The sequence below is a fragment of the Sphingosinicella terrae genome (assembly GCF_003347635.1).
Lineage (GTDB): Bacteria > Pseudomonadota > Alphaproteobacteria > Sphingomonadales > Sphingomonadaceae > Allosphingosinicella > Allosphingosinicella terrae.
The window spans coordinates 112,012-166,765 of record NZ_QDFY01000008.1 but is presented as its reverse complement, the minus strand read 5'-3'; the positions used below and the strand labels follow the sequence as shown (position 1 = coordinate 166,765).

Sequence of the window (54,754 nt, the reverse complement as noted above, 5' to 3'; positions counted from 1 at the left end):
ATCGAATGCTGACCTCCTCCCAGCCAGCATCTTGAATCACGAACCGAACCGCTTGGGAATCCCAACCGGATTCACATAAGCATGATCATGCTCTAATGGACGCCATCACCGCCGCGCATGAGGGCGACATCCAGATGATCGACAGCACATCCGTTCGCGCCCACCAGCAGGCTGCGACGGCAAAAAGGGGGGTGCCGATCACTGTCTCGGTCGATCACGCGGCGGGCTCACGACCAAGATCCACGTCGTTGTCGACGCGCAGGGCCTCCCGATCCGGCTGGGCCTGACCGCCGGACAGGCGCACGACGGACAGATCGCCGACGCGCTGCTCGACCACCTCGGCCCGCACACCATCGTGCTGGCTGACAAGGCTTACGACGCTGACCGCATCCGTGAACTGATCCAGGACCAGGGCGCCACGCCCAACATCCCGCCCAAGAGCAACCGGCGCTGGAAGCCGTGCTTCAGCAAGCGGCTCTACCGCGAGCGCAACCTCATCGAACGGTTCTTCTCCAAGCTGAAGCACTTCCGCCGCGTCGCCACCCCGATACGACAAGCTGGCCGCTAACTTCCTCGCCATGGTCCAGCTCGCCTCAATGCGGCTGTGGCTCCGGGCTTATGAGTCTACGACCTAGCTCGAGTGCCGGCTGCGCACAGCTGCCCTTCCAAGTGCGCTCAATCTTCAAAATGCCACGCGTAGCGCATGCGCTTTCAGCCGGCGATGTCACGGACGACTTAGCAGAGGGTACCCCGTGACGATTGGCTGGAGATCTTGGCGGGTATCTGCCCTCCTAGCTCCGAGTGGGACCTGCAATTGTCGTAGTGCACGGCCCACTGATTTGCTTCCGCACCCACTTGGCAAGGTGTTCCAGACGCGGTTTACAGAGGCAAACGGGGGCTTACATGGACACAATCGAAGGGCTTGAGCGATTGAACCGCCTGCGGGAGGCGGGCGCACTTAGCGAGGAAGAATTCCAGGCGCAAAAGGCCAAGCTGATCGAGAGCGTACCGACAGTCTCGACATCTAAGCGGCTCGACTGGAGAATATGGGCAGCGTCCGTGGGCGTCATCGTCGTCGTATTGACGCTCTTGGCTTGGTGCATGCGGCCCATCGCTGACGGCGTGGCGGAATCCAACGAAATGCTGTCATCATCGGATAACGCCATTGCTGCAGCTCCGGTCGCCGGTGCGCCGGCCAACCGGCCAACCACCCGCGAAGGCTCGTTCGCATGGGCGACGTCAACCGAGATCGTCGGCATGAATCCGGCGTATTTGGAAGACGCCTAGGGCCACCACGCGAGCGCAGCCCGGATTCGATGACCTATCGGATCGGCGGCTGCTCGGTCTTCTATACGGTCCAAAGCACAGAGGTTACCGGCTATTCGGCACCGGTCGCGGCCGATTGCCATCCTGCGCCTCACGGGGAGCCGATCACCCCAACGACGACCTTTGGTGACCTCGCAGACGAGACCAACAACTACGAAGCCGACTGCCTGGCCAGCTGCGGCAATGCCTACGATCCGCCAATCACTTTAATAACAGCTGGAGGGCGCGCGCAGATGCTGGTCGAAGTTGCCTACTCGACCGTCAGCGGCGAAACCGGCCGAGAGCGCCCTTATGAGCAAAACCCATTCTACCTTTGGGGAATGGCCATTCGGCGAGCCAACGGCATCGATCCGGACGAGTGGAGCCCTGACCGTCTGGATCTGTTTAACTGCGTAGGAAACCCACCGCCGGAAGTCGTGGCCGCCCTTCGCGACGTGCGAATTGAGATGGTAGCAGTCGGTCGGGCTGGTATGGGGTGTCGGCGGTAGCCAGCTGGCGGCGACGCCATTTGCCAGCGGCGACCTGACGATGGTCCACGGCCTCCGATAGTTCTCTGCAACCTGGCAGCCGAGCGCGGCCTCTACCGGTGACGATCGTGGTCAGAGGGGTTAGCCCATCGGCTACAGCCTCCCTTGGGACGGCTTGTGACAGCTCAAGCCTCGGGCGTTCTCCCGCAGGGACGCATACATTGTTGAGAAAGGGTCGAGGCTCAGTCAGAGCAGTGTGCCTGATTTCATCGAGGCCTTAGTCGAAGCAGTGGCAGGCGGGCGCACTCGAACTTTTCAGGATGAGGGAGTCTGCGCCAGAATCTTTTCCGTACGTTCTACGTACGCTAAATCCGGCTGCCAGCTAAGTCTTTGAAAAGATGGCGCACCCGACAGGATTCGAACCTGTGGCCTCTGCCTTCGGAGGGCAGCGCTCTATCCAGCTGAGCTACGGGTGCCTGGGCCAGCGAGATGGGCGCTTAGCAAAGGGTCGGCAAGGGGGCCAGCCTTTATCTGCGGGGGAGTTCGACTGGCTGGAACTGCCCGAGACCGCAGCTCGCGCCGCGGCGGCCGTCGCTCTGCAGGACGGTGATCGTGTCGACCGAGCACAGCCTTGGGAGCGAGGTCCGGTAGCTGAACCGCTCCTCGAAGCGAAGTCCCGGACAGGCGAACGGCAGCCGGTTGCGCAGGATGCTGCCGTCGATCATCTCGAAATCGATGGTCTGGGCGTCCCGCACGCGGGTGGTGCGGATGCGGTTGATCTGGACGCAGTCCTGCGCCTCCCCGACCGGCCGCGCCTCGACGAGAGCCCGCTGGTTGGCAGCCTGGCGCGGCGTCTGGCCCTCCTCGGTCATGCAGGCCGGCGTCAGCAATGCGAGGATGACGGCCAGGTGCTTCATGGCAGCATTCCGACTCTCAGGGAGGATTCCTCATAGCAGATTTTAGCGGCCAACGCCGTCGGAAACCCCCTAGGCCGGACCCTGTTTCGCGCTTCGCGGCGCGACCTTGCGCTTCGCCGGCGCCCGCGCTGCCGTCCGCCGCGCCGCCAGCGCCTGCGCTTCCTCGTCGCTGCCGGGCGCGGGCGTCTTCGGCCGGAAGCGGCACAAGTCCCGGACGACGCAGCGCCAGCATTCCGGCCGGCGCGCCTTGCAGACATAGCGACCGTGCAGGATCAGCCAGTGATGGGCGTGACGGCGATAAGGTTGCGGCGTCGACGCGTCGAGCTTCGCCTCGACCTGATCGACGTTCTTGCCGGGCGCGAGGCCGGTACGGTTGGCAACCCTGAAGACATGAGTGTCGACCGCGAAGGTCTCGGCCCCGAAGGCGCAGTTCATCACGACATTGGCGGTCTTGCGCCCGACGCCCGGAAGGGCCTGCAGCGCGTCGCGGTCGCGCGGCACTTCGCCGCCATGCTGCTCGATCAGCGCGCGCGACAAGGCGATGACGTTCTTCGCCTTGGTGTTGAACAGTCCGATCGTCTTGATGTGCTGCTTGAGCCCCTCCTCGCCCAGCGCCAGCATCTGCTCCGGAGTCGTCACCTGGGCGAACAGATCGCGGGTGGCGAGGTTGACGCCGGCATCGGTCGCCTGCGCCGACAGCACCACCGCGACCAGCAGCGTGTAATCGTTGACGAAATCGAGCTCGGTCTCGGGATCGGGAATGCGATCGGCGAGGCGGCGGTAGAATTCGGCGATGTCGGCTTTCTTCATGTTGTTTCGTCCAGGGCCAGGCCGAGCCGTTCGAGGCCGGCTTGCAGCAGGGGAGTGGGCGCGCCGAGGCCCAGGCGGAAATGGTCGGGACGCTCGAACCATCGGCCGGGCACGATCGAAGTGTCGTGATGGGCGAGGAGGCGGGCGTGAAGGGAATCGACATCCCCTTTCGCCAGCCGGGGGAAGATCGTGATGCCGTGGCGCGTGGGCGTCCAGTCGATCTCGGGCCGGCCGGCGATGAACTCCGCCACGGTCGCCCGGTTGCGCTCGAGCAAGGCCGGCGTGCCGGCGGCCAGGCTGTAGAGATGGGACAGCGCGATGCAGGCGAGGCGCTCGTCGGCGTGCGGCTGGGCGACTCCGAACAGCTCGTTCAGCCGCCACATACGCTCGGCAACTTCCGGCTCGGCCAGGATCCAGCCGCAGCGCAGCCCGCTGAGGCCGTAGACCTTGGTGAGGCTGTTGGTGACGACGAAGCGGGGGCCGAGATGAAGCGCCGACCGGGATCCCGGCACCGCGTCGCGATAGACCTCGTCGACGAGAATATGCGGCCCGAGCGCGCCGATCTCCGCCAGGGTCGCCTCGTCGGCATAGGCACCCGAGGGGTTGTGGAGGTTGGTGATCAGGATGAGGCGGGTGCGCGGCGTCGTCGCCGCCGCCACCGCCGCGGGATCGAGACGGAAGCCGTCCTCGTGCCGCCGCTCGAACCGCCTGATCTCCGCTCCGAGGAAGCGGGCGGTGGCGACCATCGGCTCGTAGACGGGAGTCTCGACGAGCAGCTCGTCGCCGGGATCGACCAGGGCGGCGAGCGCCAGCATGTTCGCCATCGACGTGCCGTTCGCCATGACCACGCATTCCGGCGGCACCCCTTCCTTGTCGGCGATCGCCTGGCGCAGAGGCGGGTAACGGTGGCGGCTGGCCCCATCGAGCTCGAGGTCGGCGATCCGGATCGGCAGGCCGTCGAGGCTCGGATGCGCCACCTCGCTCGAAGCGAGATTGTAGCGCACCGGGGGCTGGTTCTTCGCCCAGTGCATGTAGTCGGATCGGCGCAGCCGAGTCATGCCTGGCCGTCCCGCTGCCGCCGGCGCAGCCACATGAGGCAGACTGGAACGCCGGCGAGCAGGATGAGGAAGCCGACGGCGCTGTTCGCCGGCGCGTGCCAGACCGTCGCGACGACGATCAGGAAGCAGGCGGCGACGAACAGGCCGGTGCTCAGCGGATGAAGCGGAACCCGGAAGCCGCCGCTCGAAGGGCGGCGATGCCTGAACACGAACAAGGCGGCGCCGGTCAGCCCGAACCACAGGAAATCGACCGACACGACGTAGGCGAGGATCTGCCCGTAAGTGCCCGACAAGGCGATGGCGATCGCCGCCGCGCCCTGGAGAAGGATGGCGAAGATGGGCGCGTGGGTGCGGGGCGAAACCTGGCCGACTCGGCGGAAGAACAGCCGGTCCTCGGCCATGGCGAAATAGACTCGCGGCGTCGTCAGCATGCCCTGGCTGAGGAAGCCGAGCGCCGAGATCGCGATGCCCAGCGCGATCAGGGTCGCCCCGTGTTCGCCCAGAGCGGCGCGCATCACCGCGGAGGCCGGAGTCTCGCTCGATGCCAGCCCGGCGACGCCCAGTACACGCACGCAGACGAAGGCGACGGCGGCATAGAGAAGGACGACGCCGGCGACGCCGAGCAGCAGGCCGCGCGACAGGTCACGCTCGGGGTCGCGCATCTCGCCGGCGATGAAGCTCGACGTCTGCCACCCGCCATAAGCGAACATCACCGGGGTCAGAGCGGCGAAGAGACCGATCGCGCCGCCTCCGCCGGCCGCCGGCGCCGCGGCTGGCGAGGCGGGCGCCGCGAAGGCGGGCGCGATCAGCCAGCCTGCCAGCACGAGCAAAGCGATCGCACCGATCTTGAGCAGCATCAGCAGGCTCTGGACGTTGCTTCCGGTCCGCACGCCGAGGCAGTTGATCGCGGTCAGCAGCGCCAGCGCGGCGGAGGCGACGAGGCCGTCCGGCAGGGTCAGCCCGGTGAGGATGTTGGCGTAGCGCGCGAAGGTGATGGCGACCGCGGCCATGCCGCCCGACTGGATGACGAGCAGCAGCGACCAGCCGTAGAGGAAGGCGGGCAGGGGCCCCCAGGCGTCGCGCAGATACGCATATTGCCCCCCGGTCTCGGGCCGGCGCGCGGCGAGCTCGGCATAGACCAAGGCGCCGACCATCGCGATGGCGCCGCCGATCAGCCAGGCGCCGACGACCAAGGCCGGCGCTTCGACGTGCCGCGCCACCTCGGCCGGATTGACGAAGATGCCGGCGCCGATGATCCCGCCCATGACGATCATCGTGGCGTCGAACAGGTTCAGCCGTCGGACCAGCTTGCGCGGCGGCGACGCCGCTTCGTCCGTCGTCATTCGGCCGCGGCTCCGCGGCGTTCGCCGAGGCCGAGCATGTCGGCCATGTCGTAGCGGCCGTGCGGCCGGTCGCACAGCCACAAGGCGGCGCGGATCGCGCCGCGCGCGAAGATCTCCCGGCTCTCGGCGCGATGGCCGAGCTCGAGCCGCTCGCCGTCCGTCGCGAAGATCACCTGATGGTCGCCGGCGACCGATCCGCCGCGCAACGACGCGAAGCCGATATAGCCGCTCCGGCGCGGGCCCGTCATCCCGTCGCGGCCGCGTTCGCCGACCTCCGCCAGGGCCACGCCTCGCCCCTGCGCGGCCGCCTCGCCGAGCAGGAGGGCCGTGCCCGAAGGCGCATCGACCTTGGCGCGATGATGCATCTCGAGGATCTCGACGTCCCAATCGTCGCCGAGCCGCGCCGCCGTCTCCTTCACCAGGAAGGCGAGCAGGTTCACCCCCAGTGACATGTTCGCCGACTGCAGCACCGCGATCTTGCGCGCCGCGCGGTCGATCGCCGCATGATGCTCCGCGGTGAGGCCGGTCGTCCCGATCACGATCGGCGTGCCGGCCGCGACGGCAGCGTCGAGATGCCGCGCGAGCGCGTCAGGGGCGGTGAAGTCGGCGAGGACGTCGCAGGCGGCGGCGAAGGGCGCGGGATCCTCGCCGCGGCCGAGGCAGCCGCCGATCCGTGCGTCGGCGCTGGTCTGGAGCAGCGCCGAGATCGCCCGGGCCATCCGTCCCGAGCAGCCCAAAATGCCGATCCGTGCCATGGCGGACGCTCCTTTCCCGGTCTCCATGATCGACCCGGCGCGCCGCCGCAAGCGCCGCCGGGAGGAACAGGCGCACCCACCCGGCGTTGAGGACCCGGAACGAAGCCACGGAGTCTTGCATCATGGCCGAGCGCGAAAGAGAAACCATCATCACCACCGACAGCGGCGGCAGGGGCGGGGGCACGCTGCTCGCCGTCGTCCTGCTGATCGCCATCCTCGTCGTCCTCTTCCTCCTGTTCGGCCGCGGGCTGATCGGCGGCGGCGGCACCGAGAAGATCGACGCCGACGTCTCCATCGACACGCCTGCCCCGGGCGGCGGCGGCAGCTGATTTCGGTCGGGGCGGGTTGTTCTGCGTATCGCGAGCCGATGCGAGGACATCCCGCCCTTTCCTACGAAAGGCCTGCCTCAAAAGCGTCCCCGTCGTGAACTTCGCGATCGTCGGGCAGGTCAGCGGCTCGCGGCCTCACGGTGGCGCAGCCAGCGCTCCCGCGCCCAGGCGTCAATGAGCGCGTCCGCTTCATCCTTCTCGGCACCGTCCAGCGCCCGATAGGGAGTCCAGCGGCCCGAGCGGCTGGTCCATACCGCCTCCTCGAACAGGTCGAAGCGGATCCAGTCGCCGCCTCGCGTCACCCGACCGATCATGCCCGGACGGTCGAGCTCGCCGAGATACTGGAACACGCCCGCTGATGCCGGAGCCGGCACGCCGGTCGCACCGGCGGCGCGCAGGATCAGCGCGCGCATGTCGGCCAGCCCCACGGTCGCCGGTAGTGCCATTCCCGGTTCGCTGAGAATGAACGGGATGCGGGTCTGCTGGCCGTTCAGCGCATGGCCATGGCCGAGGAAGCCGTCGTCGAACAGCGACTCGCCATGATCGGCGGTAACGACGATCAGCGTGTCGTCGAGCACGCCCAATCGCTCGAGGCGGTCGAGCAGGGCAGCGATCAGCCGGTCATTATAGGCGATCGCGTTCCAGTAGGTCCGCGCCACCCAGTCGCGATTGGCTTCGTTGATCTCGGATCGCGGGATCGGCTCTCCCGCTATGGTCTGGTCCATGCCGGGGAAGGCATAAGGGAAATGGGCCGACTGGAAGTTGAAATAGAGGAAATGCGGGCGCGTCCAGGCCTGCGGCCGCCCCAGCCGACGGTCGAACTCGCGAAGCAGGATCCTGCCGTCGACGTGGAGGGAGCCTTCGGCCGCGAAGCTGAAGGCGCGTTCCTCGCGCAACGTATTGGCGTCGACGAAGATCGCGCCGCGGCGCATCCCGGTCACCTCCGCGATCCCGCCGAAATCCTCCGACTGGCCCGAGAAGATGCCGACCTCGTAGCCGTTGGCGAGGAAGTCGCGGACCAGCGACTGGCGGTCGTCGGCCGGCGAAAGCCGGCCGGTGAACAGGCTCTGGAGCGACTGGGTGGTGAATCCGACGTGACTATAGGCCTCGCTCGCGGCGGTGCCGCGCCGGGCGAGGCTCTCCAGCGTCGGCGCGACGGCCCGGCCGTCGATCCGGCGGCCGATCGCATCGGCTCGGGTGCTTTCGAGGACGATGAGCACGACGTGGCGCTTGCGCCCGTCGATGATCGCCGGCGACGGCGCCGGCGCCTCCACCGGCCCGGCCCCGCCGATTACCAGGTCTCCAGCGAATCCGTCCTCGTCGATGCCGTTGCCCGGGACGTCGAGGGCATAAGGATGGCGGCTGCCGTCGAAGGGCTGCCGGTCGATCGGGAAGCTGTAATAGCTCCATCCGTCCCGGTCCCAGTCGGTCAGATAATGGCCGACCGTGCCGATGGCGACGACGCTGTTGAACCGGGCCAGCGCCGAGCGCGCATCGCCGGCGCGATTGGCGGCGAACAGCAGGAGCGGCACCGCGATCAGGGCCGCAGCCAGTGCGCGGCCGTTCAGCCGGGGGTGGTCCGGCAGGGGCGCCAGGTCCTGCCAGCGCCGGCGCAGGAGCAGCAGAAGGCCGATATAGACCAGGACGAAGCCGCCGGCGCCGATCAGGATGAGCCCGGCCTCGCTGAGGCTGAACAGCAACGCGTCCGCGAGGCTTCCGCCGCCGAGATTGCGGACGATCTGGAAACTCATCGCATCGCTGAAATAGGACAAGGCCTGATATTTCGCGACGACGGCCCCGATCGCACCGAGCCCGGCGAAGCAGGCGAAATTGAAGGGAACGAGCGGGCTGTCGGCGCGTCGGCCGTGGAGCCGCCGGATCAGCCGGTAGAGCAGGAAGAACAGCAGGCTGTGGCAGGCGAGCAGGGCGGCGAGGAAGGCCCCGATCTCGAGCGGCGTATCGAGCGCCCGCGACTGACCGAAGCCGCCGCCGAACAGACCATATTTGCGCTCGGCCATGGCTAGCTCGAACAGCAGGGTGGCGAGCACGACCGCCGGCAGAGACATGCGCGTCGCGCCCGCCCAGGTAGGGCGCATCCACATCTTGGGGCGCTCGGAGGCGAGCTCGGCCTGCATGCGCCCCCTCTAGCGGCCACTGCTTAAGACTCGGTGTCGCCGCCTCGTTCATGCTATGCCGGATCGGGGAGGGAGGGATGCGATCTGCCGTCATGCTGGCTGCCCTGGCGCTGCTCGGCGCTCGCGCGGAGGCGCAGAATCCGGCCGAACCGTCCGGTCCGCGCGGCTTCGCCGGCCGCTATGTTGCCGATTTCAGCGATGCCCCGCCGTCGCTTGGATGGACGTCAGCAATCGAGCTGAAGCCGGACGGGACCTTCTTGTGGAACTTCGCCACGCGCGAGCTCGACCTGTCCGCGCGGGGGCGCTGGTGCCGCGACGGACCTGACCGCCTCGATCTCACCAACGAAGAAGCGGTCGGCAGCCCCGAAGTCCAGCTGGCCCAATCGAGCCGCGACGGCGGCGAAGGCGTGCTGGTATCGCTGGAGCCGGACTCGCGCGAAGCCACGTCCCATCTCGGCGTCGAGGCCGAATATCCGGACGGCTATCACGAACGCTTCCGGTTTCGCGATTTCCAGGTCCGCCTGCCCTCGTCGCCGCAGCGCCCGCTCGTCGCGGTGCGCCTCGTCAGCGACGCCTTCACCTACCGCTCCTGGCCGATCGAGGTGACCCGGGACGGCGACAATGTCCTCGGCCTCCGTGTCGTCCCGGCCAATTTCGCCCAAGCCGCATTCGGCTCTCAAGCGGGCGACGTGCGCGATGGCCGGCTGACGATCCACTGGTGGGGCTATGCCATACCCTATGATCGCGCTCCGCCCGCCGCCGACGACAATGGTGCCGACGTGGCCTGCCTGGATGCCTTCGCGCCGGCGGACGTGCCTGGTGAGGCACTGTCGGAGCCATGGGTGCTTTCCGGCGACGAGCCCGCGGTCGGCGCGCTCCTTGTCCGGCTCGACGAGCCGCTCGACGCGACGCGCCGAGGATCCACGCTCGTGCTCGGCGAAGAGGAGGGCGGCGCGTCCGCAGCGGGCGTCGCCGAGCTGCGCCTGATCACCGCCGGGCAGGCGTACGATTTCGGTCGCGTATCCGCTCTTTCCTGGCATCTCGCCGGCGCGGGCGATGGCCTGCAGGTCGCGTCTCTGGCCTTCAGTCCGCAGGATCGGATGCTGTCGCTCGGCGAGACCCTCTTGCGGGCACGGATGTTGCAGCAATGGCTTGCCCGCGCGAGCTTCGCCCCCGCCGGTAGCCGCGAAGAGGGCACGGCTTCATTCCAGCCGATCGATCCCGCCCGCTTCGACGAGGAGGCGTCCGACTGGACGGAGGCGGAAAGCTGGCTGTCCGCGGACGAACCGGGGCTCGCCGCCATGCATCTCTTCACGATGAGCGACGGCGCCTGGACAGTCGAAGTCAGGGTCGAAGATGCGGGCCGGACGAGCGCCATGGCGACGACTCCCGGACGGGAATGGGTCGTGCGGGTGCTGATGTTCAGGGCCGGGATGGCCGATGGCGCCGGCGGGGCCGTCATCGGCTCCGCGCTCGGCCACCGCTGGCGGCCATGGCGCCAGGAGGGAGCGGCATGATCGGAGTCTTCGGATTGATGGCCCTGGCCCTGGCCGCGGCCCAGCCGGCGCCCGCGCCGGCGCCGCCCGATCGAACCTCCGGCTATTATCTCAGCGAGAGGATGGAGACGTCGTCGCGCCTCCGGCTCGCGCCCGACGGACGGTTCGAATGGGGCTTCGACGTCGGCGCGCTGAGCCTGAGCTCGGACGGCCGGTGGACCCGTGTCGATGGGGACACCGTCCTGCTGACTACCGAGCCCGAGCGCGTCCCGCCGCTCGTCGAGCTGACGGACACCAGCCGTGACGAGCGGGATGGCGTCGCCGTCGCCCTCGAAGGGGATTCGCTCGAGGCCGCCCGCATGCTCGAGATCGAGGCGCACTATGCCGACGGATCGGTCGAGCGGCAGCCGATGGAGCGCATCCGCCGGCGCGTGACTTCGACGCCGGATCGGCCGCTGGTCGCGCTCAGAGTCGGAAGCGAGACCTACGATTTCTGGTCCTCGCGCATTCCGGTCGAGATGGGCGCAGCCAATGTTCTGAGCTTCCGGATCGCCTGGAACGATCTTTCGCGGGTCGATTTCCGCTCGGTTCCGGCGCATCTCGACGGCGACGCGATCGCTTTCGAATGGCGCGGGATGACGCTCAGCCATCGCCGGGTCGATGTGGCGGAGGCCGACCGGGCGACGGACGATGCCCAAGTCGCCATGACCGAAATGAGCATTCCCGATGCCGGCGGAACCGAGCTGGCCGTCCCGATCGGCCCGGTGCCACTCCATTCCCTCACGGGCGGAGAGCCTTCGATCGGCCGCATGGCCTTCGCGCCCGGCGAACCGATCGCGGCGACGCGCGCGGCATCGACGCTTGCGTTCAGCGACTATGACGGCAACGGCCATGCCGACGGCGTGGTTGAGCTCCGCCTGCGCCTCGGCGATCTCGACCGCGACCTGGGGCGAGTTTCGGACCTGAGCTGGTATGTGCGCAGCGATGACGCGCCGCAGCGCATCTCCGCCCTCAGCTTCAGCCCGCAGGACCGACTGCTCGATCTGGACGAAGCGCTGGCCCGCGCGCGACGCCTCGCGGAAGAACTGGTGCAGGCGGGATTCGTCCGGGGAGCTCCGGCCTTTGCCGACTGGGCCGATTTTCGCCTGATCGATCCTTACCGCTACGACGAGACCGTGGCCGGCTGGGAGGCGGCGTCGGCGCTGCTCGGCGATGCCGACGCCTCCGTGACCGGAATGGAGCTCTTCTCGGTCCGCAAGGGTCGTTGGTACGTCAAGGCAAGCGTCATCAACCTTCTCCGCAACGGCGTCCTTCTCGAGAACGCCCGTCCGGGACAAGAATGGATGATCGACGTGGAAGTCACCGAGGACCAGGAGGCCGGAATCGCCGATGCGGCGGCGGACGGGGCGTGAACGGCGCGTCGCGCGCCGCCGAGCATCCGCCGACGTCGAGTGCGCCGTCGAAAGACAGGCGCGGCCGTTGACCTGGCGACTGCTTTCAGCCGTCGCCGTCCTGACCGGCCTGCTCGGCGCCGCGGCGGCGCAGCTGCCCCCGGCAGACGAGCGCGCCGCCCGCGCCGCCGCGACGGAGGCGGACTTTCGCCGGACGCTGGCGAGCCTCGACCTCGGGGCGTTGCGGCCCGGCGCCGACGGGTTCGATCGCGAAGCGCTCAACGCCGCCAATTACGAAGAGTCCCGCGCCGGCGATCCGGAGCCTTTGCCGCCGCTGCTGCGGACGATGGACGGTACCGAAGTCGCCGATGACGCCATGTGGCGAAGCCGGCGCCGGCCCGAGCTCGCGGCGCTGCTCGAGCGCGAGATGTACGGCCGCGTGCCCGAGACGGCGCCGGCGCTGCGCTGGGAGGAGACGGGACGCGAAATCCGCCGCAAGGGAACGATCGAGGTGATCACCCGCCATTATGTCGGCCGCGCCGATGATGGCCCGGGTGGCGTGCCGGCCGTGGCGGCCGCCCTGGCGGTTAGCCTGCCGGCCGCGGCGCGCGGGCCGGTGCCGCTGGTGATCGAGCTCGGCTTTCCCGAGGGTTTCCGCTTTCCCGGCGCGCCGCCGCCTCCGCCGGGGCCGCACTGGACCGAGCAGGCGATCGCCCGTGGCTGGGGCTATGCGATCCTGGTCCCCGCCACGGTCCAGCCCGACGACGGCGCCGGCCTCGCCGAGGGCGTGATCGGCTTGGCCTCAGGGGGGCGGCCGCGGGCACCGGACGCGTGGGGCGCGCTCCGCGCCTGGGCCTGGGGCGCCGGGCGGGCGCTCGATCTGCTCGCCGCCGACGCCGGCGTCGATCGCAGCCGGATCGCGATCGCCGGCCTGTCGCGCTACGGCAAGGCGGCACTGGTCGCGATGGCGTTCGACGAGCGCTTCGCCGCCGGCCTCGTCGGTTCTTCGGGCGCGGGCGGCGCCAAGCTGCTCCGCCGCGACTATGGCGAGCGGCTCGAGAACCTCACGGCCTCCGGCGAGTATCACTGGTTCGCACCGAACTTCCTTCGCTTCGGCGGACCGCTGACCGTGCGGGACCTTCCCGTCGACGCCCACAGCCTCATCGCCCTGGCGGCGCCGCGGCCCCTCTTCATCGGTGCCGGCAATTTCGAGGCAGACGGCTGGGTCGATCCGCGCGGCAGCTTCGCGGCGGCCCGTGCGGCCTCGGCGGTCTGGCGTCTGCACGGCGTGGAGGGCCTCGTCGGCGCCGCCTATCCGGCGATCAACGAGCTGCGTGCCGCGGGCCGCATCGCCTTCCGCCAGCATGAGGTCGGCCACACCAACGGCCCGAACTGGGCGCATTTCTTCGACTTCGCGGAAAGGGAATGGGAGAGGAGGCGGTAGCAGACGGCGCCTGAAGGCCGCCCCGGCAACTCGCCAGGCCATCCTCTATTCGTCGCCCCTGCGAAGGAGAAGGGGCCATCAGCGCCGCGCGATTTCCTTCACCACCGCGCGCGCGCCCTTGTCGCAGAGCCGCTCGAGCTGACGCGTCACCGTCGCCACGAACCTCTCGTCCTCCGCCATCGCGCGCGGGAACAGGTCCAGGCGGAGCAGCGCCTTCGCCTGTTCCGCCGGCCCGTGGGCGGATCGAAGCAAAGCCCCGGTCTGCGATGCCAACGGGTCGTCGACGGTGAATGGCTCGCCGGCATCGGTGCATCCGCTTTGCCAGCGCATCCACGCCGCCACGGCCAGGATCAGCACATCCGCCGCCTGGCCCCGACGCAGCCGGTCGGCGATCGGCGCGAGCAGGCGCTGCGGCAGCTTCTGCGATCCATCCATGGCGATCTGGCGGGTCCGGTGCTGCAGCGAGGCGTTGGAGAAGCGGCGCATCAGCGCCTCGCGATAGCCGGGGAGGTCGAGGCCCGGCGGCGGATCGAGCGTCGCTTGCGCCTCGTCCCAGAGCGACTCGACCAGGCTGCGGCCGGCCGGATCGGCGACGAACTGGTGGACGAAATCGGTTCCGGCGAGGCCGCCCAGATAGGCGATCGCCGAATGGGCGCCGTTGAGCAGGCGCAGCTTGGCATCCTCCCAGGGCGCGACGTCGCTGGTCATCTGCACGCCGATCGACTCGAAGTCGGGCCGGTCTCCGGGAAAATCCTCGATGACCCACTGCCAGAAGGGCTCGGTCTTCACCATGGCGCGGTCGACGAGGCCGAGGTGCCTCGCCAGCGAGGCGATGTCCGCCTCGTCGGTCGCCGGCACGATCCGGTCGACCATCGTCTTCGGGAAGGCGACATGGGCTCCGATCCAGTCGCCGAGCTCTGGATCGGACACGGCCAATACCGCCTCGCGCAGCCTGGCGCCATTGTCGGGAAGGTTGTCGCAGGAGAGCGCGGCGAAGGGCGCCAGGCCGCGCGAACGCCGAAGATTGAGGCCGGCGGCGATGAAGCCCGCCGCCGTTCGCGGCGCCTCGGGATCGTCCGGCGCCTGGCGATAGCCTTTCTCGGTGACGGTCAGCGTGACCAGCCGGACCTCGGGCGCGGCGAGCGCCTCGACCAAAGTGCGCGGATCCTCGGGCGCGACCAGCACCTCGCGGACCGCCCCGATCACGCGCACCCGATCGTCGCCGCCCTCGCGGACGACCATCGCATAGAGCCCGTCCTGCGGCGCCATTTCGTCGCGAACGCCGGGCGAGCGCAGCGACGCGGCGCGGATTGCCCAGCGCGGGTCACTCTCGTTGAGCCGGTCGAACAAGGCGGCCTGGTGGGCGCGGTGGAAGGCGCCGATGCCGAGATGGACCACTCCGGCCGCAGCGCGGCGACGGTCGTACCCGAAACGCTCGACGTTGGCCGGCAGCCGGCCCAGGGTCGCTTGCGAAAGTCGCTCGCTCACAATTTGTAGGCGGCCTTGACGAGATCGTAGCTCAGCGCCCGCGCCACCTCATGCGCCTCGTCCTCGTCGAGGCGGTGCTCGGCGACCAGCCGCGCCAGGAAGCCGCAGTCCATACGCCGGGCGACGTCGTGCCGGGCGGGGATGGAGAGGAAGGCGCGGGTGTCGTCGTTGAATCCGACCGTGTTGTAGAAGCCCGCCGTCTCGGTCGCCTGCTCGCGGAAGCGGCGCATGCCCTCCGGGCTGTCGTGAAACCACCAGGGCGGGCCGAGCCGCAGCGCAGGATAATGGCCGGCGAGCGGCGCCAGCTCGCGCGAATAGCTGGTCTCGTCGACGGTGAAGAGGATGATCGTCAGCCCGGGTTCCGATCCGAAGCGATCGAGCAGCGGCTTCAAGGCGCGCACATATTCGGTGGCGACGGGGATGTCGGCGCCCTTGTCGCGGCCGAAGCGTGCGAGCAAGGGCGCATTGTGGTTGCGCAGCACGCCGGGATGGATCTGCATGACCATGCCGTCGTCCAGGCTCATCCGCGCCATCTCGGTCAGCATCTGCCCGCGGAACAGCTCGGCCTCGGCGGGAGTACCGGTCCCGGAGAAGATCTTGCGGTAGAGCGCTTCCGCCTCCGCCGGCGCCAGGTCTGCGGTGAAGACGCTGGGATGGCCGTGGTCGGTCGAGGTCGCTCCCGCATCGCGGAAATAGGCGCGGCGCTTCTCGTGCGCGCGCAGGTAACCCTGGAAGCCGGCGACGTCCTCGCCGGTCAACTCTCCGAAGCGGCGAAGATTGTCGATGAAGCCGGGAAATTCGGGGTCGACGACCGGGTCGGGACGATAAGCGGTGACGACCCGCCCCTTCCAGCCGGAGTCGCGGATGGCGCGGTGATGCGCCAGCGGATCGAGCGGGCTTTCCGTGGTGGCGATCAGCTCGATGTTGAATCGCTCGAACAAGGCGCGGGGGCGAAAGTCCGGCTGCTTCAGCGCGGCGTCGATCCGGTCGTAATAGTGATCCGCGGTCTCGGCCGAGAGGCGCACGTCGATGCCGAAGACCTCCGCATAGACCCAGTCGTGCCACAGCCGCGAGGGCGTCCCGCGAAACAGGTGATAATGCTCGGCGAATCGGCGCCAGATCGCCCGTGGATCGGCCTCGACCGGGCCGCGGTCCACGCGGGGCACGCCGAGATCCTCGAGCGCCATCCCCTGGCTGTAGAGCATCCGAAAGACATAATGATCCGGAACGATGAGCAGCTCGGCCGGATTGGCGAAGGGCGCATCGGCTGCGAACCAGGCCGGATCGGTGTGGCCGTGCGGACTGACGATCGGCAGGTCCCTCACCTCGGCATGCAGCCGCCGGGCGATGTCGCGGATCGTCGGCTCCGGCGGGAAGAGGCGGTCGGGATGGAGTTTCAACGGTTTCATCGAGCCAGTGCGCCTATTGCGGAATCTCCGCCGGCTCCAGCCGCGGCGTGAGAAGGTGGATGATCGCCAGCGCGATCAGATAGGTAATCCCGGCGAACAGCAGCAGCGGGATGTAGCTCCCGGTCGCCTCGAGCGTCCAGCCGGCGAACTTGGCGATGAACATTCCGCCGATCGCGCCGGCGAAGCCGCCCAGGCCGACGACGGTGCCGACCGCGCGCCGGGGGAACAGGTCGGATGTCAGGGTGAACAGGTTCGCCGACCAGCCCTGGTGCGCGGCGGCGGCGAGGCCGATGATCGCGATGGCGAGGGGCAGGCTGTCGACGAAGGCGGCGATCGAGACCGGCGTGACGCACAGCGCGCACACCACCATCGCCGTCTTGCGGCCGCGATTCACCGACCAGCCGCGCTTGATCAGCCGGGAGGACAGCCAGCCGCCGCCGATGCTGCCGAAGTCGGCGAGCAGATAGACGGCGACCAGAGCCGGTCCGAAGGTGACGAAGATGCCGCCCCCCTGCGGCAGCAAGGTGAGGCCGTGGGTCTTGGCGAAGAAATCGGGCAGCCAGAACAGGAACAGCCACCAGACCGGGTCGGTCAGGAACTTGCCGAGGATGAACGCCCAGGCCTCGCGGCGCCGCAGAGCGACCCCCCAGCTCACGCGCCCCGGCGGATCGGCAGGATCGCTTTCGATATGAGCGAGCTCGGCCGATCCTATGCGCCTGTGCTCGCGCGGATGGCGGTAGAGCAGGATCCACAAAGCGAGCAGGACGAGTCCGCTGAGTCCGGTGATCAGGAAGGCGGCGCGCCAGCCCCAGGCAAGCACCAGCACCGGCACCAGGATCGGCGTGACGAGGGCGCCGACATTGGCGCCGGCGTTGAACAGGCCGGTGGCGAGCGCCCGCTCGCGCTTGGGAAACCATTCCGAAACCGCCTTGATCGCACCGGGAAAGCCGCCGGACTCGCCGATGCCGAGGGCGAAGCGGGCGAAGACGAAATGCACGACCGAGCTCGCCCCGGCATGGGCCATGGCAGCCAGGCTCCACAGGCCGATGGCGAGCGAAAGGCCCCAGCGCGTGCCGATCGTGTCCATCAGTCGGCCGACGACCAGCAGGCCGATCGCATAGGCGCCGGAGAAAGCGAGGACGATATTGGCGTAATCGTTCTCGCTCCAGCCGAACTCCTGCTCGAGCAGCGGCTTGAGGACGCCGACGATCTGGCGGTCGACATAGTTGATCGTGATCGCGAAGAAGAGCAGGGCGCAAATCGCCCATCGATAGCGGCCGACCCGCTCCGGCGGCGCCCCGGCGGCGGCCGCTTCGCCTGCGCGAGGGTTCATGCGCTCACCAATTGTGCATGCTCCCGTCCTGGAGGCGGTTCACCGGCAGATAGGCGCGCCTGTATGGATGGCGGGCCGCCCGCTCCTCGTCGATGTCGACGCCGAGCCCGGGGGCGTCGCCCGGATGCATGACGCCGTTGTCGAACGAATAAGCGTGGGGGAAGACGGCGTCGGTCTCCTCGGTATGCCGCATATATTCCTGGATCCCGAAATTGGGCACCGACAGGTCGAGATGGAGCGCCGCCGCCATCGTCACCGGCGACAGATCGGTGGCGCCGTGGCAGCCGGTGCGGACATTGTACATGTCGGCGAAGGCGGCGATGCGGCGCAGATGGGTGATGCCGCCGGCATGGACGACGGTGGCGCGGATATAGTCGATCAACTGCTCCTGGATGAGCTGCTTGGCATCCCAGATGCTGTTGAAGATCTCGCCGACCGCGAGCGGCGTCGTCGTGTGCTGCCGGATCAGGCGGAAGCTCTCCTGATTGTCGGCCGGGACGGCATCCTCCAGCCAGAAGGGCCGATAGGGCTCGAGATCCTTGCCCAACCGGCCCGCTTCGATCGGCGTCAGCCGGTGATGGATGTCGTGGAGCAGGTGGACGTCCCAGCCGAGCGCCTCGCGCGCCGCGGCGAACAGCTCCGGCACGACCCGCAAATAGGCCTCGGTAGACCAGAGATTCTCGGTCGGCAGGTCGGCATCGGCCGGTTCGTAGAAGAGCTTGTCCTTGGAGACCCCGTAGGTGGAGGCGAGCCCGGGGACGCCGGACTGGAGCCGGATCGCCTTGTAGCCCAGCGCCTTGTAGCGGCGCGCGGCCGCGACCGTATCCTCGATGCTCTCGCCATTGGCATGGCCGTAGACCATGACCCCGTCGCGGCTGGCGCCGCCGAGCAGCTGGTAGAGTGGAAGTCCGGCGACCTTCGCCTTGATGTCCCAGAGCGCCATGTCGACCGCGGCGATGGCGGTCATCGTCACCGGGCCCCGCCGCCAATAGGCGCCGCGATAGAGAAACTGCCAGATGTCCTCGATACGATGGGCGTCGCGCCCGATCAGGCAAGGAATGATGTGATCGTTCACATAGCTCGCCACCGCCAGCTCGCGGCCGTTGAGCGTCGCATCACCGAGTCCGTGAACTCCTTCTGATGTTTCGATTTTCAGGGTGACGAAGTTGCGGCCAGGGCAGGTGACGATCACCTTTGCCGAACGGATTTCCAGCATCCTCGCCCCTTCCTTTTGGTAGCGCTAACGTAACGGACCCGCAGGGCCTGTTGTCAACCCCGCGGGGGCGGAAAAAGCATGGCCGGCGCGGACGGCATCCGTTTCGCCGGCCGAGCGCCCGGTCAGTCGTGGGGGCCCGCTTCGCCCGCCGTCCTGACGGCCGCTCGCGCCGCTTCGACGATCCGCGCTCGGTCCGATTCGCCTTTTCCCACCAGCCACGTCCCGCCGACGCAGAGCACCGCGTCCAGCGCCAGCCAGGTCGCCATCGTCTCGGCCCGGATGCCCCCGGTCGGACAGAAGCGCAGGCCTCCGAACGGACCCGACAGCGCCTTCAGTGCCGCGATCCCCCCCGACGCCTCGGCCGGAAAGAATTTGAACCGTTCGAGCCCCAGATCGAGGCCGCGCATGATGTCGCCGGCATTGGCGATACCCGGGAGGAAGGGGAGGGCCGCCTCGCGCGCGGCCAGCGCCAACCGCTCGGTCAGCCCCGGTGAGACCGCGAAGCGCGCTCCGGCGTCGATAGCGCGATGAAGCTGGTCCGGGTCGAGCACGGTTCCGGCCCCGACCACCGCCCCTTCCACCTTGGCCATCTCGCCGATGACGTCGAGTGCCGCCGGCGTGCGCAAGGTCACCTCGAGCACCGGCAGTCCGCCTTCGACCAGGGCCTCGGCGATCGGCCGTGCATGCGCCGCGTCTTCGACGACGAGCACCGGGATGACCGGGGCCAGCCGCATGATCTCGTCGATGGTCGTCGTCATGTCCGTCTCCGCTGAAGGCCGTGAGCGGGATAATCGCCGATGACACCGGTGGCCACCCCTGCATTGCGAGGATGACGTCGGATGGCCGATGGCTGACTCGGGCCGAGGCGTCAGCCGCGAGCCCGCACCGGTGGGATGCGCACGAGCGGGCTAGCCGACCCCGTGCAACTTCTTCAGCACCCCGATCGTGACTCGCAGTTCCTCCTCGGTGAAGCGACCCTTGACGCTCGCCTCGTGCCGGGCGACCGCGTCCCGCGTCCGCACCAGCATTGCCTCTCCCGCCGGCGTCAGATGAAGGCCGATCCGGCGCCCGCCCTGGGGAGAGCGCCGCCGCTCCAGCAGCTCGCGCCGCACCAGATTGTTGGTGATCCCGAGCATGGTGGCGCGGTCGACGAGCAGCAGTCGGGCGACGTCGGCCTGGGCGACCCCCGGCATCTCGTCCGCCAGCCACAGCAGGGAAGCCTGCTTGGGCGTCAGCGGCAGCTCGACCGACCGCTTGAACTCCTGCATGATCGCGCTGTGGGCGAGCCCGATATGGAGGCCGAATATCGCGTCCAGGGTGCCGAGGCCGATGCCCGGCCGGGCGCTGCCGCCGGCGGCATGGGTCCGCTCTCCGGCAGCTCCGGACGAAGCCCGGCCGGCTCGGCCCGCTGCGGGCCGCACATTCGGTGAAGGCTGTGCCTCCAAGCTCTCGCGATCCTCTCGCGCCATGGTCTCTCTCAAGTTCCCCGGAGACATCCCACCTGCCCGCCCCGCGCCGCCGGCACAAGCCGTTTGTCGCCTCGAGAGCTTGCACCTGCGTGTCACGCGCGCAGGTTCCCGATCGTCGAATGCGCCCCTCGCCGATCCTCGCGCGCATGCCCGGCTGCTGCTATTCCGGAGAGGCCGGTCGGGCCGGCGGAGGGGGAGGGCGACATGTCCGAGGCGGTGGCGCGGGAGCTGGCGTTCGGCCTGGGGGAGAAGGTCGCGCTGCCGGCGAGCGCGCGCAGCCTCACCCCGAGGGAGCGTCGCCGCAACCAGCGGCGCTTCGCCGTCATCATGCTCGGCATCTATCTTGGCGTTTGCGGAGTGATCCTTGTCGGGCTGGCCCTCGACGGCGGCCAGGCCAGCCGGGAGATGCTGCCGATCGTCCTCCTTGCCTGCCTTGCCGGCGCGGGCATCGTCGGGCTGGCCTGCTGGTGGCGGCTTCGCAAGCACCGTGATTATCGCGATCCCCTGCTCTGGATCCGGGTAAGCGACCGCAATGTGTCGATCGACTGGAACGGCCATCGCGTCGACCTTTCGTACGATCAGGTCGCCTATCAGGTCCATTACCAGTCTTTCCGAAGCAACGTCGACTTTCTCGGCATACGGCTGGACACGCCGCTCGGCCCGATCTCGATCGTCGACGAATGGTTTCACGGCGGCCGCAAGGCGGCGGCGGCCATCGTTACCGAGCACGACAAATGGCGGCTGCTGCGGCGGCGGGCGTGAGCCCTACGCACGCTATTCTCCCTTTCTCCCACTCCGAGCCAAGGCATCTTCCGTTCCCGCCAGGAGGTCGATTATGCTGACCGTGGGGCGCGCGCAGGAGGGATCTCCAATGGAATCGCAATGGCTGCATTACGCCAAGCGCCTGCAGGCGATCGCGTCCACGGGCGTCCATTACTGCCGGGATGATTTCGATCGGGAACGCTATGGCGAGGTCGCCGCGATCGCGAACGAGATGCTGGCCTTGCTCGGATCGGTGCCGATCGATCGAATCGAAGGGCTCGTCTCCGATTTCGCCAAGGGCTATGCGACGCCCAAGATCGACGTCCGCGGAGCGTTGATCGAGAACGGCGCCATCCTTCTCGTCCGGGAACGCAGCGATGGCCTGTGGACCCTGCCAGGAGGATTTGCCGACGTGGGAAGATCGGCGGCGCAGAATATCGAGAAGGAGATCGAGGAGGAAGCGGGCCTGAAGGTCAGGGCGAGCCGTCTCTACGGCCTCCGGCACAAGGCAAGCCGAAGCTACGCGCCCGACGTTCGGGATTTCTACAAATTGTTCTTCCTGTGCGAGCGCAGCGGCGCGGAGCCGCCGTGCCCAGGTGCGGAAACCAGTGAGGCGGCCTTCTTCCGCGCCGAGGAATTGCCGCCACTCTCGACCGGTCGAGTGATCGAGGCGGACATTCATTCTGCTTTCGCCTTTGCCGCGGACCAGAGCAGGACAGCCGTGTTCGACTGAGGCGATGGCCACGGACCTTTCGGACCGAATGACGATGAGGCGGCAGGCGTCGCCAGCGCAGGCAGGAATGACCCGTGTCGATCCAGTATCCACTCAACTGCAAAGTTGGCCCGCAGCCCGAGAGACGAGATGCTGAAACCTCGCGCTGAAGGGTCGAGCGCGCGAAGTACACAGGGGGCGTGGCATGGGCGCATCTGATGACCGCAGTCTCAAGGGTCTTCGCCAATTTCTGGGCGTCGAGCAGCAGCGCGACTGGCTGGAAGGCAGGGCGGACCTGGCGGATGGCGACGAGCGTCAAGAATCGCTCGAGCTGCGGTTCAAATATGCGGCTCGCTTTCAGAAGCTGCTTCGCCGCCCGCAGGCGGAGGAGGTGCTGGCGATTCTCGGCCTTTACGGCCGAAGCTGCATCCCGATGCCGCGGCGGACCGAGCGTGACTACTGGTCGGTTTCCTGCCTGCCGTCGACCTCCGACAAGCCGCTGGTCCGCGTCAATGCGAGCTGGATGGAGCTCTTCACCCTTTACGCGGACGCAGAGGGCCTCCGCGCAAGGTTCATCGTCCATCTCTCGGATTTCACCAAGGGCGGTTCGCTCGAGCGGGACCAGCTGGACACGCTTCTTCTCGAAGGCTGCGCGATGGCGCCGGAAGAGGTGGATTGCTTCTTTCCGCGCGGCGCGGACATTCTCGGCATCAATGTTCGGGGCTCCGCCTCGATCCGCCGCTTCCTGACGACCGGACGCATGGTGCGCGCGGTTCGAAGGTTCAATCTGACGCACATGAACCGGGGCCGCAACGCCTACCAGGCGAGCCACTGCTACGGCGTGGCTGATCACATGCTGGCAGACTGAAGAGCCGGAGGCCGGCGTTCCGCCACGGGCGAGCTGCGGCCGCAGTTGCGGTGCTTTGCCTTGCTCGCAGAAATGCCACGAGATCGGGGCTTTGCCACGCTTCTGTGATGCCCGCCTGTCGGAGCGCTCGCTCAGGCCGCTTCGCTCAGCGGCTGCGGCGTACGGCGGATGGTGATCGTCTCCTCCCACCAGTCGCCCAGCGCGTCGATCAGCGGCAAGAGCCGGCGTCCGGCCGGCGTGAGATCGTAGTCCACGCGCCGCGGATAGCCGGGATGATCGGTGCGCCGGACGATGCCGGCCTGCTCGAGCTTGCGCAGCTCGAGCGTGAGCATGCGGTGGGACACGGTCGGATTGTCGCGCCTCAGGTCGCTGAACCGCTTCGGCCCCTCCTTCAGATAATAGAGCAGCAGCGTCGGCCAGCGGCCGCTCAGCACCCGCATGGCCTCCTCGATCGGGCAGGCGGAGACGACGTCCTTCATCGCTTTGCTTCCGTGGCGGTTACAAAAATGTGCGTAATTTACAGTGGGAAGTCCGCTCCCCAGAGTCCAGCCCGCCGCGGCGTCCACCTATGCACGAACGGAGCAAGACAATGACCCCGATCCTCCTTTATGGTTTCCCGTCGGGCACCTCGATGGGCCTGGTGGCGGCGCTGGAATGGCTGGGACAGCCTTACCGCCTCTGCCGCGTCGACATGCTGGGCGAGATGCGCGATCCCTCCTATGCCCGCATCAACGCCCGGCACGAAACGCCCGTTCTGATCACGGACGAGGGCCGCCCGCTTACCGAAACGATGGCCATTGCGGCCTATCTGGAGGCGCGCGACGCCGATCTTCGCATAAGCTTCGATCCGCGTTCGCCGGAAGCCGATCGGATGCACCAGTTGATGGGTTTCCTGAACACCGGCTTCACCGGCGCTTTCACCCCGTTATGGGTAGCCCTCGAGCTGGAGCAACCCGATCCGGATTATCAGGCCGCCTTGCGTCGCTTCGGCCGGGGCGCTGTGCTGGAGCGTCACGACAAGCTCGAGGCAATGGTCGGCGAAGGCCGCTATCTGGTTGGTGAGCATCCCACCCTGGCGGACGCCCTGCTCGCCGGCGTGGCCCGCTGGCTGGAATATCACGAGGTCGCCGATATCGGCCGCTGGCCGAGGCTTCAGGCGATCCGCGCCCGGGTCGAGGCGGACCCCGCAATCCTCTTCGCGACCGAGCTGGAGAATGGCGGCTCCCCTGCCGGCTCCGCAGCTTTCCAGGGGCAGGTCCCGCTCCGCGAGGTAATCGAGCAATTCGGCGCCTGAGCCGACGGCGCGGCGGAAAGATCGGCGGGCTGCTTGCAGCCCGCCGAAGCCCGGCCCGGCCAGCGCGTTGCCGCGCGGGCCCGGATGCCGGGAGAGCGATTCCGGATGCCGGGGAAGCGGCGGGAGACGCAAGGTTGCCGCGTCAGGAAAGCCGCGGCAGCATCGAGCGCATCTTCTGGCGGTAGCGCGCCGGGGTGATGCCCACGCGGCGCCGGAACAGCTTCCGGAAGAAGGCCGGGTCATCATAGCCGACCTGCTCGGCGAGCGCCTCGACCGGGCCGGACTCCGTCTCGAGAAGCTGCTTGGCTTCCTCTATGCGGAGCGCCTGCACATAGTCGAGCGGGGTATAGCCGGTGGCCTTCAGGAAGCGTCGCTTGAACGTGCGGTCGGGAAGCCCGGAACGCTCGCTCATCGCCGCAACGGGATTGGCGACCTGATAATGGTCGCCGATCCATTCCTGGCACCGCTGGATGAGCGCGTCGTCGTGCACGCGGGGCCGCGCCATCGCGGCATAAGGCAGCTGGCCTTCCTTGCGGTCGCCGATCAGGAAGATGCGCGCGATCCTGGCGGCTTCCTCGGCGCCGCAGAACCGCCCGATCAGATACAGCGCAAGATCCTGCCATGACGAGGCGCCCCCGGTTGTGATGAGCCGTCCGTCCTGCCCGCTGTCGCACAGGATGCGGTCGGCACGGTAGCGTACCTTCGGATAGCGGTCGCGGAACAGGTCGGCCGCGCTCCAGTGCGAGGCGGCATCGCGTCCGTCGAGCAGCCCCGCCTCCGCCAGCACCAGGGAGCCGGTGCAGGTGGAACAGATCAGCCGCGTCGCCTCGGCCTGGCGCCGCAGCCACGCAATCTCGACCGCCCAGCCGTGCGCCGGGTCGCCGGCAAGCGGCAGCTCGACATCGGCGACCACGACGACGTCGGCCGGCGGCGCCTCGTCGAGGCCGTGGTCCGGGAAGATCGGAATCCCGACCACGCTTCGGAAAGGCGCCGCTGTGCGCGCCAGGATCAGAGGCCGGAAACGGGTGTCGCAGCCCGCCGTGCCCGTCAGTCGAGGCCAGAGCCGTCCCACGGCCGACAGAACCTCGAACAAGCCGTGAATCCCGAGCGGTGCGGAATCCGGCAGCGCCAGGATGGCGACGGTGATCGTTCTGTCGGTTCGCTCCGCCACCGGCACAGCGCTGGCACATATGCCTCTATTCTGTCCACTCTGCTTCTGACGGGGCCACGGACTGCGGACTAGGCAGGCCCGGGACGAACGAAAGGATGGAGCAGCAGATGAAAGCCATAGCAGGGACGATCGAGTTGGAACGTCATTACCCGGCGCCTGTCGGCGAGGTCTTCGCCGCCTGGAGCTCGGCCGAGGCGATGCAGGCGTGGAGCGCGATGCCCCCGGGCTGGTCGATGCGTTGCGACGCATTCGCGCTCGAGGTGGACCATCAGGATGTGTGGCGCTTCGGCCCGGCCGACAGCGCGCCCTTCGTCAACGGCAATCGCTATGTGCTCATCGAGCCGGATCGGCACATCTCCTATTCGACCACGCTCTCCCATGAAGGGCGAATGCAGTTCGTCGGCGCAGTCAGCGCGACATTCGAGACGGACGGTGCGGGCTGTCGGCTGAACCTGATCGAGGTCGGCGTCCATCTCGGCGAGGATGATCGGGAAGGGCATCGCGATGGGTGGAACGCCATGCTCGACGCGCTGGGCCATTATCTCGGCGCCCGCACCGCCGTCGCGGCCTCCTCGGGATGAGGCGAGCACCAGGTCAGCCGGAGAGCGCGAGCGATGCCGGATTACCTGACAGGTCATTGCCGCCGGCGCGAGCCCTCGCCAGGCGGATAGGGATGGACTCATGGACCCGATCGTGAACGGCCTTGCGGACATCCTTCGGCAGATGCGCGCATCCGCGCGCATTTCCCAGCTCGAGCTCGCCCTGCGCCTGGGCGTGTCCCAGCGGCACGTGAGCTTCGTGGAGCTGGGGCGGGCTCGTCCGAGCCGCAACCTGATCCTCAGCTGGGCGCGGGAGGCCGGCGCGAGCGTGGACGAACGCAATGCGGCGCTCGTGAGCGCCGGCTTTGCCCCCGCGATCGTCGAGTTCGGCTCGGATCCCGTCCAGGGTTCCGCCGCCTTCCGTGTCCTGTCGGACATGCTGGCCGCTCATGATCCCTTTCCCGGACTCATCTTCGATGCCGACTGGATGATCCGCGCCATGAACGAAGCCGGGCAATGGCTCTGCGGCATCGCCATGGCCGACTTCCTCGCCGGCATGGACGGGCCGCCCAGCGAGATGGACATGATCGCGTCCGTGGCCCATCCGGGCGGTCTGCTGGCCACCGTGCGGAACGCGGCCGAGGTCGGCTTCGCGCTGCTGAACCAGCTGAGAGCGGAGCAGCTCACTCGGCCTTCGCTGCGCCCGCGCGTCGATCGCCTCGAAGAGTCGCTGCGCAGCCGCTTCGGCGCGCAGGATGCGGTGCATGCCCGGGCCCCGGGCGAGCCGTATCTTCAGCTCGTCGCGGACACGGCGGTCGGACCATTGTCCTTCCTTCTGGTGCAGACCGTCTTCGGGCTCCCCCAGAACGTCACGCGGGAATCGCTGCGGACCGAGCTCTGGTTTCCGGTCGACGAGGCTACTCGGCGCGTCATGACCGGCCGCGCGGCGTGCGAATGATTTCACGCCCCTGCGCAATAGCGAGGCGCCAGGTCAATCGCGATACGCCCGCTTCCGGCCGAAGCCGATATAGATCCGGGGGATCGCGCGGAGCGATCGGATCAGGCGCCTATCCGCTCCGACTGAAGTCGGCCACGTCCTCGTTCAGCTGCTCGACGTGGGTAAGCGGCAACCCATGCGGAGCACCCGGATAGACCTTAAGCCGCGCGCCGGCGATCAGCCGGGTGCTCGGCTGCGCGGTGATCGCCAGCGCCGCCGAGACATCCCGGTCGCCGTGGATCAGCAGCGTCGGCACTTGGATGCGGGGCAGGTCCGGGCGGAAATCCGTTTCCGCATTGGCCTTGGCCAGCATCGCGGCGGCCAGCAGCGACGTCTCCAGCATCATGCTCTTCCCCCATTGCATCATGTCGGGCGAGGAATCTGCAACGAAGAAGGGCGGCGTATTGGCGTCGATCCACCCCGGAAAGTCGCGTTCCAGCGGCGCTCGCATGGCCGCCAGCACATGGCGATCGACGCCGAGGGGATTGTCGGACGTCTTCATTAGGAAGGGCGTGATCGTCCCGACCAGCATCACCTTCGAGATGCCCCGGCCGGCGTGCCGGGCAAAATAGCGCGCGATCTCGGTGCCGCCCATGGAATGGGCGACGACGACGATGTCGTCCAGCCGACGCGCCTCGATGACCGCGAGCAGGTCGTCGGCCAACCGATCATGATCGTAGTTCCGGCCGGGATCGCTCGACCGTCCATGGCCGCGCCGATCGTAGGAGACGGCGCGATAGCCGCGCTGCGCCATCGCCAGCATCTGGTAGGCCCAGAAGTCGGACGGCAGGGTCCAGCCGGAGAGGAACAGGATCGGGCGTCCCTCCCCCCAGTCGCGGACGAACAGATCCGTCCCGTCCGTCGTGGAGACGAAGCCGGAGCCGCGGGCGGCGCCGCCTTCCGACGGGCGCGACGGCGAGGCCCGCGTCGCGCCCGCCAGGAGCGCCGCCGTGCCTCCGGTCGCGGCAAGCATCATCGCATCGCGCCTGTTCATCTATCCCCCGCCTGCGGTCCTCCCGGCGCGTCGCCCATGCGCGACGGCCCGGGCCGGCTTTCCCTTGGCGGCGAGCGCATTCTCGGTGCAACTACCTGGCTGGTAATTGGCGGACGTCGTCCGGCTGCTAGGTGGCAGATCGGGGACGGGACGGAAGGAAACAGGCTTTGCGTTGCATGATGGCTCGGCGGCTTGGCGTGTCGCTCTCCCTTGCCGCTGGCGCGTGCGTGTCGTCCGCAGCGGGCGCGTCCGGGCTGTCTTTCGAGGACGTTGTCGAGAATCATGTCGCGGCGGTTACCGCCAGGGATCTGGATGCCCTGGTCGCCACCGTAACGCACGGCGATCGCCTTCTCCTGATCTTCCCCGACGGACGTCGGACCGACAGCCGCTCCGACTATTTGGCCTTCCATCGCGACTGGTTCGCGGATCCGGGCTGGACGATGGAGTTCGAGAGGATCGCTCTCGACGCCGGCGCCGGCTATGGCCACGCGCTCTATCTCACGACCTTCGATCAGGACGGCAGTGGTCCGCAGGCGCCGAGATCGAGCTGGTTGAGCCTTGGATTTCGCCTGGAGAGGGGCCAATGGCGCCTTGTGCACGACCAGAATACCAGGATTGCGGCAGCGCAATGAGGCGGGCGGAGCACGCAGCGGCCAAGGCCGGAGGAGCGTTCGAGGGATGAAGTTGAGGATCCTCTTCGCTGCCGCGCTAGCGGTGAGCGCGTACCCGGCCGCGGCCGAAGCGGGCCTGTTCGACGTCCATGTCCACCTCCATAGCGGTGAGGCGTCGCTGCGCGGCTATGACGCCCAGCTCGAGGCGTCCGGTCGGCAGGTGAGCGGCTATGGCGCGATGTGGTTCGGCGGACCCAATCGCGCGCTTCACGGAGATCCCGACGCCATCCGCGCGAACAACGACGCGCTGCTGGCGCTCGCCCGGCGAGATCCGCGAATGCTGCCGATCGTCACGGTTCATCCCTATGACGGCGAGGAGGCGCTGGCGGAGCTCGCGCGCACCGCCGCGGGCGGCGCGCGTGTCGTCAAGATCCATCCGCACACGCAAGGGTTCGACGCCGCCGACCCGCGCGTCCTCGCGCTGGTTCGGCGTGCCGGAGAGCTGGGTCTGGTGGTCCTCATGGACAATGCCAACATCGTCCCCGGCGACAGCGAGAAGCTGTTCAACCTGGCGCTTGCGGCACCGGGCACGAAGTTCCTGTTCGCCCATATCGGCGGAATGAACTTCCGCTTCTGGAACATCCTCAAGGCGGCCCGCACGGCCGAGGGGCTGTTCGGGAACAACATCTATTTCGACATCTCGGCGATCGTGGCGCTCGTCGCCGACTCTCCGGTCGCGGACGAGTTCGTGTGGACGCTTCGGAACGTCGGAATAGAGCATGTGCTGCTGGGCTCCGACTATCCGCAATATTCGCTGGACCAGAATGTCGAGGCGCTGGGCCGATTGGGGCTCTCCGAGAACGAGCTCGACAGGATCAGGCTTCGCAATGCGAATGAGCTGTTCGGCCTGACGGCGCTCCAAGCCCATTGAGCCGCCAAGGTGGCCAGCGAACACGACCTCCTTCGTGCCGTCGCTACTCTCAGGCGGGCGGGAAGGGCTTGGCAGGCGGCGAGGCCAGCGTGATGAGGTTTCCGTCGGGATCACGCACCTGCGCCAGTGTCGAATAGTCGCCCTGATTGTCATCGCCGAACATGATCCCCAGCCCTGAAAGCCGGCGGCGCTCGGCTGCGACGTCCGCGACGTAGAGGAAGACCGAGCCGCGGCAGGCAATCTCTTCGCTGTTCGAAAGCATGAGCCCGGCCTGGTCGAACAGCTCCCAGTGCAGCAGCGTCGCCATCGGTCGGTGATCGGGTCCGCGACCGAACAGTTTCGTGTACCAGCCTTCGGCTGCCGCAAGATCCGCGGCCAGCAGGGCGGGATAGATCTTCTGCAGGTTCATCCTTCGTCTCCGGATCGATATTGCCCCTCAGTGGGCGGCGGCGTGCAACATGCAGTTCGGCACGGACTTGAAGACGCTCCGGTCCGACGGCGGACCACCGTCGGTCGGCCCGCTGCACGCAGATCGGCCTCCAGCGCCGTCGGCTTTGCGGATTCCATTATCGGCGCTGCCGGTCAGATGTCCATGGCAAGCCGTGCGACGACCTGCCGGCTCTGGATGTAGACGAACGCATTATTGCCTTCGATGTCCCAGCCATAGGCGTTGAACAGGTTGGTGGCCTGGACGCGCAGCACCGCCGGGAGGCGGCCGACCCGGAAGCGGTAGCGCATCCCTAGGTCGACGATGGTGCGCGCCGGCACGCGTACGTCATTGGCAGCGTCGGCATAGCGGCGCCCGGCATGCTCGATCGCAAGATCGAGCGAAAGCGCAGGAAAGCCGCGCAGGCGATAGTCGAGATTGGCGATCAGCGTCCGAGAAGGCGTGCCGATCGGCCGCCGTCCGATCGTCCCGTCGGCGACTTCGTCGCCGCCGAGCCGCGCGTCGAGGAGGACACCGCCGCCGACGACGGTCAGCCCCTCGATCGGCGTGCCGCTCAGCGATGTCTCGAGACCGCGATGGGTCACGGTGCCGATCCGCCGGAAAACGTTGCCGCGGTCGAGGCCGTAATAGGGCTTCTCGATCTCGAACCCACCCGCGATAAGCGTCATCGGTCCCAGGCGCCAGCGCATCCCCGCCTCGATTTGCCGGGTTCGGATCGCCGCCGGCGCTTCGTCGCGATTGACCGCCGTCTCGGGGGCGACGTCGCTCTCCTCCAGGCCCCGAGTCATCCCGCCGAAGAGAGCGAGTGCGGGCGTGATCTCGACCGCGGCGGCGGCGTTGAACAGCCATGGCCGCGCCCGCGATTCCGGCAGCACGTCCGTCGGCGTGGTCACGTTCTTGCGATAATCGCTGCGCTGGACGCCGAGGTTCAGCTCGCCCACGCCCTCGATCGCTCCCTGATAGGCCAGCCCGGCGGTCCACTGCCGCACCCGATCCTCAGTGCGATCCGAAAAGGCGAAGACCGGACGCGGCACCGCCAGTGGCTCGTCGAACGGCGCCGTGCCGAGGTCGGCGCGGTCCGAGCCGCCGTAGAAGCGGGTCTGCCGCCGCGCCCGCACGGCGAGCTGCAGCGCGTGGCGGCTGGGTCCGATGCTGAACGGGCGCGACAGATTGAGCTCGCCGCTGCTCGAGGCGTTGGTGCGGCGCGGATTGGCGACCACGCTACGCGCGGCCAGCGTCCCGCGCGGCGCGGCGTCGAGCAGGATCGTATAGCCTTCGGTGGTGATGTTGGCGGATCGGAAAGCGCCCGCCCGCAGCGTGAAGTGGCCGATCCGCGTCCGTCCGAGCCCGCCATAGGTGACTCGCTCCACCTCGAAATCGGCCCAGTCCTGGCCGAGGAAGCGGCGGCGCGTCATTCGGTCCGGCAGCCGCTGGCCGTCGCCGATCACGATCGGATAGGCTTCCTCGTCATCGACCTCGATCCGGCTCCAGAATGGCTTGATCTCGGTCTCGCCGTTCGGCCGCCACGCGAGCGACACGGCCGTCGACAGCACGTCGTTGCTGTTCCCGAACTGGAACTGGTTGCGATAGAAGCCGGCGCCGGCGGCCAAGCCCAGCCGCCGCCCGTCCAACGGCAACAGCCCGTCCGCTTCGATCTCCCAGCCGCCGAAGCTGGTGGCCTTGGCAGCCATGCTCAGCACCGCCTCGTCCTGCGCCGCACGAAGGCGATAGTCGGCGATGCCGGAGGGCGCGGGAAAGGCGTAGCCAAGGGCCGAGGGGCCGATGCGGATGCGGTTGCCGGCCATCAGCCGGCTGGTCAGCTCCGTCTGGCGATCGATATAAAGCCCCTCGATCCGGACGTTGCCGGCGTCGATAGGCGAGAAGCCGCGAACGTCGGAGGGGCCGTAGATGCCGAGCGTTTCGCCGCCGATATTGGAGCCGAACGCATCCTCGGCATCGGCGACGGCATTCTCATTCACGCGTTGCGCGAAGGCCGGCGCGACCAGCGCCGTGCTGCAGATGGCGAGGGCCAGCGCCGGTAAAGCGCGGCGACGAATGACAGGTTCCATGCCGTTGGGATGCCATTGGGGCGATGCTTGACATACCGAACCGATCGACGATCATCTGTGCGTCATATGCACAGGTCTCGATCTCTGCCCCCACTCGACGGACTGAGCGCCTTGCTCGCCGCGGCCGACGCCGGCTCGTTCACCGCCGCCGCCGAAGCGCTGCACATCACGCACGGGTCGGTCAGCCGGCGGATCGCGGCTCTCGAGGCCTGGCTCGGCACGAGCCTGTTCGAACGGCACGGCCGCGGCGTTCGTCTGACACCCGCCGGCCAGCGCTTCGCCGCCGAGGCGCGCCGCAGTCTCGATGCGCTGTCGCGCAGCGCCGAGCATTGGCGGCCCTGGCGCGGGCGGCAGACCGTGCGGCTGACTACGGTGCCCTCTTTCGCCCGCTTGTGGTTGCTGCCGCGCCTCGTGGAGATCGAGCGCGACGACATTCATGTCGAGCTGCTGATGGAGCACAAGGCCACGGATCTAGACGCGCGCGAAGCGGACGTGGCGATCCGTTATGGTCGCGGCCCGTGGGACGGGCTGGACGCCCGGCTGCTCTTTCAGGAGAGACTCGTTCCGGCCGCGGCGCCTCCGATCGCGGCCCGTCTCGGCCCTATGACTTCCGAGGCTGCGCTGCACGCCGAGCCGCTGCTGCACGATTCCGATACATCCCAGTGGCGAAGCTGGCTCGCCGGCGCGGGCCTGCGCTACCGGCCGCGCTGGCAGGATCGACGGTTCGAGGATTACGATTCCGTCCTGGCCGCGGCGGCCGCCGGGCTCGGGATTTGCCTGCTCCGGCAACCGCTGGCCGGTTCGTGGATCGATTCAGGGCGGCTGGCGACGATCGGCGCTCGCGCCGAGCCCAATCCTGCCGCCCATCATATTTGCTTGCGCAGAGGCGAAGAGCGCGGCGCCGTCATCGAATTGGCGGACCGACTGCACGAGCTCGCCGGTGCTCGGCCTGATCTGTCGTCGACAGCCTGAGCCGATCCCGCTTCGCCCTTACCGGAAGCGCCTCCGATCCGCTAAGCCCGCCTGATGCAGGACATTTCCAACATCGTCATTCTCACCGGCGCCGGCATTTCCGCGGAGTCCGGTCTCGCCACCTTCCGCGGCCCCGACGGCCTATGGGAAGGCCATCGCGTCGAGGACGTGGCGACGCCGGAGGCGTTCGCCCGCGATCCTGCCCTGGTCCAGGCCTTTTACGACGCGCGCCGGGCGCGGCTGGCCGAGGTGGAGCCGAACGCCGCGCATCGCGCGCTGGCGCGGCTCGATGCGGAGTGGCCGGGCGATCTGCTGATCGTCACCCAGAATGTCGACGACCTGCACGAGCGCGCAGGCGCCAAGCGGGTGCGGCACATGCACGGCGAGCTCACGTCCGCCTGGTGCCTCGACTGCGACGCGCGGATGCGCTGGGACAAGGATCTGTGCGACCATCCGAATTGCCCGCAATGCGGCGTCGCGGGTCGTCTCCGGCCCGATATCGTCTGGTTCGGCGAGATGCCCTACGAGATGGAGCGCATCGACCGCGCCCTGATGGAAGCCGACCTGTTCGTCTCGATCGGCACCTCGGGCGCCGTCTATCCGGCGGCCGGGTTCGTCCAGACCGCGCGCTATCGCGGCGCCCGCGCGCTCGAGATGAACCTCGATCCGAGCCTCGGCAGCTATCATTTCCATGAGAGCCGGACGGGCAGGGCCGGGGAGCTCGTTCCCGCCTGGGTCGAGGAGATGCTGTCGCCCTTGGGCAGCGCGGGTTGAGCCGCGCATAGCCCGCGCGATAAAAAAACCGGGCGTTCGAGATCGAACGCCCGGCCAGAGGGGCATGGGATGGGCAGTCCGGAGAACCAGTCTACCCAACGAACAGCATAGAACACGCCTATGCTTCGCCCGTCAACAGTAAAGGCCAGATCAGATCAAACAAAAGAACACGATGAATGTTAATCTTGTTTGAGATTCTATCGTAATTTTACGGTATCACCTTGGATGGAGACCGAAGCCGGCGTTGGGGGCAGGGCAAGGGCGCACCCTGCGGGCCGAGAACGTCCCCGGCCAAGTCGAAGCCGCTTGGCGTGCGTTTCCGCTCTTGTCGGCGCGACCGGCGCGAACAAAGGTTCGTCGCCAATATTGCAGTTGTTCGCGGGCAGGGGCCCCGATCAATCGACCCAGTCGAGGCCGATTTCGCGATAGAGGCCCCGATCTTCCTCCCACTTCGGGTTGACCTTGACGTGGAGGAAGAGGTGCACCTTGCGGCCGAGCAGCTGGGCCAGCTCGGTGCGCGCCGCTTCGCCGATGGCGCGGATGCGCGCGCCGCCCTTGCCGAGCACGATCGCCTTCTGGCTGTCGCGTGCGACCAGTATCTGCTGGTGGATGACGGCCGACCCGTCCGGCCGCTCCTCGAACTTCTCGGTCTCGATCGCGCTCTCGTAAGGGAGCTCGGCGTGGAGCTGGTGGTAGAGCTGCTCGCGGGTCACTTCCGCCGCCAGCATCCGGTCGGTGGCGTCGGACACGTCGTCGGCCGGGAAATGCCAGGGTCCTTCGGGCACGCGCGCGGCAAGCGAGGCCTTGAGCTCGGCGACACCGTCGCCGGTCGCGGCCGAGATCATGAAAATCTCCTCGAACACGGCGCGCTGGTTTAGCTCGGCCGCGAGCGCCAGCAAGTCCGGCTTCTTCGCCAGGTCGACCTTGTTGAGGACGAGGATCAGCGGCTCGCGCCGCTCCTTCAGCCGGTCGACCAGTTCGCCGACGCCGCGGGTGATGCCCTGGGCGGCATCGACGACCAGCGCGATGAGGTCGGCATCCTGGGCGCCGCCCCAGGCGGCCGCGACCATCGCCCTGTCGAGCCGGCGCTTGGGGGCGAAGATGCCGGGCGTGTCGATCAGCAGCACCTGGCTCTCGCCGGCCAGGGCGATGCCCATCAGCCGGGTTCGGGTCGTCTGCGCCTTCGGCGTGACGATCGCCACCTTCTGGCCGACCAGCGCATTGACCAAAGTCGACTTGCCCGCATTGGGCGCCCCGACGACGGCGACGAATCCGCAGCGCTCGCTCATTTCGGCTTCACCCGCTCCAGCAGCGCCTCGGCCGCCGCGGTCTCCGCATCCTGCTTGGACAGGCCCTCGCCGCGCGCTTCGCCGACATGGCGGATCGACACCTCGACGATGAAGCTCGGCGCATGATGCGGTCCCGAGCGGCCGACCAGCTCGTAGGTCGGTGGCCGGTGGTCGTTGGCCGCCGCCCATTCCTGCAGCGAGGACTTGGGATGCTTCGGCGCCCGCTCGAGCTCGCCGACCCGCGACGCCCACAGCCGCTGGACGACATGCTCCGCCCGCTCGAAGCCGGAATCGAGGAAGATCGCGCCGATCAGCGCCTCGACGACGTCGCCGAGCACATTGTCGCTGTCCTGCGCGCCGTCCTCGCGCGCCTGCTTGCCGAGCCGCATCTGCTCGGGAACGCCGATGTCGCGGGCGATCTCGGAGCAGGTGGCGCGCGAGACGAGCACATTCAGACGCCGCGACAATTTGCCTTCCGGCTCGTCGGCGAACAGCTCGTAGAGCCAGGAAGCGGTGGCGAGGCCGAGCACGCGGTCGCCGAGAAATTCGAGCCGCTCGTAATTGCGCTCGCTCTTGCTCGAATGGGTGAGCGCCAGCTCGAACAGGCCGAGATTGTTGGGACGGTAGCCGGTCTGCGCTTCGAGCCAGTCGGCAAGGGAATTTACCATGTCTCGCCCATCCGCTCCCAGCGCGCCGCGGTGAACCAGGTCCAGGGCTTGAGCCACTCGGCCGAACCGTCGGTCGACCAGAAGACGATGGTGGCGCGGCCGAGCACATTCTCGACGGGCAGCAGCCCGACTCCACCGGCGGCGACGGGGAAGCGGCCGTCGAGGCTGTCGTCGCGATTGTCGCCCATCACGAACAAATGTCCTTCCGGAACGATGAACGGCCCGAACGTGTCGCCGTCGCTTCCGTTCACCTGGTCGAGGACCTCGTAGCTGCGTCCGTCGGGCAAGGTCTCGCGGAAGCGCGGATAGGCGCAGGCCTGGTTGCCGTCGGCGCCGGCGATCAGCCGGGTGCCGCCAGCGGGGCGGCAGGGGCTGTTCGGGCTGACCGGAAGGGTGAAGTCGGCGATGCGCTGGCGGCTGACGGCATCGCCGTTGAGGATGACGATGCCGTCGCGCACCTCGATCTGATCGCCGGGAAGAGCGATGACGCGCTTGACGAAATCCTCGTTCCGCGGGCCCGGGTAGCGGAAGACGACGATGTCGCCGCGTTCCGGAACGCCGGCAAAGAAGCGCCCGTCGAAGCGGGCGATCCCGAAGGGGAAGGAATAGCGCGAATAGCCGTACGGCCATTTCGAGACGAACAGATAGTCGCCCATCAGCAGATTGGGCAGCATCGATCCCGAGGGGATCGAGAAGGGTGCGAAGAGCAGGCTGCGGATGGCGAGCGCTGCGACGAAGAGGATCAGGAAGAAGCGGATCGTCTCCCACCAGCTCTCCTTGCGCGGCTCGGGCGCCGTCTCGGCAGGGGGCTGTGTGGCGGCCGGCGCCGGGGTTTCGCTCTCCATGAGCGGCTCTTCGCGTGGCGGCCGGCCTTGGTCAAGCAGGGCAATCCAGGGGACGGCGTTCAGAAGCAGGCGGCGACGAAATCCGCCAGCCAGATGCGCGCGCCCTGGGTCCGCCAAAGGAGGAGGCCGAGCAGGGCCGGGGCCAGCAGGAGCAGCCCCGCCAGCCAGGGCCACGCGCGCCCGCTCATGCGGCGCGCCCGCTCATGCGGGTTGTGGCCGCAGCTGCGGGCCGTCGCGGATCGGCAGATGGATCAGCGCTGCCGCCGCGGCGAGAACGAAGGTTGCGATCCAGACGCTCTCATAGGAGCCGGTCCGGTCGAAGGCGTAGCCGCCGAGCCAGGCGCCGCAGAAGCTGCCGAGCTGGTGGCTCAGAAAGACGATCCCGTAGAGGGTCGACAGGTAGCGAACCCCGAAGATCTGGCCGATCAGGCCGCTGGTGAGCGGCACGGTGCCGAGCCACAGGAAGCCCATCGCGCCGGCGAAGAGCAAGGCCGTGACCGGGCTCAGCGGCAGCGCCAGGAACAAGGCGACGACGACCGCTCGCCCGGCATAGATGCCGCTCAGCACATATTTGCGCCGCCAGAAATCGCCGGAAAGGCCGAACAGGTAGGAGCCGAAGATGTTGAAGAGGCCGATGAGCGCGAGCGCGCTGGCACCGATCTCCAGTCCGAGGCCGCGGTCGCTGAGATAAGCGGGGAAATGGGTGCCGATGAAGACGAGCTGGAAGCCGCAGACGAAGAAGCCGGCATTGAGCAGCCAATAGCCGCGGTGACGCGCGGCCTCCTTCAGCGCCTCGCCGAGCGAAAGCTGCGGCTCCTTCTCTCCCGGCGGCTTGGGCGCGCCGGCGACGCCCGCCGCGAGCGCGATGCAGATCGCGACCGCGCCCGCCAGCGCGATCAACGCCAGCCTGTAGCCGAATTCGACGAGAAGGACCTGCGCGGTCGGGACCAGCAGGAACTGGCCGAGCGAGCCGCCCGCGGTGACGATGCCGAAGGCGAGGCCCCGCCGTTCCGCCGGAACGACACGGCCGACGGCGCCAAGCACGACGACGAAGGTCGTGGCCGCCATGGCCACGCCGACCATAACGCCCAAGGTGAGGTGAAGGCCGATCGCGCTGCCCACCTGCGCCGCGCCGACCATCCCAGCGACGTAGAGAAGGGTGCCGGCGACGACGACCCGGCCCGCTCCATGGCGATCGGCGATCGCGCCGACGAAGGGCTGGGCGAGGCCGAACAGCAGGTTGCTGATCGCGATGGCGAGACCGAAGGACTGGCGGCCGATGCCGAGCTCGATGCTGATCGGCGGCAGGAAGAGGCCGAATGTCTGGCGCACGCCCATCGCCAGCGTGACGATGAGGGAGGCGCAGACGATGACGGTGAGCGGTCTCCTCATGCCGGCAGTCCCTCGATCCGGTCGAGCAGCGCGAACAGCCGATCCTTGTCGCCGCCGAGGGAATCGGTCATCCGCGCCTGCGCCGCCTCCCAGAGCGGCTGGGTCCGCGCCATCGCCTCCCGCGCCGCAGGCGTCACCTGGACGACGCGCGCGCGTCGGTCGCGGCCCTCGATCGATTCGACGAAGCCCGCCGCTTCGAGCGGTTTCAGGGTCCGATTGAGGGTCGTGCGATCATGCCCGGTCGCCGCGCCCAGTGCGGTGAGCGAGCACGGGCCTGCCCGTTGCAGCATTCGCAAGAGCGAGAATTGGGCGACGCTGAATCCCGATCCGGCGAGAGCCTCGTCGTACAGCGAGGTCACGATTCGCGCGGAGTGGCGGAGCTTGGCGCAGACGCAGACCGTGTCGAGCATTGCGTGTAAATACACGTGTTTGAGTGTCAGACAAGGGGCCCCGTTCCGTCACGGCCGTTGCCGGTCATCTTTACCCACCCTAGATAGCCCGCATGAGCGATCCTGCCTCCGATCCCTGGGCCGCGGCCGCCCCGGGCGCCGCCGCCACACTCGCCGACCTGTTCGATGCCGAGCCCGATCGTCTGGATAGAATGGTGATCGAGGAGGCGGGGCTGCGCTTCGACTTCTCCAAGACCCATCTCGACCGCGGCCTCGTCGACGCTTTCGCCCGCATCGCCGACGAGGCCGGCCTGCCGGCGCGCCGGGAGGCTCTGTTCGGCGGCGGGATCGTCAACCCGACCGAGGGACGTGCAGCCGAGCATGCGGCCGAGCGCGGCGAGGGCGCGGCGGAGAGCGTTGCCCGGGCGCGCCGGTTCCAGGCGCGGATGCGCACCCTCATCGACGCGGTCGAGGCCGACGTCTTCGGCACCGTCGGGTCGATCCTCCATGTCGGCATCGGTGGCTCGGCGCTCGGTCCCAAGCTGCTCGTCGACGCGCTCGGCCGCCATGCCGACCGCTACGACACCGAGATCGTCTCCAATGTCGACGGCGCCGCGCTCGAGGAGGCGATGGGTCGGATGGATCCGCACGCCACCTTGCTGGTCATCGCGTCGAAGACCTTCACCACCACCGAGACGATGCTGAACGCGCGCTCCGCTCTGTCCTGGATGGAGGAGCATGGCGTCGTCGACCCCTTCGGCAAGGTGGTCGCGCTCACCGCAAGCCCGGACAGGGCGGTCGAGTTCGGCGTCGACGAGACCCGCATCCTGCCTTTCACCGAAAGCGTCGGCGGCCGCTTCTCGCTCTGGTCGTCGATCGGCTTTCCCGCGGCGCTGGCGCTCGGCTGGGATGCGTTCGAGTCGCTGCTCGAGGGCGCGGCGGCTATGGACCGGCATTTCCGGCTGGCGCCGCCCGAGCGCAACGCGCCTCTGCTCGCCGCCTTCGTCGATCGCTATTATGCGAATGTGCGCGGCGCCGAGACGCGGGCCGTGTTCGCCTATGACGAGAGGCTTCGCCTGCTCCCCGATTACCTCCAGCAGCTCGAGATGGAATCGAACGGCAAGAGCGTCCGCCTCGACGGCAGCCCGGCCGGGCGGGCCACCTCGCCGATCGTCTGGGGCGGGGTCGGCACGGACGCCCAGCACGCCGTTTTCCAGCTGCTCCACCAGGGCACCCACCTGGTGCAGGTCGAGTTCGTCGCCTCGGTCGAGCCCGGCGATACGCTCGCTCCCGACCATCACCGCCAGCTGCTCGTCAACTGCTTCGCCCAGGGCGCGGCCTTGATGGCGGGACGGCCATCGGAGGATCCCCACCGCGGCTATCCGGGCAATCGGCCGTCGACGACGATCCTGTTGGACCGGGTCGATCCGCACACGCTCGGCGCGCTCATCGCCTTCTACGAACATCGCGTGTTCGCCAACGCGGTCCTGCTCGGAATCAATCCCTTCGACCAGTTCGGGGTCGAGCTCGGCAAGGAGATGGCGAAGGCGCTCGACGGGGGCGGCGACGCCCTCGATTTCGATCCCTCGACCGAGGCGCTTCTCGCCCGTGCCTTCGGCGGCGACGGCGACTGATCCGATTGGCGCGCGGCGACGAGCCGCCCACGCCCCGCGAAGACCGGAGGATTTCCGACCATGACCACGAGCTACGATTACGATCTTTTCGTCCTCGGCGCCGGATCGGGCGGCGTTCGCGCCTCCCGAGTCTCCGCCGCCCACGGCGCCCGCGTCGCGGTGGCGGAGGAATATAGGGTCGGCGGCACTTGCGTGATCCGCGGTTGCGTGCCGAAGAAGCTGCTCGTCTACGGCGCCCATTTCGCCGAAGATCTCCAGGATGCCCGGCGCTTCGGCTGGGACGTCGATCATTGCCGGTTCGACTGGCCCACCTTGCGCGACAACGTCCTGTTCGAGGTCGAGCGGCTCGAGGGGATCTATAACGACATCCTCGAGCGCAACGAGGTCGAGGTCATTCCCCAGCGGGCCCGGATTTCGGGCCCGCACGAGGTGACGCTCGAGGATGGCAGCAAGGTGACCGCCGGCACCATCCTCGTCGCCGTGGGTGCGCGGCCCTTCGTCCCGGACGTCCCCGGCGCGGAGCACGGAATCACCTCGAACGAGGTCTTCCATCTCGAGACGCTGCCGAAGCGGGTCGTGATCGCCGGCGGCGGCTATATCGCCAGCGAGTTCGCCGGCATCTTCCACCAATTCTCGTGCCACGTGACCGTGGTCAATCGCGGCGACCGGATCCTGCGCCATTATGACGAGCAGATACGCGACCGGCTGCTGACCATCTCGCTGATGAAGGGCATCGACTTCAAGTTCAACGCCCCGTTCGAGAAGATCGAGAAGAAGGAGGATGGCAGCCTCAGGATCCAACTCCAGGGTCAGGATCCGATCGAGGCGGACATGCTGCTCTGGGCGGTCGGCCGCAATCCCAACACGGAAGGGCTGGGCCTCGAGGAGGTCGGCGTGAAGCTCGGCAAGAACGGCGCGGTGCTCGTCGACGACGACAATCAGAGCTCGGTGCCGAGCATCTACGCGATCGGAGACGTCACCGATCGGGTCCAGCTGACGCCGGTCGCGATCCGGGAGGGCCAGGCCTTCGCCGAAACCGTGTTCGGCGGCAATCCGACGCGGGTCGATTACGAGAATATCCCGTCGGCGGTGTTCAGCCATCCGCCGATCGCCGGGGTCGGCATGACCGAGAGCCAGGCGCGCGACAAGCTGGGCTCCTACAAGGCCTACGTCTCCGACTTCCGGCCGATGAAGAACGTGCTTGCCGGCCGCAACGAGCGCGCGCTCTACAAGATCATCATCGACGAGGAGACCGATCAGGTCGTCGGCATCCACATGATCGGCCCCGACGCGCCGGAGATCCTGCAGGCGGCCGCGATCGCGGTGAAGGCCGGCCTCACCAAGAAGCAGTTCGACGAGACGATCGCCCTCCATCCGACCATGTCGGAGGAGCTGGTGCTGATGCGCTGAGCCTTCGGTCTGATCGTCACGGCGATCGCGTGGAACGCGGTGCCAGATTGTTGCCGATCCTCATCCGTGTCATCCTTCGGGAACGATATGGATATCATCGGCGAACAGAAGATCTGGACCTACGGTGGTGGCGAGGACCACGCTCTACCCCGTCGCTGCTCCGCCGTAAGACGATCCGAAGGACATCAGGTCGCGGATTTCATGGATCTCGCGACCAAGGTCGCGGAGCTGCAGTTCCTGAACCGAGATTACGTGCTCCTCTTCCGTGGCCAGACGGGAGATCATAAGAACCGGAGCCGCAATACATCCTTGAAGCCGTCGATCATGCGGAGCCGCTCTCAAGGTAAGGTTCCGACCGTCGAGAGCCTGCGAAACCGATATGATTTCTTGCGTCGTGCCGAAGTCGAGCTGGTTTCGGCTTATGCGCGGCATAATCTGCCTGGCGCCGAGCGACTGAGACGGCAGCAGATATTGCGCTGGTCGATTCTCCAGCATTATGAAATCTGTCCGACTCCATTGCTGGATGTCACCCATTCGCTCAGAATCGCCGCGTCGTTCGCGACGATGAACGCTGACCTGGATGCCTACATCTTTGTCATCGGCGTACCTCATATCAGCGGTGCCGTGACCGCGAGCGCGGAAGCGGGACTTCAGATCGTCCGCCTGGCCAGCGTGTGCCCTCCTGCAGCGGTTCGTCCGCACATTCAGGAAGGCTATCTGCTCGGCGAGTATCCGGAACTCATCAGCACGGATCAGAAGGAACACTATCGTCATTACGAGATCGATTTCGGTCGTCGGCTGATCGCGAAGTTCAGATTCCACCCAAGCGGGTTCTGGTCTCGAAGCACCGCCTTCCCGGTGGTGCCCGAAGCAGCTCTCTATCCTTCCGAGGTCGAGGATCCTCTCCAGAAGCTGGCAAGGCAGGTGAAGGAAGGGATCGGTCCGGCGACGAGCTGACGGTCGGCGATCGCTCAGCCGGGCTGGTCGCCGGCGCCGGCCACGGCGACTTCCTCCTGCCAGCCGCCGCCGAGCGCCCGGAACAGATCGACCTGCGCCGTCACGATGCGGGCGTCGGCCAGCGACAGCTCGGCCTCTGCCTCGGCCAGGGTGCGCTCCGCGTCGAGCACGGCGAGCGAATCCGCCCGGCCTGCGCGCAGGCGCGCCCGCTCGATCTCGGCGGCGCGGGCCGCGGCCTCCTGCGCGCCGGCCAGGGCCGCTCGCCGGTCGAGCGCATGACGATAGACGGAAAGGGCAGTCTCGGTCTCCTCGAGCGCGCCGAGCACGGCCCCGTCGAAGCGGGCCAGTGCCGCCTCGGCCGAGGCTTCCTGCGCGCGGATGCGGGCGCGCACCGCCTCCTGATTGGGGAAGGACCAGTTGATCAGCGGTCCGAGCAGCCAGCTCAGCGGCCCGCCGGTGAACAGGTTGCCGACCGAGCCCGCCGTCGAGCCGATCGAGCCGCCGAGCGTGATGCGCGGATAGAGATCGGCGGTGGCGACGCCGATCCGCGCCGTCTCCGCCGCCAGCCGCCGTTCCGCCTCGCGGACGTCGGGCCGCCTTGCGAGCAGGGTGCGGCCGTCGCCGATCGGGATCGGGCGGTCGAGCTGGAGAATGGTCCGGCGCGCGCCCGCCGCCGGGGGCAAGGCGGCGGGCGCGCGACCGGTGAGCGTGGCGAGGCGGAACAGGGCCCCGTCGCGCTCGGCTCGAAGCGGGGGCAGACTGGCTCTCTGCTGCTCGCGCAGGGACGTGACGCGGGCAACGTCGAGCCGCGTGCCGCGGCCGGCTTCGAATCGGCGGGTGGTGACGACGAGCGTGCGCTCGATCAAGGCGAGGCTGCGCTCGGCGACGGCGAGCCGCTCGGCCGCCGCCGCGGCGTCGGCATAGGCCCTGGCGGTCTCGGCGGCGACGGCAACGCGAACGGCATCGCGCACCGCCTCGGCCGCATCGGCATCGGCGCGCGAGGCCTCGACCGACCGGCTCACGCGGCCGAACAGGTCGAGCTCCCAGGCGACGTCGAAGCCGGCGTCGAACTGCCAGTCCTCGCGGTCGGCGCCCGGCGGCACGTCGTTCTCGGCGGCCCGGCCGTACGCCGCGCCGGCCGAGAGCCCGGTCTGCGGCAGACGCTGCGACCGGCTTTCGCGCAACAGGGCGCGTGCCCGTGCGAGATTGGCGGCCGCGACCCGGACGTCGCTATTGTGGGCGAGCGCGTCCTGGACGAGGCCGTCGAGGACAGGGTCGCGATAGAGCCGCCACCAGTCGGCGTCCGGCTCGGCATCGGCGAGCGCCGGATGGCCGGCGCCGAGGAACGGCCCGGCCGCCGCGGCGGGCGTGGCCGGTGGGGCATGGTCCGGGCCGACCGTGCAGGCGGCGAGCGCGAGCAGGCTGGCGGTGAGAGCGAGCTTGCGGAGCGGGTTCATGTCACTTTCTCCTATTCGGCGGGCTGGAGCGTCGGCTCCGCCGCGCCGGGCCGGACGAAGCGCTCGCGCAGGGTCCGGCAGGCGACGTAGAAGGTCGGGGTGAAGACGAGGCCGAAGAAGGTCACGCCGATCATCCCGAAGAAGACCGCGGTGCCGAGCGCCTGGCGAAGCTCGGCGCCGGCGCCGGTCGCGAACACCAAGGGCATGACGCCGAGGATGAAGGCGAAGCTGGTCATCAGGATCGGCCTCAGCCTCAGCCGGGCCGCCTCGACCGCGGCCTCGACGGCGCTGGCGCCCCGTTCCTCGGCCTGCTTGGCGAACTCGACGATCAGGATCGCGTTCTTCGCCGCCAGGCCGACCAGCACGATGAGGCCGATCTGGGTCAGGATATTGTTGTCCATCCCTCTCAGGTTCACGCCCGCCATGGCGGCAAGCAGCGTCATCGGCACGATCAGGATGACCGACAGCGGCAGCATCAGGCTCTCGAACTGGGCGGCGAGGACGAGGAAGACGAACAGCACCGCCATGCCGAAGACCAGGGCGGCGACGTTGCCGGCCGCCTTCTGCTGATAGGCGATATCGGTCCATTCCGCGCTGAAGCCGGCCGGCAGGCCGTCCGCCAGCCGCTCCATCGTCGCCAGCGACTGGCCGGTGGAGAAGCCCGGTGACGTCTCGCCGTCAATCTCGACCGCCGGGAACAGATTGTAGCGGATCACGCGATAGGGCCCGGTCCGGTCCTCGAAGGTGGAGACGGCGCCGAGCGGCACCATCTGCCCGCTGTTCGAACGGGTCTCGATCCGGGCGACGTCGGCAAGGTCGTCGCGCCAGGCGGGCTCCGCCTGCGCGGTGACCCGGAAGGTGCGGCCGAGCAGGTTGAAGTCGTTGACGTATGACGATCCCAGATAGACCTGCATCGCCTCGAACACCCGCTCGGGAGGCACGCCGAGCATGTCGGCCTTGACCCGGTCGATGTCGGCGAAGATGCGCGGCGTCGCGGTATTGAACAGGGTGAAGACCTGCCGCACGCTCGGCTCCTGCTGGGCGGCGCCGATGATGCCGCCCGCCGCCTGCTCGAGCGCGGCATAGCCGCGGCCCTCGCGGTCCTGAACCATCATCCGGAAGCCGCCGCCGGTGCCGATGCCCTGGATGATCGGCGGAGGCAGCACGAAGACGATCGATTCGTCGACATCGGCCACGGCGGCCCGCATGTCCGCCATGATCGCCGCTTCGCTGCGGCCGGTGCTGGCCCGTTCACCATATGGCTTGAAGGTGACGAACGAGACCGCGGCGTTGGGCGCCGAGGTGAAGGTCGCCCCGTCGAACCCGGCGAACATCACCGCGTCCTCGACTCCCTCCACCTCGAGCAGCCGCTGCGTCACCCGCCGCAGCACCTCGTCGGTGCGGGTGAGCGACGATCCCGGCGGCAGCTGGAAGGCGGCGACCGCATAGGCCTGGTCCTGCGCCGGGATGAAGCCGGCCGGCGTGACCCAGAACAGGGCGATCGTGGCGACGACCAGGCCGGCATAGGTGGCGAGGACCTTGGCAGGCCGGCGGACCAGCCGCTCGGTCGCGCCTGCGTACCAGCGGCTCAGCCGCTCGAAGGCGGTGTTGAACCGGTCGCCGGCGCGGGCGAGCAGACGGCGCCAGCGGCTGGCCGGCTCCTCCTGCGACTTCGGCCGCAGCAGCAAAGCGGCGAGCGCGGGCGACAGGGTCAGCGAGAGCAGCAGCGAGATGATCGTCGCCGCCGAGATGGTCACCGCGAACTGGCGGTAGAATTCGCCCGATAGTCCGGTCAGGAACATGGTGGGCACGAACACCGCGCAGAGCACGAGCACGATCGCGATCAGCGCGACCGACACCTCGTCCATCGACCGGTGCGCCGCCTCGCGCGGCGACAATCCTTGCTCGAGGTTGCGCTCGACATTCTCGACGACGACGATGGCGTCGTCGACGACGATGCCGATCGACAGCAGCAGGCCGAACATCGACAGCGTGTTCAGCGAATAGCCGAAGGCGGCGAGCACGGCGAAGGCGCCGACCAGCGAGACCGGGATGGCGACGATCGGGATGATCGCCGCCCGCCAGCTCTGCAGGAAGACCAGGATCACCAGCACGACGAGCAGGATCGCCTCGACGAAAGTGTCCTGGACGGCCGCGATCGATTCGCTGATGAACTCCGTCGGATTCCAGACGACGCGATAGGCGAGGCCCGGCGGGAAGTCGGCCGAGGCCGCCTCCAGCTCGCTGATCACGCCGGTAGCGGCGGCGAGGGCATTGGTGCCCGGCCGCTGGGTGATGCCCAGGATGATCGAATCATGGCCCGACAGATAGGCGTTGAGGCCGTAATCCTCCGCGCCGAGCTCGACCCGGGCGACGTCGGCGAGCCGGGTGACGCGGCCCTCATTGTCGGCGCGAACGACGACGCGTCCGAACTCCTCGGCGGTGCGGAAACGGCCCTGCGCCTCGATGTTGAGCTGAAAGGCGGCGCCGTCGTCGACCGGCGGCTGACCGACCGAGCCGGCGGCGATCTGGACGTTCTGCGCGCGCAGCGCCGCGACGATCTCGCCGGCGGTGAGGCCCCGGGCCGAGGCTCGGCCGGGATCGATCCACACCCGCATCGCGAAGTCGCGGGCGCCGAAGATCTGGACGTCGCCGACGCCTTCGACCCGCGACAGCCGGTCCTTGATCTGGGTCAGAGTGTAATTGGAGACATAGGCTTGGTCGAGCGACCGGTCCGGCGACAGCACGTTCACCGCCATCAGCCAGGAGGGAAGGGCCTTTCGCACGACGACGCCGGTGCGGCGCACCTCCTCCGGCAGCCGCGGTTCGGCGAGCGCGACGCGATTCTGGACCAGGACCTGCGCCGCATCGAGATCGGTGCCGAGCGCGAAGGTGACGGTGACGACGAGGCGCCCGTCGCCGGTCGACTGGCTCGACATGTAGAGCATGTTGTCGACGCCGTTTATCTCCTGCTCGATCGGCGCGGCGACGGTGTCGGCGATCGTCTCGGCCGACGCGCCCGGATAGGCGGCGCTCACCGTCACGGTCGGCGGCACCACTTCCGGATATTGCGATACCGCCAGGCCGAAATAGGAGAAGGTCCCGACCAGGGTGATGATGATCGCGACCACCGCCGCGAAGATCGGCCGGCGGATGAAGAGATGACTGAAGCGCATGGTCTGGCTTTCGATCAGGAGGCGATGGTGGCCTGGGCTGCGGCCGGTGCCCGCGCCGCCGCCTGCGCCGGCGCCGCGGCCGGCGGAGCGATGCGGGTCGCGCGGACGTTCACCCGGCTGCCGGGCTGGGCATATTGGACGCCCTCGACGACGATCCGGTCGGTCGGCCTCAATCCGGAACGGATGACCCGCAGCGTGCCGATGCGGGCGCCGATCTCGACAGGGCGGGCGGCAACCGTGCCGTCGGGCGCGACGGCGAGCACGATCTTTCGGGCCTGGTCGGTCTGGACGGCCGCGTCCGGCACGAGCAGCGCATCGCGCGGACCGCCATTGGCGAGCCGCATGTTGCCGAACATTCCCGGGGCCAGGAAATATTCGGGATTGGCGACGATGGCGCGTGCCCGGATCGTGCCAGCTCCCGGATCGATCGCGTTGTCGGTGAAGTCGATCCGCCCGCGCCAGGCATAGTCCCCTTCGTCCTGCAGGCGGATCTGGACCTCCGTCGCCGGCGCCGCGCCGTTCTGGCGCTCGCGCTGCGACCGCAGGAAGAGCGCCTCCGAACCGTCGAAGGTGAAGTGGATCGGATCGAGCGCGAGAAGGCTGGTGAGCACGGTCTCGTTGGCCGCGACGAGATTGCCGCGGTCGATTCGCCGATCCGAGATGCGGCCGGTGATCGGCGCGCGCACGCGGGTGAACTCGACGTCGAGCTCGCGCTGGCGCACGACGGCCTGGGCGGCGGCGAGCTGAGCCGCCGCCGTCCGGGCCGCCGCTTCCAGCGATTCCACTTCCTCGCGCGACACCGCCTCGTCGTCGATCAGGCTGGCGGCGCGGGCATGCTCGCTGCGGGCGAGGGCGAGGGCGGATTGGGCGGCGGCCAGCCGCGCCCGCGCCTCGGCCAGCGCCGCGGCATAGGGCCTGGAATCGATGGTGAAGAGCAATTGGCCCTGGCGGACGACCTCGCCGTCGCGGAAATGGATTCCGACCAATTGTCCGGACACGCGCGGACGGATCTCGACTGCCTCGCTCGCCTCGAACCGGCCGGTATAATCGTCATATTCGACGACCTGCTGGGCGAGGGGCTGGGCGACCGTGACCGTCGGCGGCGGCGGTGCATCCGCCTTGGCATCGTCGCCGCCGACGAGCTGTGCGGTGCCGATCGCCGCGACGCCGACGAGGAGAGCGACGAGGCCGCCCTTGGTGCGAGGGGAAAGTCGCGGCGGCGGCGCGGCGGGCTCGACCGGCGCAGGCGGCGGAACGGGGCTTCCGGCCGCTTGCGGCCGGCTTTGCTCGTCCTTGGGGAAGCTGTGATACATGAGGCCCTCCATCAACGGGCGAAGGAAGCGGCGCGGCGCTGGAGCGCGCGCGCCTGAAGCAGCGAATAGCCGGCGGCGAGGAAGCGCCTGACTTCGTCGACCGGCAGGCTGCCGCCGGTGACCCGGGCGAGGACGGCGAAGCGGCGCAGCGCCTCCAGGCGCTCGTTGGCGAGCGGCTTGGGCCGGCTGATCCCGAGCCAGCGCTCGAAGAACCGGGAGAAGCGGGTCGGCGCGCCGATGCTGGCGATCGGATCCGCCTCGGCGATCGCGATCACTTGCAGCTCGAGCGGCTCGAAGCGTGCCGACTCGGCCGACTCAGCGACGGAATCGGCGCCCAGCAGAACGGCTTCAGCGTATGCCATTGATTTTCTCCTTGAAATCCGTCATCACCGATCGCAAATAAATGTTACTGACCGGTACGTGCTGTTGTGATACGTACCGTTCAGTAACATTTCGTCAAGAGCCGGAGAGGAAAAAATCTTCTGATGGGCAAGCGCGAGGCATCGGCTCCCTGCGGGACGGGCTGCGGGGAAGGCCGCAAGAATGCGGCGACACGGATCTTCGAGACGGCGCGACAGCTCTTCTATCAACGCGGCATCCGCGCGGTCGGGGTCGACGAGATCGTCTGCCAGGCCGGCGTGACCAAGCCGAGCCTCTACCGAAGCTACGATTCGAAGGATCATCTCGTCGCCGCGTGCCTCGAAAGCTACGCCGAGGAGGCCGGCGACCAGCTCGGGGACGTGCTCGCCGCCGCCGGCGACAATCCGCTCGCGCAGCTGCGCGCCTATGTCGCCCATTTTGCGGCGAAGATGAGCCAGCCCGGCTTCCGCGGCTGCCCGATGTCGAACACGGCGGTCGAGTTTCCGGAGAGCGGGCATCCCGGTCGAGAGGTGGCGGAAAGCTGCAAGATCGAGGCGCGCGAGCGCCTGGTCGGGATGACCCGAAGATTGGGCATCGACGAGCCGGAGACCCTCGCCGACGGCATCATCCTGCTCATCGAGGGCGCCTATTCGGTCCACCACATCTTCGGGTCGCAGGGGCCGGGAACCGCTCTCATCCAGTCAGCCGACCGGCTCATCGACGCCCATCTGAGGCGGTAGCGGCGCCGCGCACTCGAACCGCGCACTCGAACCGCGCAGGAGGTCGGGCGATCGGCCCTTGCCCTCGGCGCCAAATCGTGTTCGCTACGCCTCCGTCACGAAAGGGAGGCCGCCATGTTCGACTCGTTCGCTCGCTACCAGCCGCATCTGCTCGGCCTGCTCCGGATTGTCGCCGGCCTGCTCTTCCTCGCCCACGGCGTCGTCAAGCTGTTCGGTTTTCCGCCCGGAGCGGAACCCGGCCAGCAGGAGCTGCTGACCCTGTTCGGTATCGGCGCGATCATCGAGCTGGTCGGCGGCACGCTCATCATGCTCGGCCTGTTCACCCGTCCCGCCGCCTTCATCGCCGCCGGCGAGATGGCGGTCGCCTACTGGATGTTCCATGCCCCGGCGAGCTTCTTCCCGGTCGCGAACGGCGGCGACGCCGCCATCCTCTATTGCTTCCTGTTCCTCTATCTGGTCGCGGCCGGGCCCGGAGCGTTCAGCGTCGAGGGATCGGGAGGACGGCGTCAATCCATCTAGACGCGCTGGCTGAAGGTCGGGCCTCCCTCTATAGCCCCGCCATGAGCGGGAACTCCAGCGACATCCTCATCGTCGGCGGTGGGCATAACGGCCTCGTCTGCGCCTTCTATCTGGCGGAGCGCGGCTACAAGGTGACCGTCCTCGAGGCGCGCTCGGTGGTGGGGGGTGCGGCCGTCACGGAGGAATTCCATCCCGGCTTCCGCAACTCGACGGCGAGCTACACAGTCGGGCTGCTCAACCCCAAGGTGATCCGCGACATGCGGCTCTACCAGCACGGCCTCAAGGTGGTGCTGCGCGGGATCGACAATTTCCTGCCGACCTTGGGTTCGGAGCATCTGCTCGCCGGCCGCGGGGGGCTGACCCGGCGGGAAATCGCCCGGCTGAGCCCCGCCGATGCCGAGAATTACGACGCCTATGCCGCGGCGCTGGAGCAAGTGGTCGGCGTCGTGCGCGAATGGCTGCTGCGCGCGCCGCCCAATGCCGGCGGCGGCCTCGGCGAGCTGCCTTCGCTGCTGCGCCTCGGCGCCGGCGCCAACCGGCTCGGCCTCGAAGGGCAGCGCCATCTCTCGGACTTCTTCACCAAGTCGGCGGCCGACATCCTGCACCGCTATTTCAGCCATGAGCTGGTCCAGGCCCTGTTCGGCTTCGACAGCGTCGTCGGCCATTATGCCAGCCCCTATGCGCCGGGCAGTGCCTATGTCCTCCTTCACCACGTCTTCGGCGAGGCGGCGGGGGTGGCGGGCGCGTGGGGGCATGCGATCGGCGGCATGGGCGCGATCACCCAGGCTATGGCGAAGGCCTGCCGCGAGCGCGGCGTCGAGATCGTCCTCGACTCCCCCGTCGACGAGATCATGGTGGAAACCGTCCGCGGCGCCCCGCGCGCCGTCGGCGCCGCCGCGGCGGGCGGCGTCTACCGCGCGCGCGCGGTCGCGGCCGGGGTCAATCCCCGGCTATTGTTCGGCCGCCTGTTGCCGGAAGGCGCTGTCCCGGACGACGCGTCGCGGCGCATGAAGGCTTGGGCGAGCGAGTCGGCCACCTTCCGGATGAACGTCGCTTTGTCGCAGCTGCCGCGCTTCACCAGCCGGCCCGAGCCCGGCGACCATCTCACCGCGGGAATCATCGTCGCGCCGTCGCTCGACTATATGGACCGCGCCTGGCTGAGCGCGCGCACCGACGGCTTCTCGCGCGAGCCGATCGTCGAGATGCTCATCCCCTCGACCCTCGACGACAGCCTCGCGCCGGCCGGCGCCCATGTCGCCAGCCTTTTCTGCCAGCATTTCCCCTATGACGTGCCCGGCGGATGGGATGCCCGGCGCGACGAGGCGGCGGACGCGATCATCGCCCATGTCGACCGATACGCGCCGGGTTTCGCCGCGAGCGTGGTGGGCCGGCTCGCGCTCTCGCCGCTCGATCTCGAGCGTCGCTTCGGCCTCGTCGGCGGCGACATCTTCCACGGCAAGATGGGGCTCGACCAGCTCTTCTCGAACCGGCCGATGCTCGGTCATGCCGATTATCGGATGCCGCTCGAGGGTCTCTATCTGTGCGGCTCCGGCGCGCATCCGGGAGGCGGCGTCACCGGCGCACCCGGCCACAACGCCGCCCGCGCGATCATCGCCGACCGCAAGAAGCTGAAGCTCTGACGCGAGGCGCGCCGGGCCTCAGCAGCTGCGCCGGTCGTAATCGTAGACGCGACGGTCGTAGCGATCGAGATAATAGCAATAGCCGCGATTGTCGCGGTGCCAGCGCCGGTCGTTGGCCGTAGCGGCGCCGATGACGCCGCCGGCGACGGCGCCGATCGCCGCCCCTTCCTCGATCTCGAGATCGGTAGCCGCGCCGACCGCGGCGCCGGCGGCTGCGCCGATGGCCGCCCCGGCCGCAGCGCGCTCGAGCTGGCGATTATCGTTATAGCCATAGCGGTTGCTGGCGCAGCCGCCGAGGGAAAGGCTGGCGGCGCCGAGCATGATGGCAAAGGTGGATACGCGCATGACTGTCTCCTCGTGACGAACGGAGCCTGACGGCCTTCGGCAGAGGGCGTATCGGCTCTCGTCCAATCCAACCGCCGCGCCGCGGCATCGTTCCGGCGCAGCGAGCGACCGTCGGCGGTTCGTCGAACGCAGCTTTCGGCCCGGCGCGCCGTGAACGTTCCGGAGACCGAACGGGCGGAACTTTGACTTGGATCAGGCGCTGTTCCGCCAAACAGGGACGACAGGGGTGACAAGGATGTCGATGCGCCATCTTCGCGTGGCGTTGCCGCTTTCGCTCGCGCTGCTGGCAGCCATGCCCGCCGCGGCACAGCATTCGGGCTTCGCGCTCGTCGAAGGTTCCGAACCACGCACGGTCGCCAGCCCGCGGTCTGGCTCGCGGCTCCAATTCCGCTCTCCCGAGGGCGATCTTCGCTTGCCGCCACCGAGCCGCCGCAACGGCCTCATCGCCGCCTTCCCGATCGACCACAATGTCGAGATCGGCATCGGGCGCTTCTCGGTCGCGGACCACGCCCGAATGCGCACGAATATGGAGTCCGAGCGGCACCCGACGGCGGTGCGTCCGCGTGACCGCGGTATCGCCGCGGTCGGAGTCAGCTTCCGCTTCTGATTCGCCCGCCGTTCCGGTCGGATCTCGGGTGACGTTCCGAGTTCGGCGCGACGACGCGACGATCGATATCGCGACGGAGCCGCTCGATCGTGCTTCTGCCGGTGCGATCACGCAGGAACGGGAAGACGATGTGGACGAAGCAGCGCACCGCCGGCCATGCGCAGGCCGACGCCCGCCGCGGTCGTCTCACGCCCGAAATGGCTTTCCCCGACATCGTGCGGATGGTCGGTAAACGGGTCGCCGGCCATCTGCTCCTGCCTTGAGGGCGACTGGCGATGGCCTTGGAAGCTGGCCTCGAAATGGCGCGATCGGGTCTTCCGGAGCGCAGGTCGCGCGGCTACAGTTTACGTAAACGTGAACCTGCCAGGAGCCCGCTTATGCCCGAAGCCTATATCGTCGACGCCGTCCGCACTGCCGGCGGGCGCAAAAGCGGGGCGCTCAAGGATTGGCACCCCGTCGATATGGCGGCCGCGGTGCTGGACGCCCTTGTCGATCGCACCGGCATCGATCCGGCGGCGGTCGACGACGTGATCATGGGCTGTGTCGGCCAGGTCGGCGAGCAGAGCTTCCATGTCGGCCGCAACGCCGTGCTGGCGAGCCGGCTGCCGGTCAGCGTCCCCGCGGTGACCATCGACCGGCAATGCGGATCGTCGCAGCAGTCCATCCACTTCGCCGCCCAGGCGGTGATGAGCGGTACCCAGGACATGGTGATCGCCGCCGGGGTCGAATCGATGACCCGGGTGCCGATGGGATCGCCGGTGACCCTGGCGATGCAGGCCGGGCTCGGCGGTCCTTTTCCGAAGAGCGTGCAGGATCGGTTCGGCGTGCCGATGTTCAGCCAGTTCATCGGCGCCGAGATGATGGCCGAGAAATATCAGTTGCGCCGCGAGGCGCTGGACGCCTTCGCGCTGGAGAGTCACCGCAAGGCCGCGGCTGCCACCGAGGCCGGCGCCTTCGCCGACGAGATCGTCGCTCTGCCGGTCACCGGCGAGGATGGCGAGACCCGGCTGCACGATCGCGACGAGGGCATTCGCTACGACGCCACCCTGGAAGGAATCGCGTCGGTGAAGCTGCTCAAGGAGGGCGGGCGGATCAGCGCCGCCAATGCCAGCCAGATCTGCGACGGCGCCAGCGGCGTCCTCGTCGTCGGCGAGGCGGCGCTGAAGGCGCACGGGCTGACGCCGCTGGCGCGGATCCACAATCTCACCGTCACCGCGGGCGATCCGGTCATCATGCTCGAGGAGCCGATCCCCGCCACCCGCCGCGCGCTCGAACGCAGCGGCCTCAGGATCGGCGACGTCGATCTCTACGAGGTCAACGAGGCCTTCGCCTCGGTGCCGCTCGCCTGGCTGCAGGAAAGCGGTGCCGATCCGGACCGGCTCAACGTCAATGGCGGCGCCATCGCGCTGGGCCATCCGCTCGGCGCCTCCGGAGCCAAGCTGATGGCGACCCTGACCCATGCGCTCAAGGCGCGCGGCAAGCGCTGGGGCCTGCAGACGATGTGCGAGGGCGGCGGCATCGCCAACGTCACCATCGTCGAGAATCTCGCCTGAGCGGCCGGGATCGGTCGCCGCAACCTCGACTATCGCGGCGGCGTCGACGCTTGTCGAATGAGCTCGGCGACGACGTTGGCCGATCGCGTCGGAGGCAATTCCATGGCGGCCTGGTAGATGGCGAGGCCGGCATCGCATTGCTGCTGCGGCGTCGCTGCGGGAAGGCGATCGTCGGCGATCCTGCGCGCACTCTCCGGATCGATCGTCTCGATCCGGGCGAACCAGGCTTCGGCGTCCGCATCGCTCAGCGCGGTGCGCGGCACCCGACGGCCGTTCTCCGCTTGCCGCGCTGCCCTGAACTGGGCCACGTTCAGCCGCGACATGGCGGGAAGGGCGCTTTCGGGGAGCCGGTCCATGGCCGTCAGGCCTCCCATCTGGAAGCGGGCGCACAGCGAGATATCCGCCTCCCGGAGGGCGGCCGAGAAATCCACCAGCGCATCGCCGAGCCGGTTCACGTCGGCGTCGGGCGCCTCGGCGATGTGCGGAACCTTCGATCGGACGAAAGTCTCCATGAAGGTGAACGCTTCCTGTCGCGCCGCAGCCGACCCGCGCCGGTTTACCGCGTCGACCACGCGTCGGAGAAACTGATCATACTCCTGTGGATAATTGGCCTTGAACGCGGCCATCATCTCCCGGCTTCTGCCGTCGCGAGCGAGCTCGGCCTCGGCCCGTTCGACCGTGGTTGAACGGCGCTGAAGTGACTGGAAGGTGCCGTCGCCATCATTCGACGAGCCGGCCCGCAGGGCGAGGCCGATGACGAACATGATGACGATGCCGCCCAATGCCGCCGCCATGCGGCGCGCGGTGAACGGCGATTCCTGATCGGTGTAGGACATTCGACCCCCCTTCGAATGAGGCTCGATCCTAGTCTTTTCCCGCGACGGGGAGCAAGCGCGCCCGCGGCCGCTTGTCCGCCGGCTCCGGATGTCGTT

General features: G+C 68.3%; 53 protein-coding genes, 1 tRNA gene and 2 pseudogenes. 25 read left to right on the top strand and 31 right to left on the bottom strand.

Translation table 11 applies throughout. From position 1 onward, the window contains the following. Positions 1-92 precede the first annotated feature (92 nt). The 3 genes and pseudogenes from DDE10_RS16360 to DDE10_RS23530 form a co-directional block, all read left to right on the top strand. Positions 93-635 (top strand): annotated as a pseudogene (locus DDE10_RS16360) (IS5 family transposase); the annotation flags it as partial. Between the two features lie 268 nt (positions 636-903). Then, a complete protein-coding gene (locus DDE10_RS16355) occupies positions 904-1,287 on the top strand; it encodes an SHOCT domain-containing protein (protein WP_114953852.1) in 384 nt (127 codons plus the stop codon). Between the two features lie 29 nt (positions 1,288-1,316). Further along, positions 1,317-1,814 (top strand): hypothetical protein, encoded by a 498-nt coding sequence (locus tag DDE10_RS23530; protein ID WP_162806676.1) that lies wholly within the window; start codon positions 1,317-1,319, stop codon positions 1,812-1,814. 378 nt (positions 1,815-2,192) lie between these two features. Here the strand turns inward: DDE10_RS23530 and DDE10_RS16350 are convergent. The 6 genes from DDE10_RS16350 to dapB all read right to left on the bottom strand — a co-directional run bounded on the left by DDE10_RS16350 (position 2,193) and on the right by dapB (position 6,676). After that, a tRNA-Arg gene (locus DDE10_RS16350) sits at positions 2,193-2,269 on the bottom strand. A 51-nt stretch (positions 2,270-2,320) separates the two neighbouring features. After that, the gene (locus DDE10_RS16345; protein ID WP_114953851.1) at positions 2,321-2,710 is read right to left on the bottom strand and encodes a hypothetical protein; all 390 of its coding nucleotides are present in this window, start codon (positions 2,708-2,710) and stop codon (positions 2,321-2,323) included. 69 nt (positions 2,711-2,779) lie between these two features. Next, positions 2,780-3,520 (bottom strand): endonuclease III, encoded by a 741-nt coding sequence (gene nth / locus DDE10_RS16340; RefSeq protein ID WP_114953850.1) that lies wholly within the window; start codon positions 3,518-3,520, stop codon positions 2,780-2,782. Then, complete coding sequence (locus DDE10_RS16335) at positions 3,517-4,578, bottom strand: pyridoxal phosphate-dependent aminotransferase (protein ID WP_114953849.1); 1,062 nt, start codon at positions 4,576-4,578, stop codon at positions 3,517-3,519. The genes nth and DDE10_RS16335 overlap by 4 nt, the downstream gene beginning before the upstream one ends. Beyond that, entirely contained in the window at positions 4,575-5,921 is a 1,347-nt protein-coding gene (locus DDE10_RS16330; protein WP_114953848.1) for an APC family permease, read from the bottom strand. Before DDE10_RS16330 ends, DDE10_RS16335 begins: the two co-directional genes overlap by 4 nt. Next, positions 5,918-6,676 carry a 4-hydroxy-tetrahydrodipicolinate reductase gene (gene dapB / locus DDE10_RS16325; RefSeq protein ID WP_114953847.1) on the bottom strand — a complete coding sequence of 253 codons (759 nt, stop codon included), beginning with the start codon at positions 6,674-6,676 and terminating at the stop codon, positions 5,918-5,920. The genes DDE10_RS16330 and dapB overlap by 4 nt, the downstream gene beginning before the upstream one ends. Positions 6,677-6,798: 122 nt before the next feature. Here dapB and DDE10_RS16320 point away from each other — a divergent pair, with 122 nt between their 5' ends. Next, complete coding sequence (locus DDE10_RS16320; protein ID WP_114953846.1) at positions 6,799-7,005, top strand: hypothetical protein; 207 nt, start codon at positions 6,799-6,801, stop codon at positions 7,003-7,005. Positions 7,006-7,124: 119 nt separating this feature from the next. Here the strand turns inward: DDE10_RS16320 and DDE10_RS16315 are convergent, their stop codons facing one another. Then, positions 7,125-9,140: a sulfatase-like hydrolase/transferase gene (locus DDE10_RS16315; protein ID WP_114953845.1), complete on the bottom strand. Its 2,016-nt coding sequence runs from the start codon at positions 9,138-9,140 to the stop codon at positions 7,125-7,127. Positions 9,141-9,217: 77 nt separating this feature from the next. Between DDE10_RS16315 and DDE10_RS16310 the strand changes: the two genes are divergently transcribed. From DDE10_RS16310 to DDE10_RS16300, 3 genes are all read left to right on the top strand, one after another. Continuing rightward, positions 9,218-10,657, top strand: a complete 1,440-nt coding sequence (locus DDE10_RS16310; RefSeq protein ID WP_114953844.1) for a hypothetical protein — start codon at positions 9,218-9,220, stop codon at positions 10,655-10,657. After that, on the top strand, positions 10,654-12,048 hold the full coding sequence (locus tag DDE10_RS16305; RefSeq protein WP_114953843.1) for a hypothetical protein: 1,395 nt from the start codon (positions 10,654-10,656) through the stop codon (positions 12,046-12,048). The genes DDE10_RS16310 and DDE10_RS16305 overlap by 4 nt, the downstream gene beginning before the upstream one ends. A 67-nt stretch (positions 12,049-12,115) precedes the next feature. Continuing rightward, complete coding sequence (locus tag DDE10_RS16300) at positions 12,116-13,471, top strand: alpha/beta hydrolase family protein (RefSeq protein WP_284734715.1); 1,356 nt, start codon at positions 12,116-12,118, stop codon at positions 13,469-13,471. A gap of 78 nt (positions 13,472-13,549) precedes the next feature. On the opposite strand, the gene DDE10_RS16295 is transcribed toward DDE10_RS16300, so the two are convergent. The 6 genes from DDE10_RS16295 to DDE10_RS16270 form a co-directional block, all read right to left on the bottom strand. Further along, positions 13,550-14,959, bottom strand: coding sequence for a mannitol dehydrogenase family protein (locus DDE10_RS16295; RefSeq protein WP_114953842.1), 1,410 nt, complete (start codon positions 14,957-14,959; stop codon positions 13,550-13,552). Further along, positions 14,956-16,368, bottom strand: a complete 1,413-nt coding sequence (gene uxaC, locus DDE10_RS16290; RefSeq protein ID WP_114953841.1) for a glucuronate isomerase — start codon at positions 16,366-16,368, stop codon at positions 14,956-14,958. The genes DDE10_RS16295 and uxaC overlap by 4 nt, the downstream gene beginning before the upstream one ends. Before the next feature lie 13 nt (positions 16,369-16,381). Beyond that, complete coding sequence (locus tag DDE10_RS16285) at positions 16,382-17,701, bottom strand: MFS transporter (RefSeq protein WP_114953840.1); 1,320 nt, start codon at positions 17,699-17,701, stop codon at positions 16,382-16,384. A gap of 4 nt (positions 17,702-17,705) precedes the next feature. Further along, complete coding sequence (manD, locus tag DDE10_RS16280; protein ID WP_114953839.1) at positions 17,706-18,917, bottom strand: D-mannonate dehydratase ManD; 1,212 nt, start codon at positions 18,915-18,917, stop codon at positions 17,706-17,708. A gap of 122 nt (positions 18,918-19,039) precedes the next feature. Beyond that, complete coding sequence (gene eda / locus DDE10_RS16275) at positions 19,040-19,675, bottom strand: bifunctional 4-hydroxy-2-oxoglutarate aldolase/2-dehydro-3-deoxy-phosphogluconate aldolase (protein WP_114953838.1); 636 nt, start codon at positions 19,673-19,675, stop codon at positions 19,040-19,042. 150 nt (positions 19,676-19,825) lie between these two features. Further along, positions 19,826-20,386 carry a MarR family winged helix-turn-helix transcriptional regulator gene (locus DDE10_RS16270; RefSeq protein WP_162806675.1) on the bottom strand — a complete coding sequence of 187 codons (561 nt, stop codon included), beginning with the start codon at positions 20,384-20,386 and terminating at the stop codon, positions 19,826-19,828. A 204-nt stretch (positions 20,387-20,590) separates the two neighbouring features. Between DDE10_RS16270 and DDE10_RS23525 the strand changes: the two genes are divergently transcribed. The 3 genes from DDE10_RS23525 to DDE10_RS16255 all read left to right on the top strand — a co-directional run bounded on the left by DDE10_RS23525 (position 20,591) and on the right by DDE10_RS16255 (position 22,728). Beyond that, entirely contained in the window at positions 20,591-21,148 is a 558-nt protein-coding gene (locus DDE10_RS23525) for a hypothetical protein (RefSeq protein ID WP_162806674.1), read from the top strand. A 109-nt stretch (positions 21,149-21,257) separates the two neighbouring features. After that, complete coding sequence (locus DDE10_RS16260) at positions 21,258-21,881, top strand: NUDIX hydrolase (protein ID WP_114953836.1); 624 nt, start codon at positions 21,258-21,260, stop codon at positions 21,879-21,881. Between the two features lie 184 nt (positions 21,882-22,065). Next, the gene (locus tag DDE10_RS16255; RefSeq protein ID WP_114953835.1) at positions 22,066-22,728 is read left to right on the top strand and encodes a hypothetical protein; all 663 of its coding nucleotides are present in this window, start codon (positions 22,066-22,068) and stop codon (positions 22,726-22,728) included. Positions 22,729-22,859: 131 nt separating this feature from the next. Here DDE10_RS16255 and DDE10_RS16250 read toward each other — a convergent pair whose 3' ends face one another. After that, complete coding sequence (locus DDE10_RS16250) at positions 22,860-23,207, bottom strand: winged helix-turn-helix transcriptional regulator (RefSeq protein WP_114953834.1); 348 nt, start codon at positions 23,205-23,207, stop codon at positions 22,860-22,862. Positions 23,208-23,317: 110 nt separating this feature from the next. On the opposite strand from DDE10_RS16250, the gene DDE10_RS16245 reads away from it, so the two are divergent. Then, positions 23,318-24,022, top strand: coding sequence for a glutathione S-transferase family protein (locus tag DDE10_RS16245; protein WP_114953833.1), 705 nt, complete (start codon positions 23,318-23,320; stop codon positions 24,020-24,022). 142 nt (positions 24,023-24,164) lie between these two features. Here DDE10_RS16245 and DDE10_RS16240 read toward each other — a convergent pair whose 3' ends face one another. Next, entirely contained in the window at positions 24,165-25,193 is a 1,029-nt protein-coding gene (locus DDE10_RS16240; RefSeq protein WP_284734714.1) for a GlxA family transcriptional regulator, read from the bottom strand. A 107-nt stretch (positions 25,194-25,300) separates the two neighbouring features. Here DDE10_RS16240 and DDE10_RS16235 point away from each other — a divergent pair, with 107 nt between their 5' ends. Together DDE10_RS16235 and DDE10_RS16230 are read left to right on the top strand one after the other, a co-directional pair. Continuing rightward, complete coding sequence (locus DDE10_RS16235) at positions 25,301-25,774, top strand: SRPBCC domain-containing protein (protein ID WP_284734713.1); 474 nt, start codon at positions 25,301-25,303, stop codon at positions 25,772-25,774. A gap of 100 nt (positions 25,775-25,874) precedes the next feature. After that, complete coding sequence (locus tag DDE10_RS16230; RefSeq protein ID WP_114953831.1) at positions 25,875-26,690, top strand: helix-turn-helix domain-containing protein; 816 nt, start codon at positions 25,875-25,877, stop codon at positions 26,688-26,690. A gap of 109 nt (positions 26,691-26,799) precedes the next feature. Here DDE10_RS16230 and DDE10_RS16225 read toward each other — a convergent pair whose 3' ends face one another. Continuing rightward, a complete protein-coding gene (locus DDE10_RS16225; RefSeq protein WP_284734712.1) occupies positions 26,800-27,723 on the bottom strand; it encodes an alpha/beta fold hydrolase in 924 nt (307 codons plus the stop codon). Between the two features lie 227 nt (positions 27,724-27,950). Between DDE10_RS16225 and DDE10_RS16220 the strand changes: the two genes are divergently transcribed. Then, a complete protein-coding gene (locus tag DDE10_RS16220; protein WP_162806672.1) occupies positions 27,951-28,355 on the top strand; it encodes a YybH family protein in 405 nt (134 codons plus the stop codon). A 46-nt stretch (positions 28,356-28,401) separates the two neighbouring features. Next, positions 28,402-29,265, top strand: a complete 864-nt coding sequence (locus tag DDE10_RS16215; RefSeq protein ID WP_284734711.1) for an amidohydrolase family protein — start codon at positions 28,402-28,404, stop codon at positions 29,263-29,265. A 49-nt stretch (positions 29,266-29,314) separates the two neighbouring features. Here the strand turns inward: DDE10_RS16215 and DDE10_RS16210 are convergent, their stop codons facing one another. Together DDE10_RS16210 and DDE10_RS16205 are read right to left on the bottom strand one after the other, a co-directional pair. Then, positions 29,315-29,674: a VOC family protein gene (locus tag DDE10_RS16210; RefSeq protein ID WP_114953829.1), complete on the bottom strand. Its 360-nt coding sequence runs from the start codon at positions 29,672-29,674 to the stop codon at positions 29,315-29,317. Between the two features lie 173 nt (positions 29,675-29,847). Then, on the bottom strand, positions 29,848-31,782 hold the full coding sequence (locus tag DDE10_RS16205) for a TonB-dependent siderophore receptor (RefSeq protein WP_114953828.1): 1,935 nt from the start codon (positions 31,780-31,782) through the stop codon (positions 29,848-29,850). A 66-nt stretch (positions 31,783-31,848) separates the two neighbouring features. Between DDE10_RS16205 and DDE10_RS16200 the strand changes: the two genes are divergently transcribed. Together DDE10_RS16200 and DDE10_RS16195 are read left to right on the top strand one after the other, a co-directional pair. Next, a complete protein-coding gene (locus tag DDE10_RS16200; protein WP_162806671.1) occupies positions 31,849-32,754 on the top strand; it encodes a LysR substrate-binding domain-containing protein in 906 nt (301 codons plus the stop codon). Positions 32,755-32,808: 54 nt separating this feature from the next. Further along, complete coding sequence (locus tag DDE10_RS16195; RefSeq protein WP_114953826.1) at positions 32,809-33,528, top strand: NAD-dependent deacylase; 720 nt, start codon at positions 32,809-32,811, stop codon at positions 33,526-33,528. Between the two features lie 395 nt (positions 33,529-33,923). Here the strand turns inward: DDE10_RS16195 and era are convergent, their stop codons facing one another. The 6 genes from era to DDE10_RS16170 are packed head-to-tail and all read right to left on the bottom strand — an operon-like array spanning position 33,924 to position 38,132. Further along, the gene (era, locus tag DDE10_RS16190; protein WP_114953825.1) at positions 33,924-34,817 is read right to left on the bottom strand and encodes a GTPase Era; all 894 of its coding nucleotides are present in this window, start codon (positions 34,815-34,817) and stop codon (positions 33,924-33,926) included. Next, positions 34,814-35,485 carry a ribonuclease III gene (gene rnc, locus DDE10_RS16185; protein WP_114953824.1) on the bottom strand — a complete coding sequence of 224 codons (672 nt, stop codon included), beginning with the start codon at positions 35,483-35,485 and terminating at the stop codon, positions 34,814-34,816. Before rnc ends, era begins: the two co-directional genes overlap by 4 nt. After that, a complete protein-coding gene (gene lepB, locus DDE10_RS16180; protein WP_114953823.1) occupies positions 35,479-36,330 on the bottom strand; it encodes a signal peptidase I in 852 nt (283 codons plus the stop codon). Before lepB ends, rnc begins: the two co-directional genes overlap by 7 nt. A gap of 59 nt (positions 36,331-36,389) precedes the next feature. Continuing rightward, positions 36,390-36,518, bottom strand: a complete 129-nt coding sequence (locus DDE10_RS23885; protein ID WP_284734710.1) for a hypothetical protein — start codon at positions 36,516-36,518, stop codon at positions 36,390-36,392. Between the two features lie 13 nt (positions 36,519-36,531). Further along, on the bottom strand, positions 36,532-37,722 hold the full coding sequence (locus DDE10_RS16175; protein ID WP_114953822.1) for an MFS transporter: 1,191 nt from the start codon (positions 37,720-37,722) through the stop codon (positions 36,532-36,534). Then, positions 37,719-38,132: a MarR family winged helix-turn-helix transcriptional regulator gene (locus tag DDE10_RS16170; protein ID WP_114953821.1), complete on the bottom strand. Its 414-nt coding sequence runs from the start codon at positions 38,130-38,132 to the stop codon at positions 37,719-37,721. Before DDE10_RS16170 ends, DDE10_RS16175 begins: the two co-directional genes overlap by 4 nt. 92 nt (positions 38,133-38,224) lie before the next feature. On the opposite strand from DDE10_RS16170, the gene pgi reads away from it, so the two are divergent. The 3 genes from pgi to DDE10_RS16155 all read left to right on the top strand — a co-directional run bounded on the left by pgi (position 38,225) and on the right by DDE10_RS16155 (position 42,112). Further along, positions 38,225-39,745, top strand: a complete 1,521-nt coding sequence (pgi, locus tag DDE10_RS16165) for a glucose-6-phosphate isomerase (RefSeq protein ID WP_114953820.1) — start codon at positions 38,225-38,227, stop codon at positions 39,743-39,745. A gap of 60 nt (positions 39,746-39,805) precedes the next feature. After that, a complete protein-coding gene (gene gorA, locus DDE10_RS16160; RefSeq protein ID WP_114953819.1) occupies positions 39,806-41,155 on the top strand; it encodes a glutathione-disulfide reductase in 1,350 nt (449 codons plus the stop codon). 87 nt (positions 41,156-41,242) lie between these two features. Then, positions 41,243-42,112 carry an FRG domain-containing protein gene (locus DDE10_RS16155; protein ID WP_114953818.1) on the top strand — a complete coding sequence of 290 codons (870 nt, stop codon included), beginning with the start codon at positions 41,243-41,245 and terminating at the stop codon, positions 42,110-42,112. 14 nt (positions 42,113-42,126) lie between these two features. Here DDE10_RS16155 and DDE10_RS16150 read toward each other — a convergent pair whose 3' ends face one another. From DDE10_RS16150 to DDE10_RS16135, 4 genes are read right to left on the bottom strand one after another with little or no spacing between them, the layout of a single operon-like run. Beyond that, on the bottom strand, positions 42,127-43,569 hold the full coding sequence (locus DDE10_RS16150) for an efflux transporter outer membrane subunit (RefSeq protein WP_114953817.1): 1,443 nt from the start codon (positions 43,567-43,569) through the stop codon (positions 42,127-42,129). 11 nt (positions 43,570-43,580) lie between these two features. Continuing rightward, positions 43,581-46,745 (bottom strand): efflux RND transporter permease subunit, encoded by a 3,165-nt coding sequence (locus DDE10_RS16145; protein ID WP_114953816.1) that lies wholly within the window; start codon positions 46,743-46,745, stop codon positions 43,581-43,583. A gap of 14 nt (positions 46,746-46,759) precedes the next feature. Continuing rightward, positions 46,760-48,058, bottom strand: coding sequence for an efflux RND transporter periplasmic adaptor subunit (locus DDE10_RS16140; protein WP_284734709.1), 1,299 nt, complete (start codon positions 48,056-48,058; stop codon positions 46,760-46,762). Positions 48,059-48,069: 11 nt separating this feature from the next. Beyond that, a complete protein-coding gene (locus tag DDE10_RS16135) occupies positions 48,070-48,420 on the bottom strand; it encodes a hypothetical protein (RefSeq protein WP_114953814.1) in 351 nt (116 codons plus the stop codon). 123 nt (positions 48,421-48,543) lie between these two features. Here DDE10_RS16135 and DDE10_RS16130 point away from each other — a divergent pair, with 123 nt between their 5' ends. The 3 genes from DDE10_RS16130 (at position 48,544) to DDE10_RS16120 (ending at position 51,317) form a co-directional block, all read left to right on the top strand. After that, the gene (locus DDE10_RS16130; protein WP_114953813.1) at positions 48,544-49,158 is read left to right on the top strand and encodes a TetR/AcrR family transcriptional regulator; all 615 of its coding nucleotides are present in this window, start codon (positions 48,544-48,546) and stop codon (positions 49,156-49,158) included. A gap of 114 nt (positions 49,159-49,272) precedes the next feature. Beyond that, complete coding sequence (locus DDE10_RS16125; RefSeq protein WP_114953812.1) at positions 49,273-49,677, top strand: DoxX family protein; 405 nt, start codon at positions 49,273-49,275, stop codon at positions 49,675-49,677. 41 nt (positions 49,678-49,718) lie between these two features. Continuing rightward, positions 49,719-51,317 (top strand): phytoene desaturase family protein, encoded by a 1,599-nt coding sequence (locus DDE10_RS16120; protein WP_114953811.1) that lies wholly within the window; start codon positions 49,719-49,721, stop codon positions 51,315-51,317. 18 nt (positions 51,318-51,335) lie between these two features. Here DDE10_RS16120 and DDE10_RS16115 read toward each other — a convergent pair whose 3' ends face one another. Further along, complete coding sequence (locus DDE10_RS16115; protein ID WP_114953810.1) at positions 51,336-51,662, bottom strand: YMGG-like glycine zipper-containing protein; 327 nt, start codon at positions 51,660-51,662, stop codon at positions 51,336-51,338. Positions 51,663-51,903: 241 nt separating this feature from the next. Between DDE10_RS16115 and DDE10_RS16110 the strand changes: the two genes are divergently transcribed. After that, positions 51,904-52,269: a hypothetical protein gene (locus DDE10_RS16110; RefSeq protein ID WP_114953809.1), complete on the top strand. Its 366-nt coding sequence runs from the start codon at positions 51,904-51,906 to the stop codon at positions 52,267-52,269. Here the strand turns inward: DDE10_RS16110 and DDE10_RS24100 are convergent. After that, positions 52,253-52,517 (bottom strand): annotated as a pseudogene (locus DDE10_RS24100) (DUF6356 family protein). The gene DDE10_RS16110 and the pseudogene DDE10_RS24100 sit on opposite strands and share 17 nt — an antisense overlap. Before the next feature lie 129 nt (positions 52,518-52,646). Between DDE10_RS24100 and DDE10_RS16105 the strand changes: the two are divergent. Beyond that, a complete protein-coding gene (locus tag DDE10_RS16105) occupies positions 52,647-53,822 on the top strand; it encodes an acetyl-CoA C-acetyltransferase (RefSeq protein WP_114953808.1) in 1,176 nt (391 codons plus the stop codon). A gap of 29 nt (positions 53,823-53,851) precedes the next feature. Here DDE10_RS16105 and DDE10_RS16100 read toward each other — a convergent pair whose 3' ends face one another. Beyond that, complete coding sequence (locus DDE10_RS16100; protein ID WP_114953807.1) at positions 53,852-54,658, bottom strand: hypothetical protein; 807 nt, start codon at positions 54,656-54,658, stop codon at positions 53,852-53,854. Positions 54,659-54,754 lie beyond the last annotated feature (96 nt).

What these genes read in the sequence shown, in the direction of transcription:
- DDE10_RS16285 (WP_114953840.1), bottom strand. Translation starts at nt 17,701, where the DNA reads ATGAACCCTCGCGCAGGCGAAGCGGCCGCCGCCGGGGCGCCGCCGGAG.
- DDE10_RS16315 (WP_114953845.1), bottom strand. Translation starts at nt 9,140, where the DNA reads ATGCAGGCCGAGCTCGCCTCCGAGCGCCCCAAGATGTGGATGCGCCCT.
- DDE10_RS16115 (WP_114953810.1), bottom strand. Translation starts at nt 51,662, where the DNA reads ATGCGCGTATCCACCTTTGCCATCATGCTCGGCGCCGCCAGCCTTTCC.
- DDE10_RS16205 (WP_114953828.1), bottom strand. Translation starts at nt 31,782, where the DNA reads ATGGAACCTGTCATTCGTCGCCGCGCTTTACCGGCGCTGGCCCTCGCC.
- DDE10_RS16105 (WP_114953808.1), top strand. Translation starts at nt 52,647, where the DNA reads ATGCCCGAAGCCTATATCGTCGACGCCGTCCGCACTGCCGGCGGGCGC.
- DDE10_RS16125 (WP_114953812.1), top strand. Translation starts at nt 49,273, where the DNA reads ATGTTCGACTCGTTCGCTCGCTACCAGCCGCATCTGCTCGGCCTGCTC.
- DDE10_RS16305 (WP_114953843.1), top strand. Translation starts at nt 10,654, where the DNA reads ATGATCGGAGTCTTCGGATTGATGGCCCTGGCCCTGGCCGCGGCCCAG.
- manD (WP_114953839.1), bottom strand. Translation starts at nt 18,917, where the DNA reads ATGCTGGAAATCCGTTCGGCAAAGGTGATCGTCACCTGCCCTGGCCGC.
- DDE10_RS16145 (WP_114953816.1), bottom strand. Translation starts at nt 46,745, where the DNA reads ATGCGCTTCAGTCATCTCTTCATCCGCCGGCCGATCTTCGCGGCGGTG.
- DDE10_RS16100 (WP_114953807.1), bottom strand. Translation starts at nt 54,658, where the DNA reads ATGTCCTACACCGATCAGGAATCGCCGTTCACCGCGCGCCGCATGGCG.
- DDE10_RS16235 (WP_284734713.1), top strand. Translation starts at nt 25,301, where the DNA reads ATGAAAGCCATAGCAGGGACGATCGAGTTGGAACGTCATTACCCGGCG.
- pgi (WP_114953820.1), top strand. Translation starts at nt 38,225, where the DNA reads ATGAGCGATCCTGCCTCCGATCCCTGGGCCGCGGCCGCCCCGGGCGCC.
- DDE10_RS16110 (WP_114953809.1), top strand. Translation starts at nt 51,904, where the DNA reads ATGCGCCATCTTCGCGTGGCGTTGCCGCTTTCGCTCGCGCTGCTGGCA.
- DDE10_RS16260 (WP_114953836.1), top strand. Translation starts at nt 21,258, where the DNA reads ATGGAATCGCAATGGCTGCATTACGCCAAGCGCCTGCAGGCGATCGCG.
- DDE10_RS16150 (WP_114953817.1), bottom strand. Translation starts at nt 43,569, where the DNA reads ATGAACCCGCTCCGCAAGCTCGCTCTCACCGCCAGCCTGCTCGCGCTC.
- nth (WP_114953850.1), bottom strand. Translation starts at nt 3,520, where the DNA reads ATGAAGAAAGCCGACATCGCCGAATTCTACCGCCGCCTCGCCGATCGC.
- eda (WP_114953838.1), bottom strand. Translation starts at nt 19,675, where the DNA reads ATGACGACGACCATCGACGAGATCATGCGGCTGGCCCCGGTCATCCCG.
- DDE10_RS16170 (WP_114953821.1), bottom strand. Translation starts at nt 38,132, where the DNA reads ATGCTCGACACGGTCTGCGTCTGCGCCAAGCTCCGCCACTCCGCGCGA.
- DDE10_RS16345 (WP_114953851.1), bottom strand. Translation starts at nt 2,710, where the DNA reads ATGAAGCACCTGGCCGTCATCCTCGCATTGCTGACGCCGGCCTGCATG.
- DDE10_RS16255 (WP_114953835.1), top strand. Translation starts at nt 22,066, where the DNA reads ATGGGCGCATCTGATGACCGCAGTCTCAAGGGTCTTCGCCAATTTCTG.
- DDE10_RS16225 (WP_284734712.1), bottom strand. Translation starts at nt 27,723, where the DNA reads ATGAACAGGCGCGATGCGATGATGCTTGCCGCGACCGGAGGCACGGCG.
- DDE10_RS16310 (WP_114953844.1), top strand. Translation starts at nt 9,218, where the DNA reads ATGCGATCTGCCGTCATGCTGGCTGCCCTGGCGCTGCTCGGCGCTCGC.
- DDE10_RS16215 (WP_284734711.1), top strand. Translation starts at nt 28,402, where the DNA reads ATGAAGTTGAGGATCCTCTTCGCTGCCGCGCTAGCGGTGAGCGCGTAC.
- DDE10_RS16175 (WP_114953822.1), bottom strand. Translation starts at nt 37,722, where the DNA reads ATGAGGAGACCGCTCACCGTCATCGTCTGCGCCTCCCTCATCGTCACG.
- DDE10_RS23530 (WP_162806676.1), top strand. Translation starts at nt 1,317, where the DNA reads ATGACCTATCGGATCGGCGGCTGCTCGGTCTTCTATACGGTCCAAAGC.
- lepB (WP_114953823.1), bottom strand. Translation starts at nt 36,330, where the DNA reads ATGGAGAGCGAAACCCCGGCGCCGGCCGCCACACAGCCCCCTGCCGAG.
- era (WP_114953825.1), bottom strand. Translation starts at nt 34,817, where the DNA reads ATGAGCGAGCGCTGCGGATTCGTCGCCGTCGTCGGGGCGCCCAATGCG.
- DDE10_RS16245 (WP_114953833.1), top strand. Translation starts at nt 23,318, where the DNA reads ATGACCCCGATCCTCCTTTATGGTTTCCCGTCGGGCACCTCGATGGGC.
- DDE10_RS16320 (WP_114953846.1), top strand. Translation starts at nt 6,799, where the DNA reads ATGGCCGAGCGCGAAAGAGAAACCATCATCACCACCGACAGCGGCGGC.
- DDE10_RS16155 (WP_114953818.1), top strand. Translation starts at nt 41,243, where the DNA reads ATGGATATCATCGGCGAACAGAAGATCTGGACCTACGGTGGTGGCGAG.
- gorA (WP_114953819.1), top strand. Translation starts at nt 39,806, where the DNA reads ATGACCACGAGCTACGATTACGATCTTTTCGTCCTCGGCGCCGGATCG.
- DDE10_RS16330 (WP_114953848.1), bottom strand. Translation starts at nt 5,921, where the DNA reads ATGACGACGGACGAAGCGGCGTCGCCGCCGCGCAAGCTGGTCCGACGG.
- DDE10_RS16195 (WP_114953826.1), top strand. Translation starts at nt 32,809, where the DNA reads ATGCAGGACATTTCCAACATCGTCATTCTCACCGGCGCCGGCATTTCC.
- rnc (WP_114953824.1), bottom strand. Translation starts at nt 35,485, where the DNA reads ATGGTAAATTCCCTTGCCGACTGGCTCGAAGCGCAGACCGGCTACCGT.
- DDE10_RS16250 (WP_114953834.1), bottom strand. Translation starts at nt 23,207, where the DNA reads ATGAAGGACGTCGTCTCCGCCTGCCCGATCGAGGAGGCCATGCGGGTG.
- DDE10_RS16270 (WP_162806675.1), bottom strand. Translation starts at nt 20,386, where the DNA reads ATGGCGCGAGAGGATCGCGAGAGCTTGGAGGCACAGCCTTCACCGAAT.
- DDE10_RS16120 (WP_114953811.1), top strand. Translation starts at nt 49,719, where the DNA reads ATGAGCGGGAACTCCAGCGACATCCTCATCGTCGGCGGTGGGCATAAC.
- DDE10_RS16135 (WP_114953814.1), bottom strand. Translation starts at nt 48,420, where the DNA reads ATGGCATACGCTGAAGCCGTTCTGCTGGGCGCCGATTCCGTCGCTGAG.
- DDE10_RS16230 (WP_114953831.1), top strand. Translation starts at nt 25,875, where the DNA reads ATGGACCCGATCGTGAACGGCCTTGCGGACATCCTTCGGCAGATGCGC.
- DDE10_RS16335 (WP_114953849.1), bottom strand. Translation starts at nt 4,578, where the DNA reads ATGACTCGGCTGCGCCGATCCGACTACATGCACTGGGCGAAGAACCAG.
- dapB (WP_114953847.1), bottom strand. Translation starts at nt 6,676, where the DNA reads ATGGCACGGATCGGCATTTTGGGCTGCTCGGGACGGATGGCCCGGGCG.
- DDE10_RS16210 (WP_114953829.1), bottom strand. Translation starts at nt 29,674, where the DNA reads ATGAACCTGCAGAAGATCTATCCCGCCCTGCTGGCCGCGGATCTTGCG.
- uxaC (WP_114953841.1), bottom strand. Translation starts at nt 16,368, where the DNA reads ATGAAACCGTTGAAACTCCATCCCGACCGCCTCTTCCCGCCGGAGCCG.
- DDE10_RS16130 (WP_114953813.1), top strand. Translation starts at nt 48,544, where the DNA reads ATGGGCAAGCGCGAGGCATCGGCTCCCTGCGGGACGGGCTGCGGGGAA.
- DDE10_RS16200 (WP_162806671.1), top strand. Translation starts at nt 31,849, where the DNA reads ATGCACAGGTCTCGATCTCTGCCCCCACTCGACGGACTGAGCGCCTTG.
- DDE10_RS23885 (WP_284734710.1), bottom strand. Translation starts at nt 36,518, where the DNA reads ATGAGCGGGCGCGCGTGGCCCTGGCTGGCGGGGCTGCTCCTGCTGGCC.
- DDE10_RS16140 (WP_284734709.1), bottom strand. Translation starts at nt 48,058, where the DNA reads ATGTATCACAGCTTCCCCAAGGACGAGCAAAGCCGGCCGCAAGCGGCC.
- DDE10_RS23525 (WP_162806674.1), top strand. Translation starts at nt 20,591, where the DNA reads ATGTCCGAGGCGGTGGCGCGGGAGCTGGCGTTCGGCCTGGGGGAGAAG.
- DDE10_RS16355 (WP_114953852.1), top strand. Translation starts at nt 904, where the DNA reads ATGGACACAATCGAAGGGCTTGAGCGATTGAACCGCCTGCGGGAGGCG.